The sequence below is a fragment of the Caldibacillus debilis DSM 16016 genome (assembly GCF_000383875.1).
In the GTDB taxonomy this organism is placed as follows: Bacteria; Bacillota; Bacilli; order Bacillales; family Caldibacillaceae; genus Caldibacillus; species Caldibacillus debilis.
Genome location: NZ_KB912885.1, coordinates 1 through 57,671, shown reverse-complemented (window position 1 = coordinate 57,671; position 57,671 = coordinate 1). Strand labels below are relative to the sequence as shown.

The 57,671-nt window shown below is 51.9% G+C and carries 58 protein-coding genes, 6 tRNA genes, 1 rRNA gene and 1 other RNA gene (1 of these 66 running past the window's edge); 64 read left to right on the top strand and 2 right to left on the bottom strand.

What is annotated here, in order from left to right; genetic code table 11:
- Window positions 1-1,093: the 5' portion of a glycoside hydrolase family 18 protein gene (locus A3EQ_RS0107975; RefSeq protein WP_020154653.1), read on the bottom strand. The gene continues 200 nt to the left of window position 1, outside the view; only the first 1,093 of its 1,293 coding nucleotides appear in the window; it begins with the start codon at window positions 1,091-1,093; the stop codon falls past the left edge of the window.
- Window positions 1,094-1,179: 86 nt separating this feature from the next.
- On the opposite strand from A3EQ_RS0107975, the gene tadA reads away from it, so the two are divergent.
- The 16 genes from tadA (at window position 1,180) to rsmI (ending at window position 12,764) form a co-directional block, all read left to right on the top strand.
- Window positions 1,180-1,665, top strand: coding sequence for a tRNA adenosine(34) deaminase TadA (gene tadA, locus A3EQ_RS0107970; RefSeq protein ID WP_026499833.1), 486 nt, complete (start codon window positions 1,180-1,182; stop codon window positions 1,663-1,665).
- Window positions 1,666-1,750: 85 nt separating this feature from the next.
- Window positions 1,751-2,015: signal recognition particle sRNA large type (gene ffs, locus A3EQ_RS22125), an RNA gene on the top strand.
- A gap of 182 nt (window positions 2,016-2,197) precedes the next feature.
- Entirely contained in the window at window positions 2,198-3,901 is a 1,704-nt protein-coding gene (gene dnaX / locus A3EQ_RS0107965) for a DNA polymerase III subunit gamma/tau (RefSeq protein ID WP_020154651.1), read from the top strand.
- Between the two features lie 48 nt (window positions 3,902-3,949).
- Complete coding sequence (locus A3EQ_RS0107960; protein ID WP_040369242.1) at window positions 3,950-4,270, top strand: YbaB/EbfC family nucleoid-associated protein; 321 nt, start codon at window positions 3,950-3,952, stop codon at window positions 4,268-4,270.
- Between the two features lie 62 nt (window positions 4,271-4,332).
- Window positions 4,333-4,929 carry a recombination mediator RecR gene (gene recR, locus A3EQ_RS0107955; RefSeq protein WP_020154649.1) on the top strand — a complete coding sequence of 199 codons (597 nt, stop codon included), beginning with the start codon at window positions 4,333-4,335 and terminating at the stop codon, window positions 4,927-4,929.
- A 69-nt stretch (window positions 4,930-4,998) separates the two neighbouring features.
- Window positions 4,999-5,232 (top strand): YaaL family protein, encoded by a 234-nt coding sequence (locus tag A3EQ_RS0107950; RefSeq protein WP_020154648.1) that lies wholly within the window; start codon window positions 4,999-5,001, stop codon window positions 5,230-5,232.
- Between the two features lie 96 nt (window positions 5,233-5,328).
- The gene (locus A3EQ_RS0107945; RefSeq protein WP_020154647.1) at window positions 5,329-5,595 is read left to right on the top strand and encodes a pro-sigmaK processing inhibitor BofA family protein; all 267 of its coding nucleotides are present in this window, start codon (window positions 5,329-5,331) and stop codon (window positions 5,593-5,595) included.
- 740 nt (window positions 5,596-6,335) lie between these two features.
- Complete coding sequence (locus A3EQ_RS0107935) at window positions 6,336-6,521, top strand: sigma factor G inhibitor Gin (RefSeq protein ID WP_020154645.1); 186 nt, start codon at window positions 6,336-6,338, stop codon at window positions 6,519-6,521.
- A gap of 313 nt (window positions 6,522-6,834) precedes the next feature.
- The gene (gene tmk, locus A3EQ_RS0107925; protein ID WP_020154643.1) at window positions 6,835-7,500 is read left to right on the top strand and encodes a dTMP kinase; all 666 of its coding nucleotides are present in this window, start codon (window positions 6,835-6,837) and stop codon (window positions 7,498-7,500) included.
- 112 nt (window positions 7,501-7,612) lie between these two features.
- Window positions 7,613-7,942 carry a cyclic-di-AMP receptor gene (locus tag A3EQ_RS0107920; RefSeq protein WP_020154642.1) on the top strand — a complete coding sequence of 110 codons (330 nt, stop codon included), beginning with the start codon at window positions 7,613-7,615 and terminating at the stop codon, window positions 7,940-7,942.
- An 83-nt stretch (window positions 7,943-8,025) separates the two neighbouring features.
- Complete coding sequence (locus A3EQ_RS0107915) at window positions 8,026-8,466, top strand: YaaR family protein (protein ID WP_020154641.1); 441 nt, start codon at window positions 8,026-8,028, stop codon at window positions 8,464-8,466.
- Between the two features lie 190 nt (window positions 8,467-8,656).
- Window positions 8,657-9,667 carry a DNA polymerase III subunit delta' gene (holB, locus tag A3EQ_RS0107905; RefSeq protein ID WP_020154639.1) on the top strand — a complete coding sequence of 337 codons (1,011 nt, stop codon included), beginning with the start codon at window positions 8,657-8,659 and terminating at the stop codon, window positions 9,665-9,667.
- A complete protein-coding gene (locus tag A3EQ_RS0107900; protein ID WP_020154638.1) occupies window positions 9,660-10,484 on the top strand; it encodes a PSP1 domain-containing protein in 825 nt (274 codons plus the stop codon). Before holB ends, A3EQ_RS0107900 begins: the two co-directional genes overlap by 8 nt.
- A 12-nt stretch (window positions 10,485-10,496) precedes the next feature.
- Window positions 10,497-10,862, top strand: a complete 366-nt coding sequence (gene yabA / locus A3EQ_RS0107895) for a DNA replication initiation control protein YabA (RefSeq protein ID WP_026499832.1) — start codon at window positions 10,497-10,499, stop codon at window positions 10,860-10,862.
- Between the two features lie 132 nt (window positions 10,863-10,994).
- Window positions 10,995-11,741, top strand: coding sequence for a tRNA1(Val) (adenine(37)-N6)-methyltransferase (locus tag A3EQ_RS0107890; RefSeq protein WP_026499831.1), 747 nt, complete (start codon window positions 10,995-10,997; stop codon window positions 11,739-11,741).
- A 135-nt stretch (window positions 11,742-11,876) separates the two neighbouring features.
- Window positions 11,877-12,764 (top strand): 16S rRNA (cytidine(1402)-2'-O)-methyltransferase, encoded by an 888-nt coding sequence (gene rsmI, locus A3EQ_RS0107885; RefSeq protein WP_026499830.1) that lies wholly within the window; start codon window positions 11,877-11,879, stop codon window positions 12,762-12,764.
- Between the two features lie 89 nt (window positions 12,765-12,853).
- Here the strand turns inward: rsmI and A3EQ_RS0107880 are convergent, their stop codons facing one another.
- Entirely contained in the window at window positions 12,854-13,135 is a 282-nt protein-coding gene (locus tag A3EQ_RS0107880) for an AbrB/MazE/SpoVT family DNA-binding domain-containing protein (RefSeq protein ID WP_020154634.1), read from the bottom strand.
- A 348-nt stretch (window positions 13,136-13,483) separates the two neighbouring features.
- On the opposite strand from A3EQ_RS0107880, the gene metG reads away from it, so the two are divergent.
- The 48 genes from metG to A3EQ_RS0107575 form a co-directional block, all read left to right on the top strand.
- Entirely contained in the window at window positions 13,484-15,442 is a 1,959-nt protein-coding gene (gene metG / locus A3EQ_RS0107875; protein ID WP_020154633.1) for a methionine--tRNA ligase, read from the top strand.
- 128 nt (window positions 15,443-15,570) lie between these two features.
- The gene (locus tag A3EQ_RS0107870) at window positions 15,571-16,350 is read left to right on the top strand and encodes a TatD family hydrolase (RefSeq protein WP_020154632.1); all 780 of its coding nucleotides are present in this window, start codon (window positions 15,571-15,573) and stop codon (window positions 16,348-16,350) included.
- 109 nt (window positions 16,351-16,459) lie between these two features.
- Entirely contained in the window at window positions 16,460-17,647 is a 1,188-nt protein-coding gene (locus A3EQ_RS0107865; protein ID WP_020154631.1) for a G5 and 3D domain-containing protein, read from the top strand.
- A 690-nt stretch (window positions 17,648-18,337) separates the two neighbouring features.
- A complete protein-coding gene (gene rnmV, locus A3EQ_RS0107855) occupies window positions 18,338-18,898 on the top strand; it encodes a ribonuclease M5 (RefSeq protein WP_020154629.1) in 561 nt (186 codons plus the stop codon).
- Window positions 18,891-19,790 (top strand): 16S rRNA (adenine(1518)-N(6)/adenine(1519)-N(6))-dimethyltransferase RsmA, encoded by a 900-nt coding sequence (gene rsmA / locus A3EQ_RS0107850; protein WP_020154628.1) that lies wholly within the window; start codon window positions 18,891-18,893, stop codon window positions 19,788-19,790. Before rnmV ends, rsmA begins: the two co-directional genes overlap by 8 nt.
- Before the next feature lie 270 nt (window positions 19,791-20,060).
- The gene (yabG, locus tag A3EQ_RS0107845; RefSeq protein WP_020154627.1) at window positions 20,061-20,945 is read left to right on the top strand and encodes a sporulation peptidase YabG; all 885 of its coding nucleotides are present in this window, start codon (window positions 20,061-20,063) and stop codon (window positions 20,943-20,945) included.
- A gap of 391 nt (window positions 20,946-21,336) precedes the next feature.
- The gene (gene veg, locus A3EQ_RS0107835) at window positions 21,337-21,591 is read left to right on the top strand and encodes a biofilm formation stimulator Veg (protein ID WP_020154625.1); all 255 of its coding nucleotides are present in this window, start codon (window positions 21,337-21,339) and stop codon (window positions 21,589-21,591) included.
- 131 nt (window positions 21,592-21,722) lie between these two features.
- Window positions 21,723-21,899 (top strand): small, acid-soluble spore protein, alpha/beta type, encoded by a 177-nt coding sequence (locus A3EQ_RS0107830; protein ID WP_081626203.1) that lies wholly within the window; start codon window positions 21,723-21,725, stop codon window positions 21,897-21,899.
- Between the two features lie 247 nt (window positions 21,900-22,146).
- Window positions 22,147-23,013 (top strand): 4-(cytidine 5'-diphospho)-2-C-methyl-D-erythritol kinase, encoded by an 867-nt coding sequence (gene ispE, locus A3EQ_RS0107820; RefSeq protein WP_020154622.1) that lies wholly within the window; start codon window positions 22,147-22,149, stop codon window positions 23,011-23,013.
- Window positions 23,014-23,097: 84 nt separating this feature from the next.
- Window positions 23,098-23,922 carry a pur operon repressor gene (purR, locus tag A3EQ_RS0107815; RefSeq protein ID WP_020154621.1) on the top strand — a complete coding sequence of 275 codons (825 nt, stop codon included), beginning with the start codon at window positions 23,098-23,100 and terminating at the stop codon, window positions 23,920-23,922.
- Window positions 23,923-23,983: 61 nt separating this feature from the next.
- Entirely contained in the window at window positions 23,984-24,373 is a 390-nt protein-coding gene (locus A3EQ_RS0107810) for a RidA family protein (protein ID WP_020154620.1), read from the top strand.
- A gap of 103 nt (window positions 24,374-24,476) precedes the next feature.
- Window positions 24,477-24,764 carry a septation regulator SpoVG gene (gene spoVG, locus A3EQ_RS0107805; RefSeq protein WP_026499829.1) on the top strand — a complete coding sequence of 96 codons (288 nt, stop codon included), beginning with the start codon at window positions 24,477-24,479 and terminating at the stop codon, window positions 24,762-24,764.
- A gap of 194 nt (window positions 24,765-24,958) precedes the next feature.
- Complete coding sequence (gene glmU / locus A3EQ_RS0107800; RefSeq protein ID WP_026499828.1) at window positions 24,959-26,332, top strand: bifunctional UDP-N-acetylglucosamine diphosphorylase/glucosamine-1-phosphate N-acetyltransferase GlmU; 1,374 nt, start codon at window positions 24,959-24,961, stop codon at window positions 26,330-26,332.
- 15 nt (window positions 26,333-26,347) lie between these two features.
- Window positions 26,348-27,298, top strand: coding sequence for a ribose-phosphate diphosphokinase (locus tag A3EQ_RS0107795; protein WP_020154616.1), 951 nt, complete (start codon window positions 26,348-26,350; stop codon window positions 27,296-27,298).
- A gap of 154 nt (window positions 27,299-27,452) precedes the next feature.
- Window positions 27,453-28,085: a 50S ribosomal protein L25/general stress protein Ctc gene (locus A3EQ_RS0107790; RefSeq protein WP_020154615.1), complete on the top strand. Its 633-nt coding sequence runs from the start codon at window positions 27,453-27,455 to the stop codon at window positions 28,083-28,085.
- Window positions 28,086-28,170: 85 nt separating this feature from the next.
- Entirely contained in the window at window positions 28,171-28,740 is a 570-nt protein-coding gene (gene pth / locus A3EQ_RS0107785; protein WP_026499827.1) for an aminoacyl-tRNA hydrolase, read from the top strand.
- A gap of 97 nt (window positions 28,741-28,837) precedes the next feature.
- A complete protein-coding gene (locus A3EQ_RS0107780) occupies window positions 28,838-29,068 on the top strand; it encodes an anti-sigma-F factor Fin family protein (RefSeq protein WP_020154613.1) in 231 nt (76 codons plus the stop codon).
- 119 nt (window positions 29,069-29,187) lie between these two features.
- On the top strand, window positions 29,188-32,721 hold the full coding sequence (gene mfd, locus A3EQ_RS0107775; RefSeq protein ID WP_020154612.1) for a transcription-repair coupling factor: 3,534 nt from the start codon (window positions 29,188-29,190) through the stop codon (window positions 32,719-32,721).
- A gap of 160 nt (window positions 32,722-32,881) precedes the next feature.
- The gene (gene spoVT, locus A3EQ_RS0107770) at window positions 32,882-33,418 is read left to right on the top strand and encodes a stage V sporulation protein T (protein ID WP_026499826.1); all 537 of its coding nucleotides are present in this window, start codon (window positions 32,882-32,884) and stop codon (window positions 33,416-33,418) included.
- Between the two features lie 92 nt (window positions 33,419-33,510).
- Window positions 33,511-35,106 (top strand): putative polysaccharide biosynthesis protein, encoded by a 1,596-nt coding sequence (locus A3EQ_RS0107765; protein ID WP_020154610.1) that lies wholly within the window; start codon window positions 33,511-33,513, stop codon window positions 35,104-35,106.
- Between the two features lie 5 nt (window positions 35,107-35,111).
- Window positions 35,112-36,164 carry a MazG nucleotide pyrophosphohydrolase domain-containing protein gene (locus A3EQ_RS0107760; protein WP_081626204.1) on the top strand — a complete coding sequence of 351 codons (1,053 nt, stop codon included), beginning with the start codon at window positions 35,112-35,114 and terminating at the stop codon, window positions 36,162-36,164.
- A 293-nt stretch (window positions 36,165-36,457) separates the two neighbouring features.
- Window positions 36,458-36,751, top strand: coding sequence for an RNA-binding S4 domain-containing protein (locus tag A3EQ_RS0107745; RefSeq protein WP_020154606.1), 294 nt, complete (start codon window positions 36,458-36,460; stop codon window positions 36,749-36,751).
- Window positions 36,752-36,860: 109 nt separating this feature from the next.
- Window positions 36,861-37,163, top strand: a complete 303-nt coding sequence (gene yabP / locus A3EQ_RS0107740) for a sporulation protein YabP (RefSeq protein WP_020154605.1) — start codon at window positions 36,861-36,863, stop codon at window positions 37,161-37,163.
- Window positions 37,160-37,759, top strand: coding sequence for a spore cortex biosynthesis protein YabQ (yabQ, locus tag A3EQ_RS0107735; RefSeq protein ID WP_020154604.1), 600 nt, complete (start codon window positions 37,160-37,162; stop codon window positions 37,757-37,759). Before yabP ends, yabQ begins: the two co-directional genes overlap by 4 nt.
- Window positions 37,760-37,776: 17 nt before the next feature.
- Complete coding sequence (locus tag A3EQ_RS0107730; protein WP_020154603.1) at window positions 37,777-38,160, top strand: FtsB family cell division protein; 384 nt, start codon at window positions 37,777-37,779, stop codon at window positions 38,158-38,160.
- 160 nt (window positions 38,161-38,320) lie between these two features.
- A complete protein-coding gene (locus A3EQ_RS0107725; RefSeq protein ID WP_020154602.1) occupies window positions 38,321-38,722 on the top strand; it encodes a S1 domain-containing RNA-binding protein in 402 nt (133 codons plus the stop codon).
- 414 nt (window positions 38,723-39,136) lie between these two features.
- Window positions 39,137-41,605 (top strand): stage II sporulation protein E, encoded by a 2,469-nt coding sequence (spoIIE, locus tag A3EQ_RS0107710; protein WP_020154599.1) that lies wholly within the window; start codon window positions 39,137-39,139, stop codon window positions 41,603-41,605.
- A gap of 109 nt (window positions 41,606-41,714) precedes the next feature.
- Window positions 41,715-42,455, top strand: coding sequence for a VWA domain-containing protein (locus A3EQ_RS0107705; protein WP_020154598.1), 741 nt, complete (start codon window positions 41,715-41,717; stop codon window positions 42,453-42,455).
- Window positions 42,424-43,380 carry a protein kinase domain-containing protein gene (locus A3EQ_RS0107700; RefSeq protein WP_020154597.1) on the top strand — a complete coding sequence of 319 codons (957 nt, stop codon included), beginning with the start codon at window positions 42,424-42,426 and terminating at the stop codon, window positions 43,378-43,380. The genes A3EQ_RS0107705 and A3EQ_RS0107700 overlap by 32 nt, the downstream gene beginning before the upstream one ends.
- A gap of 160 nt (window positions 43,381-43,540) precedes the next feature.
- The gene (gene tilS / locus A3EQ_RS0107695) at window positions 43,541-44,971 is read left to right on the top strand and encodes a tRNA lysidine(34) synthetase TilS (RefSeq protein ID WP_020154596.1); all 1,431 of its coding nucleotides are present in this window, start codon (window positions 43,541-43,543) and stop codon (window positions 44,969-44,971) included.
- A complete protein-coding gene (gene hpt, locus A3EQ_RS0107690; protein ID WP_020154595.1) occupies window positions 44,955-45,506 on the top strand; it encodes a hypoxanthine phosphoribosyltransferase in 552 nt (183 codons plus the stop codon). The genes tilS and hpt overlap by 17 nt, the downstream gene beginning before the upstream one ends.
- An 86-nt stretch (window positions 45,507-45,592) precedes the next feature.
- Entirely contained in the window at window positions 45,593-47,554 is a 1,962-nt protein-coding gene (gene ftsH / locus A3EQ_RS0107685) for an ATP-dependent zinc metalloprotease FtsH (RefSeq protein WP_020154594.1), read from the top strand.
- A gap of 565 nt (window positions 47,555-48,119) precedes the next feature.
- The gene (locus A3EQ_RS0107670; protein ID WP_020154591.1) at window positions 48,120-48,905 is read left to right on the top strand and encodes a type III pantothenate kinase; all 786 of its coding nucleotides are present in this window, start codon (window positions 48,120-48,122) and stop codon (window positions 48,903-48,905) included.
- A gap of 25 nt (window positions 48,906-48,930) precedes the next feature.
- Window positions 48,931-49,821: an Hsp33 family molecular chaperone HslO gene (hslO, locus tag A3EQ_RS0107665; RefSeq protein ID WP_020154590.1), complete on the top strand. Its 891-nt coding sequence runs from the start codon at window positions 48,931-48,933 to the stop codon at window positions 49,819-49,821.
- A gap of 81 nt (window positions 49,822-49,902) precedes the next feature.
- Entirely contained in the window at window positions 49,903-50,826 is a 924-nt protein-coding gene (cysK, locus tag A3EQ_RS0107660) for a cysteine synthase A (RefSeq protein ID WP_020154589.1), read from the top strand.
- Window positions 50,827-51,124: 298 nt separating this feature from the next.
- A complete protein-coding gene (folP, locus tag A3EQ_RS0107645; RefSeq protein WP_026499822.1) occupies window positions 51,125-51,940 on the top strand; it encodes a dihydropteroate synthase in 816 nt (271 codons plus the stop codon).
- A gap of 37 nt (window positions 51,941-51,977) precedes the next feature.
- Window positions 51,978-52,373 (top strand): dihydroneopterin aldolase, encoded by a 396-nt coding sequence (gene folB, locus A3EQ_RS0107640; RefSeq protein ID WP_020154585.1) that lies wholly within the window; start codon window positions 51,978-51,980, stop codon window positions 52,371-52,373.
- Window positions 52,374-52,524: 151 nt separating this feature from the next.
- Window positions 52,525-53,067, top strand: a complete 543-nt coding sequence (folK, locus tag A3EQ_RS0107635; RefSeq protein ID WP_026499821.1) for a 2-amino-4-hydroxy-6-hydroxymethyldihydropteridine diphosphokinase — start codon at window positions 52,525-52,527, stop codon at window positions 53,065-53,067.
- Entirely contained in the window at window positions 53,019-53,231 is a 213-nt protein-coding gene (locus A3EQ_RS0107630; protein WP_020154583.1) for a helix-turn-helix domain-containing protein, read from the top strand. The genes folK and A3EQ_RS0107630 overlap by 49 nt, the downstream gene beginning before the upstream one ends.
- Window positions 53,232-53,251: 20 nt before the next feature.
- Window positions 53,252-54,253: a tRNA dihydrouridine synthase DusB gene (dusB, locus tag A3EQ_RS0107625; protein ID WP_026499820.1), complete on the top strand. Its 1,002-nt coding sequence runs from the start codon at window positions 53,252-53,254 to the stop codon at window positions 54,251-54,253.
- Window positions 54,254-54,747: 494 nt separating this feature from the next.
- Window positions 54,748-56,232, top strand: a complete 1,485-nt coding sequence (gene lysS / locus A3EQ_RS0107610) for a lysine--tRNA ligase (protein ID WP_020154579.1) — start codon at window positions 54,748-54,750, stop codon at window positions 56,230-56,232.
- 489 nt (window positions 56,233-56,721) lie between these two features.
- Window positions 56,722-56,794, top strand: a tRNA-Lys gene (locus A3EQ_RS0107605).
- A 9-nt stretch (window positions 56,795-56,803) separates the two neighbouring features.
- Window positions 56,804-56,886 (top strand) — tRNA-Leu (locus tag A3EQ_RS0107600).
- An 8-nt stretch (window positions 56,887-56,894) separates the two neighbouring features.
- Window positions 56,895-56,966 (top strand) — tRNA-Gly (locus A3EQ_RS0107595).
- A gap of 7 nt (window positions 56,967-56,973) precedes the next feature.
- A tRNA-Leu gene (locus A3EQ_RS0107590) sits at window positions 56,974-57,059 on the top strand.
- Window positions 57,060-57,155: 96 nt separating this feature from the next.
- Window positions 57,156-57,229: transfer RNA gene (locus tag A3EQ_RS0107585), tRNA-Pro, on the top strand.
- Between the two features lie 17 nt (window positions 57,230-57,246).
- Window positions 57,247-57,322 (top strand) — tRNA-Ala (locus A3EQ_RS0107580).
- 119 nt (window positions 57,323-57,441) lie between these two features.
- A 16S ribosomal RNA gene (locus A3EQ_RS0107575) occupies window positions 57,442-57,671 on the top strand; the annotation flags it as partial.

Here is a 57,671-nt window from a genome sequence, read left to right as displayed (position 1 = left end):
GGGCTTGGGCGGAAATATCGTATTCGATGGCGGCCCGATGTTCCAAGGCCAATTGGATCGCCTGCTGCGGGCTCAAGGCCCGTGCCGTGGTTCCCGGCTGATAAGGAATCCGCCAGTCGTAGCCGTACAAATTTTGCCCCATCAGAATTTTTTGCGGAGGAATTTCCGTCACCGCATATTCGAGAACTTGCCGGACCGGGCCGATGGGCGATACCGGCATGGGCGGCCCGCCGCTGTATCCCCATTCATAGGTCATGATCACGACAAAGTCGACGATCGCGCCGAGGGCGCGGTAATCATGGGCTTCATACCATTGGCCCGCCTGTTCCGCGCTTGTTTTCGGGGCGAGGGCGATGGAAAGAAGCCATCCCCGTTGGCCGAAGCGCTCTTTGGCCCTTCTGAGAAAGGCGGCATACGCCTCCCGGTCTTGGGGACGGAGGTATTCAAAATCGAAATGGATGTCGCGGAATCCGTATTTTTCCGCCGTATTGATGATATTTTGTAAAAATCTTTCCTGGACTTCCATGTCATTTAACAAGATCCGCCCCAGCTCGTCGTTGAACTGGTCGTTTTCCTTGTTCGTAATCACCATCATCAACACGTTCCGGTTGGCGGCGGCGATTTCCTGAAACCGGTTGAGGGGAGGTTCCTTCAACGTTCCGTCCCTTCTCGCTTCGAAGCTGAATGGCGCCAAATAGGTCAGCAAGGGAGCGGCATCCCTGACGCTGTTTTCCAATTGGGCGGGCACGGGCGATTCCCGGAGTTCCACGTAGGCGTTGAACTCGGCCTCGGTTTTTTCCGCCGGCGGGATGTAAAGCCTTGTGCCCACCAGGAGGATTTGATTGACGGAGATGCCGTTGATCCGCGCCAATTCCTGATAGGGAATCTGAAACCGTTGGCCGATGCTCCATAAACTGTCTCCGGGCTGGACCCAATAAAAACTTCCGACGATGGGAATGACCAGGGCCTGGCCGACGACGAGGCGGTTCGGATCGGGGATTTCGTTCGCCTCCGCAATATCGTTAACCGTTGACCCGTAGAGCCGGGCAATTTGAAACAGCGTCTCGTTTTCCCGGACGACGTGAATTTGCAAGGACGCTCCCTCCCGTAAAATGATGAAAACCTATTAACCATTTTATGTTCCCCTTTAAGTAAAATGACTGTAAGGTGAAGAAGACCATGGACCGGAACGAATATTACATGAGAATGGCGATTGAAGAGGCGAAAAAAGCCGAAGAAAAGCAAGAAGTGCCGATCGGCTGTGTCATCGTTCTCGGCGATACGGTGATCGCCCGGGCCCACAACTTGCGGGAAACCTTGCAAAACCCGCTGGCCCACGCGGAGATTTTGGCCGTCAACGAGGCGGCGAAACGGCTGAAATCATGGCGGCTGGAAGACACGGAAATGTTTGTCACCTTGGAGCCCTGTCCGATGTGCGCGGGGAGCATCGTCCAGTCCCGCATTAAAAGGGTGGTATACGGCGCCAGCGATCCGAAGGCGGGATGCGCGGGCACCCTCATGAACTTGCTGCAGGAGGAAAGATTTAACCATCGGGCGGAGGTCGTCTCCGGCGTCCTGGAGGAAGAATGCGGAAATTTATTGACCGGCTTTTTCAAAAAATTGCGGGACAGGAAAAAGGCCAGGGAAGGTCAAGGAAACAATTAGCATCCCCTTTGCGTTGCATTTCCAAGGAAATGCTAGTATACTTAATTATGCGCAACAAAAGCGCTGAAAAAAGGTATCATCTTTGCCGTGCTAGGCGGGGAGGTAGCGGTGCCCTGTACCCGCAATCCGCTCCAGCGGGGCTGAATCCCTTCCTGAGGCTAACTATCTGTAAGGCCAGTCTCCCATAAGTGGTGTTGACGTTCGGGTCCTGTGCAATGGAAATCCACGAACCATGTCAGGTCCGGAAGGAAGCAGCATTAAGTGGAAGCTTCCATGTGCCGCAGGGGTGCCTGAGCCGAGCTAACTGTGGGATCAACGCTTATGGATGTTGGTCGAAGGAAGGTGCACGGCAGTTTCATCATAACGCAGACAGAGCATGTGGTTCCGCCAGGGAATCACATGCTTTTTTCAAAAGGACCAAAAATGCCGTTTTTGCCGTTGAATCCGTTGCGACTCCTTTTTTTGGCCGGCTCATTGGGTTATAATAAAGTGAAACTTTTACTCCATCCGGTTGGACTGGGAGGGCAGGATTTTGAGCTATCAAGCGTTGTACCGGGTTTGGCGCCCGCAAACCTTCGCGGATATCATCGGCCAGGAACATGTCACAAAAACCTTGCAAAACGCCCTGTTGCAGCAAAAAATATCCCACGCCTATCTATTTTCCGGCCCCCGGGGAACGGGAAAAACGACGGCGGCCAAAGTGCTGGCGAAAACCGTCAACTGTTTGAAGGCGCCGGTTTCGGAACCGTGCAATGAATGCGAGATCTGCAAAGGGATTGCCGACGGCTCCGTCACGGACGTGATTGAAATTGACGCCGCATCCAACAACAGCGTCGAAGAAATCCGGGATATCCGGGAAAAGGTCAAGTATGCCCCGGCCAGAGCCAAATACAAGGTCTATATCATCGACGAAGTCCATATGCTTTCTCAAGGAGCGTTCAACGCCCTGCTCAAAACGTTGGAAGAGCCGCCGAATCATGTTATTTTTATTTTGGCAACGACGGAACCGCACAAAATTCCCTTGACGATCGTTTCAAGATGCCAGCGTTTTGATTTTAAGCGGATTCTTCCGAACATGATCGCCGAACGGCTGCGCCACATCCTCGAAACGGAAGGAATCGGGTATGAAGAGGAGGCGCTTCGTGTCATAGCCCGCAGCGCCGGCGGAGGATTGCGGGACGCACTGAGCCTGCTGGACCAGGCCATCTCCTACAGCGGCGGAAAATTGACCGTCGAAGACGCCTTGACCGTTACCGGTTCCGTTTCCCAACAGGCTTTGTTCGATCTTGCCCGGGCCATCCGGCAAAGGGACGCGGGGCAAGCGCTGGAGGCCGTCCATGTCATGCTTTTCCAAGGGAAGGAACCGGCCCGCATCGTTGAGGAATGCATCCAATTTTACCGGGATTTGCTTTTGTATAAAACGTCTCCCCGGTTGAGCGAATATTTTGAACGGATCACGATGAGCGACGTCCTGGACCGGTTGGCCGGCGAAGCGGAAGAGGAAGAAATTTATCAAATCGTCGAAGAGCTCAGCCGTTTCCAACAGGAAATGAAATGGTCCGGGCAGCCTTCCGTCCTGCTGGAGGTATGTGTCGTCAAACTTTGCCAAATCCCGGAAAAGGCAAATGCCGGCGAGTTTCTGGAAAAAATTTCTTATCTGGAAGATAAAATCGCCCGCCTGGAAGCGGAACTTCAGGAGATCAAGGAAAAGGGAGCCGCCGCTCCTTCCGAAGCGGAAGAGGGGGCGAAAAACGGATCGTCGAAAAAACCGGGCAACGGATTGACCAGAAAACCGAACGGTTCAAAGGTGCCGCTCGGCAAAATCGAGAGCATTTTGGCCAATGCGACGAAACAACAGCTGACCTTCTTCAAAAATCATTGGGAAGCGGTTTTAAAAAAGGTGAAAAACAAATCCTGCGCGGCCCTTTTGAACGACGCGGAACCGGTCGCCGCTTCCAAGGACAAATGCATCATCAAATTTAAATATGATTTGCACTGCGAAATGGTGATGTCCAACGGCGAGTATATAAACGAGATTAATTTTGCCTTGACTTCCGTTTCCGGCAGCCCCGTGGAAATGGTCGGCATCCCGGAGAACCAATGGAAAGCGGTGCGCCGGTCCTACATCGAAAACCATATCTACGGGCATCGGGAAACGCCGAATGAGGAAAAGGATCCGTTGATCGAAGAGGCAAAAAAGCTGGTCGGCGAAGATTTGTTGGAAATCATCGACTAGGACATCCAGCGGATGGGGATTAAAAATTTTTGGAGGGAATGGACGATGATGCGCGGAATGGGAAATATGCAAAACATGATGAAACAAATGCAGAAAATGCAAAAGAAGATGCTCGAGGCCCAGGAAGAACTGAAGAATAAACGGGTGGAAGGGAGCGCCGGGGGCGGAGCGGTTACCGTCGTCGTTTCCGGCCATAAGGAAGTGTTGGAAGTTAAAATCAGCGAGGACGTGGTCAATCCGGAAGATGTGGAAACCTTGCAGGATTTAATCGTCGTCGCCGTGAACGACGCGCTGGGCAAAGTGGACAAATTGACGGAAGAAACGATGGGGCAGTTTGCCAAGGGGCTCAATCTGCCGGGGCTGTTTTAAATGCGCGGCTGCGGCCCGGGGATTCCCCGGCCGGGTTAAGCCTCTTCGTGGGAGGATTTGCCATGTATTATCCTGAACCTGTTACGAAATTGATCGACAGTTTCATGAAATTGCCGGGCATCGGTCCGAAAACCGCTGCCCGATTGGCCTTTTATGTATTGACGATGAAAGAGGACACGGTCCTCGAGTTCGCTAAAGCCTTAGTCAACGTGAAAAGGGAAATTACCTACTGTTCCGTTTGCGGCCATATCACCGAAAAAGATCCGTGTTATATCTGCTCGGATCCCCACCGGGACCGCACCACCATTTGCGTGGTCGAAGAACCGAAGGATGTCATCGCCATGGAAAAAATGAAAGAATACAACGGGCTGTATCACGTCCTTCACGGTTCCATCTCCCCGATGGAAGGGATCGGACCGGAAGATATTAAAATCCCGGAACTTTTGAAAAGGCTGCAGGATGAAAAGGTGAAAGAGCTGATTTTGGCGACGGATCCGAATATTGAAGGGGAAGCGACGGCGATGTATATCTCCCGCTTGGTGAAACCGTCCGGAATCAAGGTGACCCGGATCGCCCACGGACTGCCGGTGGGAGGAGATCTGGAATATGCGGACGAAGTCACGTTGTCGAAGGCGTTGGAGGGAAGACGGGAGCTGTAGGCCGAGGGTTTCCCGCGGATTTTCTCCGGAGATTTTCAATTCTCCTTTCCGATACATGGGGGTACTTGAATGCTGTTTAACAGAAAGAATAAATTAAAAAAGGAATTCGACGGAAAACTGCTTCAACAATTGGAACAGTTTAAAAACCAATGGCATATCGAACAGCAATTATGGGAAAAAAGCTTCTACAAATCGAAGGATTTGGAAATGAAGGTAAAATTGGCCGAATTAAAATATTTTTATTTGTTTAAGGAAGCGAAACACAGGAATATCCGCATATCCCCGAGCCGGCGGAAAAAATGAGGGAAAGCCAGGAAGAGCCCGCGATTGGGTTCTTTTTTTACTTCCCTTACATAGATATAGTAGCAGACAAAAAACGGGCCGGGGGTTGAATGGGAAATGGAATCTTTTGTTGTCATCAGTCTGCTGCTCACCTTGATCATCCTCGTCATGGTATTCGGAATTCCGCTAAAATTTTTCGGTTTCATCGGACAAGGGATCGTAAAACTGACGATCGGCGCCTTGTTGTTGTTTGCCTTGAACTTTATCGGCGGCCATGCCGGCATTCACGTGCCGATCAATCTCATCACCGCCGCGGTATCGGGATTTTTGGGGATTCCGGGGGTGCTCGCACTGGCGGTCATCCAGCATTGGATCCTCCCTTAAACCCGGAAAAAATGTGCGAACGGCGGGTCGGGAGAATGGGATCCGGATAGAAATTCCTTTTTTCTGCGCCATTGTGGACACCCATCGGAAATCTTTATCCCGCAAAATCATCCGGAAAAACTCCCGTTTTTTCGCGCCGTCTTTTGGCGCGCCCGAATGGGAAGCGGCATGCGCCGGCACGGCAAGAAAAGGAAGGGCGGCCCAGCTCAAGGAGGAATTTCCTTTTTGATAAGGACGGAAATATGTTTCGCAAGGACGATGAGAGGCCTGCCATCCCGGAGCGGGGCTCCGACGCCGCGGCGAGCGGGAGCGGAGACGCCGCTTCCTCCGGGAGGCTCCCCACTTCCAACGGATGAACCAGATGCACGGAAGAATGCAACGGAAAGGCCTGCCGGAAAGCTTCTTTTCTCTCCGCCGGCAGGCCTTTCTTTTTCCCCGGGGAATCCGTCTTTGATTTTCCCTTCCTCGCCTCCTCGCTCCTCCCCTTTCCGGCCGCCCGGGGACACCCGTGATTTCTTCCCGGACGCGATAAAAAGGGGACGATCCCACGGAAGACGCCCCCGTCTGCCAAACGGCTCCATGCCGGCTTTCCGGCCGTCGGGCCGTTTTTTCATGAACCATTTTCCGGTCCGGATCATAAGGTAGAATGGGCGTTTGCGGATGGGAGATCCTATTTTTCTTTTTAAAAAGGAATAAGTCTTTAAAATTCCGTGCATAATAGAGGATGGAGGTGGGGAACGGTGAAATCCCGGGGAGAAGTGTGCATGGTCTGCGAAAAGTTCAAAAAAGAAGGGTATTTTTTGTATGATTCGTTCATTTGTATAGATTGTGAGAAAGAAATAATAAAAACGGAGACGAGCGATCCGGTTTACCGTTTTTATTTGCGCCAGTTGAAAAAAATCAATTCCAAAAAAATTTTGTATTAGCGGGTAAGATCATTGCGGCGGTTTGCGAAAATGCCTTTCCGGATGGGGGACGCGGCTCATCGATGGCGGAAAGGATTTTTTTTTGCCGCAAAAAGGCGGCGGCTGAAGGAAATAAGATGAGATGCCGTCGGCAGCGGCCTTTTCAAAGGGCCGCGGTCCAAAGTTTCGCCGTTTTTTTCGGAAAGCCGGGCCATTGTCCGCAAGGAGGACAGCCGGAAAGAAAAAATTTAAAATTTTGTTTTCCATATCAGGTATACTAAGTATACGAGGTTACTCATCATCAGTGCGGGACGATCCTTTGGAGGTTTCTTACATGAAGAATGGAAGATTGATCACTTTTGAAGGACCCGAAGGGGCGGGGAAAACGACGATCTTGAAAATGGTTGCCGGCAAATTGCGGGAAATGGGCTATCCGGTCGTCGAGACCCGCGAGCCGGGGGGCATTCCCATCGCCGAAAAAATCAGGGAAATCATTTTGAACCCCGAACACAAGGAAATGGACGCGAAAACGGAAGCCCTCTTGTATGCGGCGGCAAGGAGGCAGCATCTCGTCGAAAAAATCATGCCGGCGCTGGACGGAGGCGCCGTCGTGTTATGCGACCGGTTTATTGATGCGTCCCTCGTTTATCAAGGATATGCGCGGGGGATCGGAATCGAGGCGGTGCTCATGATCAACCGTTTCGCCGTCGAACAAACGATGCCCGATTTGACCCTGTATTTCGATGTGGAACCGGAAACGGGCCTGGAACGGATCCGGAAAAATTTCCGCGAAGAAGTGAACCGTCTCGACATGGAGAATCTCTCCTTCCACCGGCTGGNCCGGGAGGGGNATTTGCTTTTGGCCGATACCTACCCCGACCGGATAAGAAAGATCGACGCCCACCGGACGGTTGAAGCCGTTTATTCGGATGCCTTAAGAACCGTTTGCGCCTATCTGGAACGGCATTGGAAAAAAACGGGGACATCAGAAATTTTGTAACTGTCAAAAAAATTAGAGCTTTTCCCGTTTTTTCCCCGGAGACAACTTCCGGACGGGAAGCCGTTATTGATATAATATAAGAAAGCAGCTGTCTGGATGCGGGAGGGATGTTATGAAACTCATATTGGCGGTCGTTCAGGATCAGGATAGCAATCGGCTTTTGAATGCGTTGATGGAAAATAATTTCCGGGCAACGAAATTGGCCACCACCGGCGGTTTTTTAAGATCGGGCAACACCACTTTCATCATCGGAACGGAAGACAACCGGGTGGATAAGGCGTTGGAAATCATCCGGGAAAACTGCAAATCGAGGGAACAATTGGTTGCGCCGATTTCGCCGATGGGGGGAAACGCCGATTCCTTTATCCCGTATCCTGTCGAGGTTGAAGTGGGCGGAGCCACCGTGTTCGTTTTGCCGGTTGACCGATTTTTTCATTTTTAGGGACCGGATTTCCCTGCGATTGGCACGGAACCCGGCAGGCATCCGGTTTGCTTCGCGCGATTTTTGCATTTGGAGGTTTAGGCATGAAAGTCAATCGGGATCTGCGGCCTTTTCCTGATCAGCTCTTTCATGAACAGCGGGTGGTTGCGCAAAATCGGCCGCTGTTTCAGGAATTGTTGAAATCCCATGCGAATCAAATCCAATCCAGCCAGCTGCAATATTTGATGTCCGAAATTGAAAAGGCGAGCAAACGCCTGGAAAAATCAAGAAGTCTCCGCGATCTGATGAGATATAAATCTTTGGTGAAAAAATACGTGAAAGAAGCCCTGGATACGGGTTTGCAGCTGAAAAAGACCTATACGTGGGATGAATACGGGCAAAGCCACCCGTTAAAAATCGTTGAGATGATCGACGAAAAGCTGATCGAGCTGATGGACGAGTTTTTGAAGAAGGAAAAAGACCATTTGAAAATATTAAGTTTGCTGGGAGAAATCGAAGGCCTGCTCATCAATTTATACGTCTAGCTGAAAGTCGGAAAGGACGCTCGGGCATCCTTTTTCGGTCATTTCTTGCTCATCAATTTATACGTCTGGCTGGAAGGGCGGGGAGGCACAGAATCTTGAACCTTCCGTTTTTCTTTTTGCGCCTCCGGTTGCGAAGCCCTTTCCGGGGGAAGGAAAAAAGCCGCCAGACTTATTTTCAGGGTGATTGCTTGTGACAAAAACATGGGAGCAGCTTGTAACCGTGCAGCCGGTTGCCATGAACATGATCGCCAACGCCGTCAAAAAGGACAGGGTCGCCCATGCCTATTTGTTTGAAGGAAGAAAGGGAACGGGGAAAAAAGCGGCAGCCCTCTTTTTTGCCAAAATGTTGTTTTGTACGGATTTAAGGGAAGGCTTCCTTCCTTGCGGACGCTGCCTTCAATGCAGGCGAATCGACAGCGGCAACCATCCGGATCTCTTGATCATCGAAGCGGACGGGGCATCGATAAAAACGGAACAGATCGCCCTGCTGCGGGAAGAATTCGCCAAAAAGGCCGTTGAATCCGACCGGAAAATGTACATCATTGAAAACGCGGAAAAGATGACGGCCAGCGCTTCCAACCGGCTGTTGAAATTTTTGGAGGAACCGCCGGCCAAAACGACGGCCATTTTGATTACGGAGAATGTCCACCAAATTTTGCCGACGGTACGCTCCCGTTGCCAACATATCCCTTTTCGTTCCCGGACGAAAAGCGGACTGATTTCCCTTCTGATCGAAAGGGGAATCCCGGAAGAAAAGGCGCCGCTCTTTGCCCAATTGACGAACGATGCGGAAGAGGCCCTGAAGCTGAGCCGGGACGAATGGTTTTTACAAGGGAAAGGAATCGTGATAAAATTATATGAAATACTGAACAGCAAATCTTTGGCTGATGCGTTGTTGTTTGTCGAACAGGAGTGGCTTCCGCATTTTAAAGAAAGGGAGCAGATGGATCTCGGTTTGACCTTGCTGCTGTATATCTATCGGGACGCCTTGTTTATCCGGCTGGGCCGGACCGGCTCGCTCGTTTTTCCCGGCCAGCTGGAAAAATGGAAACATTACGCCGTTAGAAAATCGGAAAAAAGGCTGGCCGCGGAGATACAGGAGATCATCGAAGCGAAAAAAAGGCTGCAGAGCAACGCAAACGGCGCGCTTCTCATGGAATGGCTGATCAGGAAGCTACGGGAGGGATCCGTTATTGTATAAAGTAATCGGAGTCCGCTTTAAAAAGGCAGGAAAGATATACTATTTCGATCCCGGCGACTTGCCTATCGAAAAGGGGAATTTTGTCATCGTCGAAACCATCCGCGGCATCGAGTACGGAAAAGTCGTCATCACCGATAAACTGGTCGACGAAGAGGATATCGTCTTGCCCTTGAAAAAAGTGATCCGGATCGCCAACGAAAAGGACCGGATCCAGGTCGAGGAAAATAAGCGGGCGGCGCGGGAGGCCTTTGACATCTGCCTGGAAAAAATCGCCGAGCACCAGTTGGAAATGAAGTTGATCGACGTGGAATACACCTTTGACCGAAATAAAGTCATCTTTTATTTCACCGCCGACGGCCGCGTCGATTTTCGCGAACTCGTCAAGGATTTGGCGGCGATCTTCAAAACGAGGATCGAGCTGCGGCAGATCGGCGTCCGGGATGAGGCAAAAATGCTGGGCGGAATCGGCCCGTGCGGGCGAATGCTTTGCTGTTCCACCTTCCTGGGCGATTTCGAGCCGGTGTCCATCAAGATGGCCAAGGATCAAAACCTTTCCCTGAATCCGACGAAAATTTCCGGGTTGTGCGGACGGCTGATGTGCTGCCTGAAATACGAAAATGACGAATACGAGGCGGCGAAGGCGCAATTGCCCGATTTGGGCGAAGTGCTTTTGACCTCCCACGGCCCGGGGAAGGTAGTTGGCCTGAATTTGCTGGAAAAGATCGTTCAAGTGGAATTGATCGACCGGGACAAAGTTATCGAATATACCCTCGATGAGATCATTGAAGAAGGCATTATCCCGACCAATGCTACTTGAGGTGTATGGATGATGAATAAAAAGGATTTGTTCGATTCAGTCGGCGGTATGGAACAGCAGATCGGCGAATTTTACAAGCAGCTGGGGGCGTTGAAAAAGGGCTTGGCGGAGCTCTTGGAAGAGAACAATTCGTTGAAGCTGGAAAACGCCCATTTGCGGAAGCTGTTGGCATTGTCCAAAGGCCGGCTGGATGAGGGAGCGGGCGGGAACCAGGCCCTCAAAACGAAGGAGGAAAGGCTGTCGGTGATCGGGGAAGGATACGACAATTTGGCCAGGCTCTATCAAGAAGGTTTCCATATATGCAACCTGCAGTTCGGCAGTCCGCGAAAAGAAGGGGACTGCATGTTTTGCCTGTCCTTTTTGAATAAAAATAAGTAGAAAAGCCTTCGGAATTTCATGGAGGCTTTTTCTTGCGATCCGGGATTTTCCCGGCCCGGCGCCGGAGTTTTCCGGCGAAAGGGAATCGGCGGCGCCAGGGAATGGATGCCATCCGGAGGTTTGGAGGAAGCCATGATTCAGTTGAAGGACGACGAGCGGCTCGACTATCTGCTGGCGGAAAATTTAAGAATCATCCAAAGCCCTTCCGTTTTTTCCTTTTCCTTGGATTCGGTTCTGCTGGCCAATTTTGTATATGTTCCCATTCAGAAAGGGAAGATCATCGATTTATGTTCCGGCAACGGGGTGATCCCGCTGCTGTTGTCGAAGCGGACGAAGGGGGAGATTACCGGCGTCGAAATTCAGGAGCGGTTGTGCGATATGGCGGAAAGAAGCATCCGCTACAACGGGTTGGACGGCCGCCTTTCCATGATTTGCGGGGACATTCGCGAGATGCCGAAGCGGCTCGGAACGGCCCGCTATGATGTCGTCACGTGCAATCCCCCCTATTTTCCCGTTTCCGGGGAGGCGATCATCAACGAGCGGGAGCCGTTGGCCATCGCCCGCCATGAAATCTGCTGCACGCTGGAGGATGCGGTGAGGGTCAGCAGCCAGCTGGCAAAACCGGGCGGAAAGGTGGCCTTTGTCCACCGTCCCGGCAGGCTGCTGGATTTATTGACATTGATGAGAAAATATAAAATCGAACCGAAACGGCTGCGGTTCGTTTATCCGAAAATGAAAAAAGAGGCAAATACGATTTTGCTGGAAGGGACCCGGGACGGCAAGCCGGACTTGAAAATATTGCCTCCTCTTTACGTGTATGAGGAAAATGGGGAATATACCGATGAAATGAAACGGATCTTGTACGGGGAAAATACTTGAATCCTGAGGGCCAAAGGGATAACAAACTGGAAGGCAAAGGGTTGACGATTGGAAAATACTTGAATCTTGAAGGACAAAGGCCGGAAATGCCCGGAAACCGGCGATTTTTTGTTTGCGGAAAGGGAGTCGAAAAGGGTGAAAATCCAGAAAAGTTTCCAAACGGACGGGCCCGGGGGAAAATTGTACCTCGTTCCGACGCCGATCGGAAATTTGGAAGACATCACGCTGCGGGCGCTGCGCGTCTTGAAGGAAGCCGATGTGATCGCCGCGGAAGATACCCGGGTGACGATGAAATTGTTAAACCATTTCCAAATCTCCGGCACCGTCGTCAGCTACCACGAGCACAACAAAAATCAGGCGGGGAAGCAGCTGTTGAAATTTTTGAAGGAAGGAAAAGAGGTGGCCCTCGTCTGTGACGCGGGCACGCCGGGGATCTCGGATCCGGGTTATGAAATGGTGGAGCTGTGCATCGAAGCGGACATTCCGGTCATCGCGTTGCCCGGGGCCAACGCCGCCCTGACAGCTTTAACGGCTTCCGGCATCCAGCCGCAGCCCTTTTATTTTTACGGTTTCCTGCCGCGGAAGCAAAAGGAGAAAAGGGAGGTCCTGGAAGGATTGGCCCGCCTTCCCGCCGCCCTTGTTTTCTATGAAGCGCCCCACCGGTTGAAGGAAACGCTGGCGGCCATCCGGGAATGCTTCGGGGACCGGCGGATGACGGTGGCCCGGGAACTGACGAAAAGATTTGAAGAGTACGTCCGCGGCCGGGTGGCGGAAATCGCGGAATGGGCCGAAAAAAACGAACCGAAAGGGGAATTTTGCCTGGTCGTCGAAGGGCAGGCGGAATCGGACAAGGCGGAAGAAGATGCCTGGTGGGCGGAGCTTACGGTCACGGAGCATGTCAACCGGTACGCCGATGAAGGCCTTCCGCTGATGGAAGCGATAAAAAAGGCGGCGAAGGACCGCAAAAGGCCGAAGCGGGAGATTTACAAGATCTATCACGGGCAAAAGGACGATCTTTCTTAAAACCGCAAAAATTTTCCGCCCGGGGAAGTTCCCGCGGGCGGAAAATCAAAAAAGCCCGGAATCTTTGAATCCCGGGCCCGATTTTTGCCTTAGGAAAGATGGAAAACTTCTTTGATCTCTTTCAGCAGGATTTCTGCGCCTTCCCTGCTCAATACGAGCTTGCCGTTGGCCAGAACCGCGTTATCGTCGGATACATCGCCTGTAATTTGACAGGTCATGTTCGGTTTGTATTTTTTCAGGATGATCTTGTCATCGTCGACGTAAATTTCCAATGCATCCTTTTCGTTAATTCCCAAAGTCCTTCTCAGTTCAATGGGAATTACAACGCGTCCTAGTTCGTCAACCTTCCTTACAATGCCCGTGGATTTCATTCATCATTTCCCCTCTCAAAAAATAGTAATCGTTCGGCTTTTCTCTCTCTCTATATCTACATCGGTGCACAGATCTGTATTGATAATCATAGAATACCAATCTTGCCAAAAACAGTCAATAAAAGAAAATGTTGAAAAAGTAGTAATTTATACCTATTTTTTTCTTAAGTTCCACTTTTTTCAAATTCCGCCGATCCCGGATCCGCGCGCGAAGTTGCACTTTCTTTGGTTTTTCGGTATATTGTTTGCATATAGAAGGTTAAAACGGCACCCAATCGGGTATGATGTTGTTAAGAAAACAGCCATGTTCCAGAATTGATCGTTATTGTTTGTTAGGGGGCAGAACAGATGGAAGGAGAACGGAAAACCTTTTATGTAACCACGCCGATCTATTATCCGAGCGGAAAGCTGCATATCGGGCACTCTTATACAACCGTTGCTGCGGATGCGATTGCCCGCTACAAACGCATGCGCGGATATGATGTCATGTTTTTGACGGGGACGGACGAACATGGGCAAAAAATAGAAAAAAAGGCGAAGGAAGCGGGATTGACCCCGAAGGAATACGTGGATGAAATCGTCAGCGGCATTCAACAATTGTGGAAGCGTTTGGATATTTCCTATGACGATTTTATCCGGACGACGGAAGAACGCCATAAAAAAGTTGTAGAAAAGATTTTTGCCAAACTGTTAGAAAAAGGCGACATCTACCTGGGCGAATATGAAGGGTGGTACTGCACCCCCTGCGAATCCTTTTTCACCGAAAGGCAGCTGGTCAACGGGAATTGTCCCGACTGCGGGCGCCCGGTGGAAAAAGTCAAGGAAGAATCCTACTTTTTCCGGATGAGCAAATATGTGGACCGGCTTCTTCAATATTATGAAGAAAACCCCGGGTTCATCCAGCCGGAATCCAGGAAAAATGAAATGATCAACAATTTCATCAAGCCGGGGCTGGAGGATTTGGCCGTTTCAAGAACGACCTTCGACTGGGGAATCAAGGTTCCGGGAGATCCGAAACACGTCATTTACGTTTGGATCGATGCCTTGACCAACTATATCACCGCCTTGGGATACGGCACGGAAAACGACGAAAAATTCCGCAAATATTGGCCGGCGGATGTGCATCTCGTCGGGAAGGAGATCGTCCGATTCCATACGATCTATTGGCCGATCATGCTGATGGCGCTGGATCTTCCCCTCCCGAAAAAGGTTTTCGGCCACGGCTGGTTTTTGATGAAGGACGGAAAAATGTCCAAGTCGAAGGGGAATGTGGTGGACCCGAACGTTTTAATCGACCGGTACGGGGTGGATCCCGTCAGGTATTATCTGCTTCGGGAAGTGCCCTTCGGCGCCGACGGCGTGTTTACCCCCGAAGGATTTATTGAAAGGCTCAATTATGATTTGGCCAATGACCTGGGCAATCTGTTGAACCGGACGGTCGCCATGGTGTCCCAATATTTCCAAGGGCGCATTCCCGGATACGAAGGATCGGAAAGGGAACCGGAAAAACAGCTGCTGGCCGTCAATCAGCAAAAACAAAAGGAATATGAACAGGCGATGGAAAACATGGAATTTTCCGTCGCTTTAGCCGCCGTATGGCAAATCATCAACCGGGCCAACAAGTTCATCGACGAGACGACCCCGTGGATTTTGGCGAAGGATGAAACGAAACGCGGCGAATTGGCGAGCGTCATGGCCCATTTGGCGGAAACGCTGCGCCGGACGGCGGTATTGCTGCAACCGTTCATGACGGAAACGCCGGAAAAAATCTTCCGTCAATTGGGGATCGACAGCCCGGAATTGAAGACTTGGGACAGCCTGGAAACCTTCGGCGCCATTCCGGAAGGGACGAAGGTGAACAAAGGCGAGCCGATCTTCCCCCGGGTGAAGATGGATGAAGAAATCGAGTTTATCAAGGCATCCATGAAGAACCCGAATGCGGTGAAAGAGAAGGAAAAACAGCCGGAGGATCAGCCGAAAGAAAATTATATTACCATCGAAGACTTCGCCAAGGTGGAACTGCGGGTCGCCGAAGTCCTTGCCTGCGAAAAAATGAAAAACGCGGATAAACTGCTCAAATTGCAGGTCGATCTCGGCGGGGAAACACGCCAGATTATCTCCGGGATCGCCGAATATTACAAACCGGAAGAATTGATCGGAAAGAAAGTCGTTTGCGTCACGAATTTGAAACCGGCGAAACTCCGGGGCGAACTGTCGCAAGGGATGATCCTTTCCGGGGAAAAGGACGGGAAACTTTCGGTCGTTACCGTCGATCCGGCGGTCCCCAACGGCGCGGTTGTAAAATAACGGCAATGTTCCCTTCCGATTGTCGTGAAAATAACATGGAAATGTTACATCGGTTTAACATTTCTATGTTATTCTTTTTTGTAGCCGTCGAAGGGGATGCCGGAATCTTTGGATAACAGGTGGAACCCATGCTGTTTGATATACACACCCATTTAAATGCGGAACAATTCGAAGAAGATTTGGATGAAGTGATCGAACGGGCCCGGGAAGCGGGCGTCTCGTCGATGGTCGTCGTCGGCTTCGACCGGCCGACGATCCGGAAGACGATGGAATTGATCGAACGATATGATCATTTGTACGGCTGCATCGGCTGGCATCCGGTGGATGCCGTCGATATGCGGGAAGAGGATCTGGCATGGATTGAGCAATTGAGCCGGCACCCGAAGATCGTCGCCATCGGGGAAACGGGATTGGATTATCATTGGGATAAATCGCCCAAGGACGTCCAGAAAGCCGTTTTCCGGGAACAGATCCGTCTGGCGAAAAAACTTTCCTTGCCGATTATGATCCATAACCGGGAAGCGACGGAAGATGTCATTCAAATTTTAAAAGAGGAACACGCCGAAGAAACGGGCGGGATCATGCATTGTTTCAGCGGCAGTCCGGAAATTGCCAAAGAATGCATCAAAATGAACTTCTTCATTTCTTTGGGAGGGCCGGTCACGTTTAAAAACGGCAAGCAGGCGAAAGAAGTCGCAAAGGAAGTGCCGCTTGCATATTTGCTTCTCGAAACCGACTGTCCCTATTTGGCACCCCATCCTTTCCGCGGGAAAAGAAACGAACCCGCCTATGTCAGATATGTGGCGGAAGAAATCGCCCGCATCAAAGGGCTTCCTTTGGAGGAAATTGCGGAAATCACGGCGAATAACGCAAGAAAAATATTTAAAATCGCAGACGGAAAAGGGTGATTGAGCCGATTTAGCACGATCGGCCCGCCTTTTCCGATCAAGCGGAAGAAAGGATGGGACGGCCGGCCTCTTCTTCCCGCGCCATCTCCATGCAAAGGAGGCACTTTTTGTGAACATTGAGAACGGGCTGTTGCCCAAGGCCAGAAGCAAAGCGAAGCAGTCCTTCATCTCCGCAGGTGTCATCATTTCTTTTACGATCATCGGCATCCTGTTTCATGAAGGAACGAAAAAGACGGTGGCTGTTTCCATCGACGGAAAAGTCCAAGAGGTCAGCACCGATGCGAAAAATGTCCAGGAACTGCTGGATGATTTGAATGTCGATGTGAAAAAGAACGATTATGTCTATCCGAGCTTGGATACGGAACTGAAGGAGAACATGAAAATCGTTTGGAAGCCCGCCGTGCAGGTCGTGATCAACATCGACGGGGAAAAACAAAAGGCCTGGACGACGGCGGAAACCGTCGGACAGCTCCTGGACCAATATAAGATCGATCTTGGAAAACATGATGTCATCAATTTCACGAAACAGTCGTCCCTGGCCAATAATCTGGAAATCAAAATAAACAGGGCCTTCGAAGTGCAATTGATCGACGGGGGCAAAAGCAGAAAAGTCTGGTCTCCTTCGACTACGGTCGCTGACTTTTTACGGCAACAAGGAATCGCGTTGAATGAAAATGATCGGGTAGAACCGGGGTTGAACGAAAAGCTGACCCGGAATTCCAAAGTTTCAGTCATCCGAGTTGAAAAAGTCACCGATGTAGTCGAAGAACCGATCCATTACGCCGTCATCACGAAAAAGGATAGCCGCATCCCCTACGGCGAGCAAAGAATCATCCAGGGTGGAAAAACGGGGAAAAAGGAGAAAAAATACGAAGTTGTCTATGAAAACGGCAAGATTGTTTCCAAAAAACTGATCAGTGAAAAAATCGTCGAAAAGCCCCAAGATAAGATTGTCGCCGTGGGGGCGAAAAAGATCATCCGGACGGCTTCCCGGGGAAATGCGGATGCTAAGGAATTTTTCGTCACGGCGACGGCTTATACCGCCAATTGCAGCGGCTGTTCGGGAAGAACGGCAACCGGCATCAACCTGATGGCCAATCCGGACATTAAACTGATTGCCGTAGATCCGCGGATCATTCCGCTGGGGACGAAGGTTTACGTGGAAGGTTACGGATACGCCATCGCCGGAGATACGGGGAACAAAATCAAAGGATATAAAATTGATCTGTTCTTCCCGTCGAAACAACAGGCGTGGCGATGGGGAGTAAGAAAGGTGAAAATACGGATCATCAAATAAGGGCAGGGGTTTCCCCCTGCTTTTTTATTTTCGGCTGCGGGAACGGTCCTGGAAAGGGGATTATAACCGAACGGACGAAATGAAGTGCGCGAGGATGCCGGGGCCCTTCCGCGGCCTGGAAGCGGAAGCCGGCTTGACGGAGCGGCAAGCGTATGGATGCGGGAGCTTCGAACCGGTCAAAGGCCCGGATATCGCGATTCGAACCGGGGTCGAATATCACGGTTCGAATCGGTCAAGGGACCGGATATCGCTTTTTAAGCGCCGGGAGGGAGTCAGGGGGCAAGGGAGACAGGCGTTCCATCCCGTCCTCCGTTTGTCCGGTTTTAAACTCCGTCGCCAAAAGACCGCCGCTTCCGGAAAGAACTTCCTGCGGTCCTTTCCTTTTGGCGGCTGCAAGGGTTCCGAAAAAGGCCATATTGACAGTAGGCCCCTAAAATTCGCGGCAATAAGACCCGTACGATTGCCTGAACCGCCGATGGGGACCGCTCCCGGCCCGGTCTGCCGGGGTCCAAAAACCATATGTTTTGATCCTGCTCCGGCCTCCCCGGCAGGGACCGCTCCGATCGCAACCCTTAATGGGGCGCAAACGGCCGGCGCCGGATAAAGAGCGGAAAAATTTTATGCCCCTGTTTTTCCCGGCGCAAAATAACGTTATACTTGAACAAGAATGGTTTAAAACGGAGGTTTTTCATGAAAATAAAGGAAATCATCGTAGTCGAAGGGAAGGACGACACCGCCGCGGTAAAGCGGGCGGTCGATGCCGACACGATCGAAACGAACGGATCCGCGCTCGATGAAGAAACCATAGAAAGGATAAAACGGTTGGCGGACAGCCGGGGAGTCATCATTTTCACCGATCCCGATTATCCCGGTGAAAAGATCCGCAAACAGATCGCGGAGCGGGTGCCCCATTGCAAGCATGCCTTTTTGCCGCAGACGAAGGCGAAATCCAAAACGGGGAGAATCGGCGTGGAATATGCGACCGCCGACGAAATCAGAAAGGCGCTGGAGGATGCGGTAACGATGGGAGAGGCGGCGGAAGAAGTCATCTCCATGGAAGCGTTGATCGAACATCATCTCGTCGGCCACGAAAATGCGAAAAGGCGCCGGAAAAGGCTCGGAGAATTGTTAAAAATCGGATACGCCAACGGAAAGCAGCTGCATAAACGGCTGATGATGTTCCGAATCACGAAGGAGCAGTTTCTCGAAGCCCTGCAACAGATGGACGGGGAGGGTCTCCATGATGAATAAGGCGATCGCCAGCCCGGGACGGACCAGGGAGATCCTGGACAAATACGGCTTCACGTTCAAAAAAAGCCTCGGGCAAAATTTCCTCATTGACGCCAATATTCTCGACAAAATCGTCGCCGCATCCGGCATCGATGAAACTTGCGGGGTGATTGAAATCGGCCCGGGGATCGGCGCCTTGACCGAACGGCTGGCGCAAAAAAGCAAAAAGGTGGCCGCTTTTGAGATCGACGGGCGGCTGATTCCGGTTTTAAAGGATGTTCTTGGCGGATATGGAAATGTCTCCATCATCCACCAGGATTTTTTAAAAGCGGATATCCGGAAGACGATCGCCGAGGAATTCCAAGATGCCGGCGACCTGCTGATCGTCGGCAATCTCCCCTACTACGTCACGACCCGGATGATCATGAAATGTTTGACAGAGGATCTTCCCGTAAGCCGGATGGTTTTCATGGTGCAAAAGGAGGTCGGCGACCGCCTTTCAGCCAAACCCGATTCGAAGGATTACGGATCCCTTTCCATCGCCGTTCAGTATTACACGGTGCCGGAAATTGTCACGAAGGTCCCGAAAACGGCCTTTATGCCCCGGCCGAAAGTGGATTCCATCGTCGTCCGCCTGACGAAAAGGGAGCATCCTCCCGTTGGCGTGGCCGATGAAACATTTTTCTTCACCGTCACCCGCAGCTGTTTTGCCCAACGGCGAAAAACGATCATGAACAACCTCATGCATCAGATGCCCGGGGGCAAAGATAAAAAGGAGGAGATTCTTCACGCTTTGCTTCAGGCGGGAATCGAGCCGGAAAGGAGGGGGGAATCCTTGTCCATCGAAGAATTCGCCCGGCTGGCCAACGGGCTGTACCCCGTTTTCGGAGAACACGGAAAGGACCGGGAATGAACCGGTGACCGATGACGGAAAGACCGGACGATATGAACTTCTGATTTCCATAAAAACCGGGATGAACCGGCAACAGATGGCGGACCCGGGCGCCGCCAGCCGTAGAATGGCAAAATTGGCGGAAAATTCCTCGCCGAAAAGGGCGGACGCAGCAGCAAAGGGAACCGTGCCCGCATCTTGTGCCGCCCGATGTAGCCCATCCAACATTCACCCATCCTCGTTTCGCCGCATAGCTTATAAGACGAACGAGATGCATGGAGTGAATAGCGGATGAACATAAAAATCAACGATATTGTCGGGAGGATTTCCTATTCCCTGGATATCCCCTTCCGGGTGATCCATATTTATGAAGAAAACGGGGAATCTTACGCCCTTCTGCACGGGGATGAGATCCGCCTGATTGCCGATGCCCCGGTAAAGGATCTGCAGAAGCTGGATCCGGAAGCCAGAAACGAGATTTTAAAGCCTTTTCGCACCTTGGTGGAACAGTCGCAGGAACTTTTCAAGCAGGATTATCGTCTGATCAAAGAGCGGCAGATTTATGAATCCAACGATTTGTGCAAAAGGGATTACCAGCTTTTCCAAATGCCGGGAAAAGTTCTCCATGTGGACGGGGACGCTGAATATTTAAAAAAATGTATGGAAGAATATAAAAAAATCGGGATTCCCATCTACGGCACCTACTGCAACGAAAAAGACATGCCCTATATCGTGCCCGATCTCGTTGACCAATACCGGCCCGACATCCTGGTCGTCACCGGCCATGATTCCTATTCCCGCCACCGAGGCAAAAAGAAGGATCTGAACGCCTACCGCCATTCCCGGGACTTTGTCAAAACGGTCCTTGAGGTCCGGAAAAAACATCCCAATCTGGACCAGCTCATCATTTTTGCCGGCGCCTGCCAATCCCATTTCGAATCGCTGATCGGTGCGGGCGCCAATTTTGCCAGCTCGCCGATGCGGGTGAACATCCACGCCCTCGACCCCGTGTACATCGTGGCCAAGATCAGTTTTACCCCTTTTACGGAACGGATTCATGTATGGGATGTGCTGCGGAACACGATCACCGGGGAAAGGGGGATCGGGGGAATAGAGACGAAGGGGGTTTTGCGGACGGGCATGCCCTATCACCCGAAATTGGATGAAGAAAATTAACGGGAAACTTGGAGAGGAGGGGGTTGGCCGGCATTGGCCGGTTCTTCCTTCTTTTTTTACACGGGAGGAAAGGGTCGTGCGGCGGCCAAAGGTTTCGCTTCCAACAAAGGAGGGCTTGGAGCATCCGGAACGAAGGGAGCCCTCTTTTTTCGTTTGCATGCTTCCCCCGTTTTTTCCGCAGGCAAATGGCCGCCGGCCCGATCTTGGATCCATGATTTTTGCCCCCGGCTCTTTTCCGGAATCGGGAAAAACCCGCGGATCGCGGATCCATGAACGGAAAGTCAGAAAAAATCTATTGACAAAGGAAAAATAACATTGATATAATTTTAGTTTTAATTTGACTTTTCACCACCCTTTGTGTTAAACTGTTAAGTAGCGAGGTGTTGAAAAGATGCCTAAAACGTTAGCCGAAATCAAGAAAGATCTGGATTCGAATCTCGGCAAAAGATTGGTTCTCCGGGCGAACGGCGGGCGGAGAAAAACCATTGAGCGCTCGGGCATTTTGGCGGAAACCTATCCGTCCGTTTTTGTCGTGGAATTGGATCAAGACGAGAACGCTTTTGAACGGGTTTCCTACAGTTACGCGGACATCTTGACAAAGACCGTGCAAATCACCTTTTTCGACGACAAAAAAGAATCGGTTTAATTTTGGGCAGTGGACGTCTCGTTTGCTGCTTTTATTTTTTGCTTTTTCGTTTTGGCAAAATTACGCATGTATCCGTCCTTTTGAACCGACGAAAACTAATCCTGTCACAGTTGAAGGAAGGAGCCATGCCGATGGGTCGAAGAAGAGGGATCATGTCTGAAGAAATGAAGGAAGAGCTTGCAAAGGAGCTGGGTTTCTGGGATGTTGTCCAGAAGGAAGGATGGGGCGGAATCCGCGCCCGCGACGCAGGAAACATGGTGAAAAGGGCGATTGAGATAGCGGAACAGCAGCTCAAAAACAAGCGGTAACCGATTCCTCAGCAAAAATCAACTGTGACGGCCGCGGGGAGTTTATCTTCCCGCGGTTTTCCTTTTTCATTTTCCCGGAACCGCAAGGCGCACGGGAAGGCCGCCTCCCTGCGGCCCGCTGTCTGCCGTGATGTGAATCCGCTGGATCGCCGAATTCCCTGCGGCCCGTTTCCTTATGAAGCGGGTGAACCGCGGCGGAATATGATAAAATAGGACCGAGCATACATTGCAAAAGTAGGTGGATTCATTGGAACTTCATGTCAAAGCACCGGCTAAAATCAACTTGACCCTGGATGTGCTGTTTAAACGGGAGGACGATTACCACGAGCTGGAGATGGTGATGACGACCATCGATTTGGCCGACCGGATCCGGCTTAAGATGCTGGATGACGACGTGATCCGCATCAACGCATTAAACCGCTACGTTCCCTCCGACGAACGGAATTTGGCCTATCAGGCCGCTCACCAGTTAAAGACCCTGTTTTCCATAAAAAAAGGCGTGGAAATTACCATCGAAAAAAATATTCCCGTGGCTGCGGGTTTGGCCGGCGGGAGCAGCGATGCCGCCGCCTGTCTCCGGGGATTGAATAAATTGTGGGGGCTGAATTTAAAAACGGAAGAACTCGCGGAAATCGGCGCACGGATCGGTTCGGACGTGCCTTTTTGCGTTTACGGGGGGACGGCGCTGGCCAAGGGCAGGGGGGAAGTGCTGACCAGACTGCCGGCACCGCCCAGTTGCTGGGTCGTTTTGGCCAAGCCCTCCATCGGGGTTTCCACTTCCTTTGTCTATCATCAATTGGATTTGCGGGAAATCCGTCACCCGGATACGAAGACGATGATCGACGCCATTTACCGCCAGGATTTCCGGGGCATATGCGAAAATCTGGGCAATGTCCTGGAATCGGTCACCTTGAAGTACTATCCGGAAGTGAAACAAATCAAAGAAGACATGAAACGGTTCGGGGCGGACGGCGTGCTGATGAGCGGGAGCGGCCCGACGGTCTATGCCCTCGTCCGGCACGAATCCCGGATGCACAGAATCTACAACGGCTTAAAGGGTTTTTGCAAGCAAGTTTACGCCGTTCGCATGCTCGGCCAACCGTTGGAAGAGTAAAGGCGGCCTGAGGAATCTTGTTAAAAAACGGACATTATTATAAAATTTTTAAAGAATATTCGTTTTTATGTTGAAGGTGATCAAATGAGCTGGAAGAGAAGCGAGCGGCTGGTCGACATGACCCATTATCTGTTAAACCATCCCCGCGAGATCATTCCCTTGTCTTTTTTTACGGAAAGATACCAGGCGGCCAAATCGTCGATCAGCGAAGACCTGGCCATCGTGAAAGAAATTTTTTCCAGAAAAGGGATCGGCGACTTGATGACGATTCCGGGAGCGGCCGGCGGCGTCAGGTTTTTTGTATCCGTAAAGGAGGAAGACGTAAAGCTTTTTGTAAAAGAGTTGCTCGCCATGATCGGGCGGCCCGACCGCCTTTTGCCCGGAGGATATTTATATATGGCCGACATCGTCGGCAACCCGAAGATCATGGATAAAGTGGGCCAACTGTTTGCGGCGAAATTCGGCCGCGCCGACATCGACGCCGTGATGACCGTGGCGACGAAGGGCATCCCCCTGGCTTTCGCCACCGCCCGCTACTTGAGCGTCCCCGTCGTCATCGTCAGGCGGGACAGCAAAATTACCGAAGGATCGACCGTCAGCATCAACTATGTGTCCGGTTCGGCGAAAAGAATCCAAACGATGGTCCTTTCCAAAAAAAGTTTAAAAGAAGGGTCCCGGGTTTTGATCGTGGACGATTTCATGAAGGCCGGGGGGACCATAAACGGCATGATCAGCCTGCTGAAGGAGTTTCAAGCGACCTACGCGGGCATCTGCGTGCTGGCGGAAGTGGAAAACGTGAAGGAGCGCTTGGTCGATCAATATTTGTCCGTCATCAAGATCACCAAAATCGATGAAAAAAATAAAAAAATTGAAGTGGAAGAAGGAAATTTCTTTCAATTTGGCGAATAAATGAAAATGCGGCCATTTGCGGGCGGCTTTCCCAGCAATTCAGACAGGACGGTGATGTGCGATGAAGACAGTGGCCACGGATTCGGCTCCCCGGGCGATCGGCCCCTACTCCCAGGCGGTGGTGGTCAACGGCATGGTCTATACGTCCGGGCAAATCCCCCTCACTGCCGACGGCAGGCTCGTCAGCGGGGACATCGGGGAGCAGACGGAGCAGGTGATCCGGAATTTGCGGGCCGTATTGGAGGCTGCCGGTGCCTCGCTGGCGAACGTCGTGAAAACGACAGTATTTTTGAAGGACATGCAGGATTTTGAAAAGATGAACGAAGTATATGAAAAACATTTTTCCGGCCATAAACCGGCAAGATCCTGCGTGGAGGTTTCCCGGCTGCCGAAGGATGTCCGGATCGAGATCGAGGCAGTTGCTTTCACGACCGATGAGAGCGCTTTATAGTTAAAATATTTTTAAAAAAATGGAAAAAATTTTTCTCGAGAAGAAGGATTTTTCTTCTTCCCATCGAATAAATAAAATAAGATTTTTTAAGGTGGTGAGCAAAATGGAAGTAACAGATGTGAGATTGCGCCGTGTCAACACGGATGGGCGGATGAAGGCGATCGCCTCCATTACCCTCGATAACGAATTTGTCGTCCACGACATTCGTGTGATCGACGGCAACAACGGTTTGTTTGTCGCCATGCCGAGCAAGCGCACCCCCGATGGGGAATTCCGCGATATCGCCCATCCGATCAATTCTGCTACCAGAGGCAAAATACAAGAGGCGGTGCTCGCAGAATACCATCGCCAAGGCGAACTGGAGCAGCAATTGGAAGAAGCGGGTGCATAAAAAACCAAATAAACAACAAGGAGCCTACTTCACGAAAGTAAGGCTCTTTTTTTGTTTGCGAAATAAGGTCTCGCTCCCCCGCCCCGCCGGCCCCTCGTCTTGCCTTCGCCGCCATCCGGGTCATCCGTTCCTTGAAATCAAAAGGCTTTTAAGATATTATTCATAATGGAATGAAGTTAATGATGGAGGAGATCATGTCCAATCGTTTTGTGATCATATTGGCCGCAGGGCAAGGGACGAGGATGAAATCGAAGCTGTACAAAGTGCTTCATCCCGTCTGCGGCAAGGCAATGGTCGAACATGTCGTCGATGAGATGCTGCGGATCGAACCTGACCGGATTTACACAGTGGTCGGTCACGGTGCGGAACAGGTGAAAGAAAGACTGGACGGAAAATGCGAGTTTGTTTTTCAAGAGGAGCAACTCGGTACGGGACATGCGGTACTGCAAGCAAAACCCCATCTCGAGGATAAAACCGGCATGACCCTCGTTGTTTGCGGCGATACGCCGCTCTTGAGAGCGGAAACGGTCAAAGCCTTGATGGATCATCATGAAGAATCGGGGGCGAAAGCCACCGTTTTGACGGCGAAGCTCGAGGATCCGAAGGGGTACGGGCGGATCGTAAGAAACGCTCAAGGCATGGTCGAAAAGATCGTGGAAGAGAAGGACGCCACCGAAGAGGAAAAACAAATCCAGGAGATCAGTTCGGGCATTTTTTGTTTCGACAATTCCCTCCTGTTTCAGGCCCTGGAAAAGGTGACCAACGACAATGCCCAGCGTGAATATTATTTGCCCGACGTCCTTTCGATCTTAAGGAAGGAAGGGCATCCCGTATCCGCCTTCCTGATCGGAGATCCGGCGGAAATTCTCGGCGTAAACGACCGGGTTGCGCTGGCTGAGGCGCAAAAAATCATGCGGAGACGCATTCATGAAAAGCATATGAAAAACGGCGTCACCATCATCGATCCGGAGAATACGTACATCGATTGCGATGTGGAAATCGGCCGCGACACCGTGATCTATCCGGGAACGGTGATCAGGGGAAAGACGAAAATTGGCGAAGATTGTGAAATTGGTCCCAATACGGAAATCGTCAATTGCGAAGTCGGCGATGCCACCGTGATCAAGCATTCCTTGGTCACCGACAGCCAAGTCGGTTCCTCCGTCCAAATCGGTCCCTTCGCCCACATTCGTCCGGAAACGAAAGTAGATGATGCGGTCCGCATCGGAAATTTTGTGGAAGTGAAAAAATCCTTCATCGGCAAACACAGCAAAGTTTCCCATCTGTCCTACATCGGGGATGCCGAAGTCGGCAAAGACGTCAATATCGGATGCGGCACGATCACGGTCAACTACAACGGGGTGAAAAAATTTAAAACGATCATTGAAGACGAAGCTTTTATCGGCTGCAATTCCAATCTGGTCGCTCCCGTGACGATCGGCAAAGGCGCCTATGTCGCCGCCGGATCGACGATCACGAAGGACGTGCCCGGAAATGCCCTTGCGATCGCAAGATCCCGCCAGGAAAACAAGGAAAACTATGTGGAAAAATTGAAATTAAAGAATTGACACGGAGGTTTTTCAATGTCAGGCTCATATCCGGATCACCGATTAAAATTGTTCACGCTGAATTCCAATCCCGGCTTGGCTGAAGAAATCGCCCGTTTCATCGGAGTCGACCTCGGCAAATGTTCCGTCAGCCGTTTCAGCGACGGCGAGGTCCAGATCAATATCGAGGAAAGCATCCGGGGCTGCGACGTTTTCGTCATTCAATCGACGAGTTCCCCCGTCAATGAAAATTACATGGAACTGCTGATCATGATCGATGCCCTAAAAAGGGCCTCGGCCCGGACGATCAATATCGTCATGCCCTACTACGGATACGCCCGCCAGGATAGAAAGGCGCGCGCCCGGGAGCCGATCACGGCGAAGCTGATCGCCAATTTGCTGGAGACGGCGGGCGCCACGAGGATGATCACCCTCGATCTGCACGCGCCGCAAATTCAAGGCTTTTTCGATATTCCGATCGACCATCTGATGGGTGTGCCCATCCTGGCCGATTATTTTGAGAGAAAAAAATTGGAAGACATCGTCGTCGTTTCCCCGGATCACGGCGGCGTAACCCGCACCCGGAAGATGGCGGAGCAGCTGAAGGCGCCCATCGCCATTATCGATAAGCGGCGGCCGAAACCGAATGTGGCGGAAGTGATGAACATCATCGGCAACGTGGAAGGACGGACCGCCATCATCATCGATGATATCATCGATACCGCAGGAACGGTGGCGATGGCGGCTGACGCCCTGATCGAAAACGGGGCGAAGGAGGTTTACGCCTGCTGCACCCACCCCGTTTTGTCGGGTCCCGCCATTGAAAGGATTGAAAAATCCCATATTAAAGAGTTGGTCGTCACCAACTCCATCGCCTTGCCGGCGGAGAAAAAAACCGACAAGATCCGCCAGCTTTCCGTCGCTCCGCTGCTGGCCGAAGCCATCGTCCGCGTGTTCGAGCACAAATCGGTCAGCGCCCTCTTTTGAATCAAGGATTTTGAATAAAAGACGGAATTCCGATCCCGGATTTTCGCCGACTGTTCGGGAAAAGCTATAAATGCAGTTTCGTTTCTGAAATTTAGGGTATTCTTTGAACATCCTTTGAAACTGAAAAAGTTGGAAAAGGAGAGGTGCCCTGAATATGGAAACCGTATTAACTGCAAAGCGAAGAACAGATTTGCGAAAATCTGCGACGAACCGTTTAAGAAGAGAAGGATACATCCCCGGCGTCCTTTACGGGAAAGAAGCGGGGAATATACCGATCTACGTTTCGAAAGGCGAATTTCTTAAAACGGTGAGCAAAGAGGGAAGGAACCGTCTGTTGAATTTGGAAGTCGACGGGAAAAAATGGAATGTCCTGATTCAGGAAACCCAGGAGCATCCGCTGAAAAAGGAATTGATCCACGTCGATTTCTTTGCGGTGGATCTGAGCGCGGAAATCCGCACGGAAGTCCCCGTCGTTTTGACGGGCGAACCCGTCGGGACGAAACAAGGCGGCATTTTGCAGCAAGTCCTGTTCGAAATGGAAATTACGACGAAGGCGAATGAAATCCCGAATGCGATCGAAGTGGACGTATCCCATTTGGACATTGACGATACCGTTGTTGTCGGAGACGTCCTCGATCGGTACAAAAAATATAAAATCCACCATGAACCAGATGAAGTCATCGCCACCTTGCTGCCGCCTGAAGACACCGGCGCGGAAGAAACGGAAGCCGAAGCGGCCGATGCCGGTGCGGCGGAAGGCGAAGAACAACCATCCGATGAATCATGACCGAAAGAGAAAAGAGGTAACCATCGTCCATCGGTTACCTCCTTTTTATTCGATCGAACCGGCTTGGCCAAAGGGGGTGCTGGATATGAAACTGATCGCCGGTTTGGGGAATCCGGGGGAAGGATATAAGGAGACGAGGCATAATATCGGTTTTGCCGTCATCGATTTGCTCTCCCGGAAATTCCAAATCCCGCTGGACCAAAGCAAATTCCGCGGTTTGTTCGGAAAAGGCAAGGTCAACGGCGAGGATGTCATTTTGTTAAAGCCGATGACCTATATGAACGCATCGGGGGAATCGGTCAAACCTTTGCTCGACTATTACCGAATCCCGCCGGAAAATTTGCTCGTGATCTATGATGAATTGGATCTGCCCGTCGGGAAAATCCGCCTGCGCTTCAAAGGAAGCGACGGCGGGCATCGGGGGATGAAGTCGATCATTACCCGGTTGGGGACGGAAGAATTCAACCGGATCCGGATCGGGATCGGCCGCCCGGAACGGGGATACCCGATCGTCGACTACGTGCTCGGCAGGTTTTCCCCCGAAGAGAAGCCCGTGATCGACGAAATGGTCCAAAAAGCGGCGGACGCCTGTGAAATGTGGCTGGAAAAGCCCTTTTTGGAAGTGATGAACGTCTATAACAAATCGGTTGAATGAAGGGCCTTTCCTTCTGATATAATAGTTTCAAATGAATAACCGCTCCCTGGCCGGTCAATAATACTCCTATAACGAACTTACAGGGAGCGTGGCCCTCGTGGCGATTCATTATTATTGCAGGCATTGCAAAACGAAAATCGGCACCCTGGATGCGGACAAAGCCGATGCGAAACGGCTCGGTTTCCATCTGTTGACCGAGGAAGAACGGATGGAAATGATCCGGTACGATCCGTCCGGGGACGTCATTGTCCGCTGCATTTGCGAAGACTGCCAAGAATCCCTGCAAAGAAACCCGAATTTTTATGCCAACGACTATATCATCCATTAAGCGGCTTTGGTTGATCCCAAGGCATTTTTCTGTTTCTTTTCAACGGGGAATGCCCGGGCCCGGACGGTTTCCGGGCTTTTCCCGGTTGAAAATAGGCGCGGGAAATAAGGAGAGTCATTATGAAGGGCTTGTTGGATTTTTTTGCAAATAAAAATGAAATTAAAACGGTCGCCGCCGGCATTGCGGAAGGGCTGAAGGAACAGCTCGTCACCGGATTGTCCGGTTCCAGCCGGGCGGCTTACATCGCCAGCCTGCATAAAAGCACCGGCAAAAGCATCCTGTTTTTGACCTACAATTTGTTGCAGGCGCAGAAGATGTTCGAGGATTTTACCCAGCTTCTTTCGGAAGAAGAGGTGTTTTTATACCCGGCCAATGAGCTGATCATCGAAGATTTGAGCTTCGCCAGCCCGGAATTGAAATCCCAGCGTCTTGAAACCTTGAATAACCTCGTTCAAGGAAAAAAGGGGATCCTCGTCATTCCCGTCTCCGGGATGCGAAAGCTTTTGCCGCCGAAGGAATTGTGGCAAAAGCATTTGTTCCGCTGGCGTCCGGGGGACGAAGTGGACTATGAGTCTGTCATCAAGGATTTCGTCGACATGGGATATACCCGCACCGAGATGGTCACCACGCCCGGGGAATTTTGTGTCAAGGGCGGAATCATCGACATTTATCCTTTAACCGAAAGCGAACCGGTCCGCATCGAGCTGTTCGACAACGTCATCGATTCGATCCGCACCTTTTCCGTGGAAACGCAGAAATCTTCCGGGGAACTGGAGGAGGCGGTGATCGGCCCGGCTTCCGAATATATTTTGGAAAAACAGCATCTGGAATCGGTCATTCGCCAATTGGAAGAAAAATTGCACAAAAGCTTAAAGATTATCAAAGACGAGCAAACGAAAGCGGCGATGGCGGAAAACATCCGGCATGATATCGAACGGATGCAAAACGGGCAGCTGCCGGACGACATGTACAAATATCTTTCCATGGCCTACGACCGGCCTGCGAGTTTACTAGATTACGCGGGGCGGAATGCGATCATCTGCGTCGATGAGATATCGAGGATGAACGAAATGCTGGAATCCCTCGATAAAGAAGAGGCCGAATGGATCACCAGTTTGATCGGCGAGGGGAAAATCGTCCACGATTTGACCGTCGCCCATGACGTCATGGACCTGATCAAAAATTCCGGCTCGCCGATCGTTTACTTCTCGCTGTTTTTGCGGCATATCCCGAACGTGAATCCGCAAAACATCCTCAATCTCCCCGCGAGGCCGATGCAGACGTTCCACGGTCAGATGAACATTTTGAAAACGGAGATGGAACGCTGGAAAAAGCAAAATTACACGGTGATCTTTCTCTGCGGGGATGAAGAACGGGCGGAGAAGACCGCCGGCGTCTTTTACGATTACGGTTTGGAGGCCGTGGACAACCGGAGCGGGGAAAGGATCCTCGAAGGGAAGCCCCAGATCGTCATCGGCCATCTGCAGACCGGGTTTGAAATCGCCGTGCATAAAGTGGCGGTCATCGACGAACAGGAACTTTTCAAAAAAAGGAAGAGGAAAAAGGCGGGAAAACAGAAATTATCCAACGCCGAGAGAATACAGACCTACACCGAATTGAAGCCGGGCGATTACGTGGTCCACGTCAACCACGGCATCGGCAAGTACCTGGGAATCGAAACGCTGATCATCGACGGCGTGCACAGGGACTATTTAAAGATCAAATATAAGGGCAACGACAAACTGTATGTGCCGATCGACCAGATTCATCTGGTGCAAAAATATGTCGGAACGGAAGGCAAGGAACCGAAGATTTACAAATTGGGCGGCAGCGAATGGAAGCGGGTCAAGAAAAAGGTCGAGTCTTCCGTCCAGGACATCGCCGAGGATTTGATCAAACTGTACGCCGAGCGGGAGGCGACCCCGGGGTTCGCCTTTTCCCCCGATACCGAGCTGCAAAAGGAATTCGAGGCCGCATTTCCCTATAAGGAGACGGAGGATCAGCTCCGCTCGATCATGGAAGTCAAGAAGGATATGGAGCGCCCCAAACCGATGGACCGGCTCCTCTGCGGCGACGTGGGATACGGAAAAACGGAAGTCGCCTTGCGGGCCGCATTTAAGGCGGTCATGGACAACAAACAGGTGGCCTTCCTCGTCCCGACGACGATTTTGGCCCAGCAGCATTACGAAACGATGCGGGAGCGATTCCACGATTTCCCAGTGAAGATCGGAATGCTGAGCCGGTTCCGCACGCGAAAGGAACAACAGGAAACGATCAAGCAGCTGAAAAACGGGACGATCGACATCGTCGTCGGCACCCACCGCCTCCTGTCCAAGGATGTCCAGTTCCATGATCTGGGCCTGCTCATTATCGACGAAGAACAACGCTTCGGCGTTACCCATAAAGAAAAGATCAAACAGTTGAAAACGAACATCGACGTGCTGACTTTGACGGCGACGCCCATTCCGCGGACGCTGCACATGTCGCTCCTCGGGGTGCGCGATTTGTCGATCATCGAAACGCCTCCGGAAAACCGCTTCCCCGTTCAAACCTACGTCATGGAGTACAGCACCCACGTCGTGAAGGAAGCGATCGAAAGGGAGCTGGCCCGGGAAGGGCAGATTTATTACCTGTATAACAATATTGAGGATATTGACAGAAAAGCAGAAGAAATCTCCCTGCTCGTGCCGGATGCGCGGGTGATTTACGCCCACGGGCGGATGTCCGAGGCGGAGTTGGAAAATGTGATGCTCTCCTTCATCGAAGGGGAATACGATGTCCTGGTCAGCACGACGATCATCGAAACCGGCGTCGACATCCCGAACGTCAATACCCTCATCGTGGAAAACGCCGACCGGCTGGGACTTTCCCAGCTGTATCAGCTGCGGGGCCGGGTCGGACGCTCCAACCGGGTGGCTTATGCCTACTTTACCTATCGGAAAGATAAGGTTTTGACCGAAGTGGCGGAAAAACGGCTGCAGGCGATCAAGGAATATACCGAGCTCGGCTCCGGCTTCAAGATCGCCATGCGGGATTTGGCCATCCGGGGGACGGGGAACATTTTGGGCCCGCAGCAGCACGGATTTATTGAATCGGTCGGTTTTGACCTCTATTCCCAAATGCTTAAGGAAGCGATCGAAAAAAGGAAAGGGATTCAGCCCAAGGAAGAGAAGGAGGTCGAAATCGATCTGGACATCGATGCCTATATCCCGGATGCCTATATTTCCGACGGCAATCAAAAGATCGAGATGTACAAACGTTTCCGCGGGCTGAAAACACCGGAGGACATCCGGGAGCTGCGGGAGGAGATGCAAGACCGTTTCGGCAGCTATCCGCGAGAAGTGGAAAATTTGTTCATGATTTCGGAAATCAAAATTTCCGCAAAGGCGGCAGGCTGCGAGTCGATAAAAAAAGACAAGGATCAGGTCGTCTTCCTTTTCACGGAGGAGGCCACGGAAACCATGGACAAGGAAAGGCTGTTCCAGATCACCAAACCCTACGGCCGGATGGTCGGATTCGGGATGGACGGAAAGAAAATAAAGGTGGTTTTCTACCGGAATTCCTTTTCCGGAGACGGCTGGTTCGAAGCCGTCCACGAGTTCGCCGAAAAATTGCCCCTTACGCAGCGATCCCGGGAAAAATCCGTTTCCTGATCCGGCGTCCGGGCCGGAAGCAGTTTTTTCCCGGCCGTCCAAAAAAAGACTTTCCCATGCATAGTTCTTTCCGGATGAAAGATACTATTTGTTAAATAAAGGATGAAATTTCCCCAGAAAAACTTTGCTCAAAAACACCAAAAGAAAGCGAGGCAGCCAGATGAAAGCAACTGGTATCGTAAGGCGCATTGACGATTTGGGACGCGTAGTCATTCCGAAGGAGATCCGAAGGACGTTGAGAATCCGCGAAGGTGATCCTTTGGAAATCTTCGTCGATCGCGAAGGGGAAGTCATTTTAAAAAAATATTCTCCCATCAATGAACTGGGTGATTTTGCCAAGGAATACGCGGAGGCTTTGTTCGACAGTTTGGGGAGCACTGTGCTGATCACCGACCGGGATACGGTCATCGCCGTTGCGGGAGGTTCCAAAAAGGAATACTTAAATAAAAACATCAGCGAACAAATGGAAAGGATCATGGAAGAACGTTCCTCCATTCTGGAAACCCGCGGGGGAACCTTTTCCATTGTCGAAGGGAATGAAGAAGAATTTTCCTCCTATACGGTCAGTCCGATTATCGCCAACGGCGATCCGATCGGCTCGGTCGTCATCTGTTCGAAAGAACGTGCACTGGGAGAAGTGGAGAAGAAAGCGGCGGAAACCGCCGCGGGGTTTTTGGCGAAACAAATGGAACAGTAGATGCTTAACGTCCGAAGAAGGCAGTGGTCCTGTCTTCTTTTTTCTTTTATACTAATACCATGGAATGAGGATGTGGCGAAGGGAGAAACGGAATGGAAAACAATTCGCCGGTTTCCGGGGAGAGGCTGATGGTAAAAGGGGCGGTCATTTTGTCCGCAGGGGCGGCCGCAACGAAGATTTTAAGCGCCGTCTACCGCATCCCTTTTCAAAATATCGTCGGCGATATCGGTTTTTACATTTATCAGCAGGTTTATCCCTTTTACGGAATTGCCGTGGCCATGGCAAGCGCCGGCTTCCCCGTCATCGTTTCGAAATTATATGCCGAGCGGCCGTCGGAAAACGTGCTGTTCCGTGCCTTTTTGGCCCTTTTCCCCCTCTGTTTTTCCCTGTTTCTTTTCCTTTTTTTCGGCGCGGACTGGATCGCAAAAAAAATGGGCGACGGGAATTTGGCCCCGTTGATCGCCGCCGTCGCCTTTCCCTTCTTGTTCGTGCCCTTCATCTCCCTTTTCCGCGGCTATTTTCAGGGCATGGGGAATATGGTCCCGACGGCGGTTTCCCAAGTGGCGGAACAAACGGTGCGCGTCGGGGGGATATTGGCCGCCGCGGCGCTTTTCGCAAACGGGAAAAATTTGTACGCCGTCGGCGCAGGGGCGGCCGTTGCCTCGGCGGCGGGAAGCCTTGTTTGTTTCCTATTTTTGCTTTTCTGTTTTTTCCGGAGAAAGGGACGGAAAAACCGGCCTGAGCCGGCCGCTCCCGGCGATGGGGTGAGGCTGGGAACCGTTTTGCTCCATGGTTTGGCGGCGACGGTTTGCGGAATGGTTCCGGTGATTTTCCAGCTGATCGACAATTTTCAAATTTTGCCGTCCCTGCTGGCGAAAGGGACGGATTTTGATGCGGCCAGAGCGATGAAAGGGGTGTTCGACCGGGGGCAGCCTTTGGTCCAGATCGGCATCATCCTGTCCGTTTCCGTCTCCTCCGCCCTTGTTCCGATCATGGCGAAGATGAGGAGCCGGGGGAGGGAGGAGGAGGCCGACAAGCTGGCCCGGCTCGCCGTGCAATTCAGCATTGCCGCCGGAGCCGCCGCTTCCGTCGGGCTCATCATGATCATGGAGCCGTTGAATATCATGCTCTTTACAAATTCGGCGGGCACGCTGCCGCTTAGGATCCTCGCCCTAACCGTCGTATTTTTGGCGGCGAATATGGCCGTTACCGCCGTTTTTCAAGGCATGGGCAATCCCCTTCTTCCCTTTTATGGGGTTTTGGCTGGGATCGTCGCGAAGATTGTGTTCAATGCGGCGTTCATCCGGGCGTTCGGCATCCCGGGGGCGGCCCTTGCCAGCAATCTCGCCTTGGCGGCCATGTCAGCCTTCTGTTTTGCCGCTTTGAAAAAACGTATCAAGGAAGACCTTTTTCCCAAGGACTTTGTCTTTGTGCTGTTCCGCAGCCTGGCGGCCATGGCGGCGCTGGTGGGCGCCCTCAATGCCTTGTGCGGCTGGCTGCTGCCGGATTCGCCGGTCCGGCTGTTTTCGGCCTTCCAATCCCTTTTTGCCTCCTTTTTTGGGGCATTCGTGTTTTGTTTTGTCCTCGCCCGGGGGAAAATTTTTACGAAGTCGGAATGGCTGCTCGTTCCTTTCGGGGAAAAATTGCTCCGCTTTTTACCGAAAACCGATAGGGGGGATTCCTGTTGAAAAAAATGATCGTAACCGGTTTGGGCGCCGGGGATATCAACCAGATGCCCCTGGGGGTTTACCGCCTGTTGAAGGGCCCGCTCCCCGTTTTTTTGCGGACGAGGGAACATCCGGCGGTCCGGGATCTGGAACGGGAAGGGCTGCGCTTCTCCTCCTTTGACGGCATATATGAAAAACATCCGAATTTTGACGATGTATACCATGAGATCGCGGCAACTCTATTCGAACATGCGGAAAAACACGGGGAAATCGTCTATGCCGTCCCCGGCCATCCCTTCGTCGGGGAAAAAACGGTGCAGCTGTTGCTGGAGAAAAGCGGCGAAAGGGGCGTCGAACTGGTTTTTTACGGCGGGGGCAGCTTCCTCGATTCCCTTTTTCAAACGCTGCGGATCGATCCGCTGGAAGGCTTTCAGCTGTTGGATGCGACGAATTTGAAAAGGGAGGACATCCAAGTCACCCAGCACGTGGTCATCGCCCAGGTCTATGATTTTTACATCGCCTCCGAAGTGAAGTTAACCTTGATGGAAATCCTTCCGGACGACTACGACGTCTATTTGGTTTCCGAGGCGGGTGGCAGCGGGGAAAGGCTGCAGAAATTGAAACTTTACGAACTGGACCGCAACTTTCAGACGGGAAATCTGACGAGCGTCTACGTCCCGCCCGTGAAAGATGAAAAAATCTTGTACAAACAATTCGATTATTTGCGCCGCGTCGTGAGAACGTTGAGGGGGCCCGGCGGCTGTCCGTGGGACCGCAAGCAGACCCATGAATCGCTGATCCCCCATTTGCGGGAGGAAACGGAGGAATTGATCGAGGCCATCCGGGAAAAGGACGAGGGCCATATGGTGGAGGAACTGGGGGATGTGCTGCTCCAGGTGATGCACCATTCCCAAATCGGGGAGGAGCAAGGTTACTTCACCGTCGACGACGTGATCGAACAATTGGTGAAAAAATTGATTTTCAGGCATCCCCATGTGTTTTCCGGCAGGGAGGCCAAGTCGGTGGAGGATGTAAAAAAGATTTGGAAGGAAATGAAGGAAAAGGAAAAGGATCTGTGATTTTCCCCTTTTCAAGGGGGACTTTCCTTCCGGGGCCGGGAAGGCGGCTGATAAGGATGGGCAGCCGGGGGCATTTTCCGCCGGGCCCGGCGTTTTGTGCCCTTGTGCCCGACGGCCGGCCTTTTCCGTCCAACGGGGCGGAAAGGACCGCACCATAGGTCGGGTTTCACGCAGAAGGGCTCGTGGCAAAGGATGCCGCCGGAGGACGGATCCCCGCCCACGGGGATGCCTTTCGGGGTGCGGCCGCGGACACTCCGCGGAAAACTTTCGGGAAAAGGGAGGGGTGAAAGGATTTGCGTTTGGATAAATTTTTGAAGCTTTCCCGCTTGATCAAGCGGCGGACGCTGGCAAAGGAAGTGGCGGATCAAGGAAGGATCTGGCTGAACGGAAAAAAAGCGAAGGCGAGCTCCGAAGTGAAAGCGGGCGATGAGCTGACGATCCGTTTCGGCGAAAGGATCCTGACCGTCCGGATCGACAAATTGGAGGAAAATCCGAAGAAGCAGGAAGCGTCCCAAATGTATACGGTATTAAAGGAAGAGCGGGCGGAAGGGGAAGAAGCCCCTTTTCCGGACGGAACTTCCCCTTGATGTCTTCCGGCCTTCCCCCCGGCTCCCCAAGTTTTTAGTCTACTTTCTCCGGGACATGCATATGAATGGTGATAAAAACAATGAACTTGGTGGAATCGGGGGATGAATGATGAACCAGTACTATAATCAATCGGAAAACCAGCGGCAGACGGCGGAACATGACGTGATTTTGCGGGGGCGCAAAAGTTTGGACATAACGGGCGTCAAACAGGTGGAAAGCTTCGACAACGAGGAGTTTTTGCTGGAAACGGTCATGGGGTTTTTGGCCATCCGCGGCCAAAATCTGCAAATGAAAAATTTGGACGTGGACAAAGGCGTCGTGTCGATAAAGGGAAAGATTTTTGACCTCGCCTATTTGGAGGAGCATCAGGGGGACAAGGCTAAAGGATTCTTTAGCAAGTTGTTCAAATGAGCCTTTCCGAACAATTGCAGACGATGGCCGCCATGGTCGCCCTCGGAAACTGGCTCGGCGCCTCCTTTGATACGTACAGCCGGATCATGGGGCAAAAAAAGCGGATGGCCTTCCTCGTTTTTGTCAATGATATTCTCTTTTGGCTCATCCAAGCCTTCCTCGCCTTTTCCATCCTTTATGCCATCAATGAAGGGGAAGTCCGTTTTTATGTTTTCCTGGCCATCCTGCTGGGGTTTTCCATGTACCAGAGCCTGTTCAAAAGCCTGTATCTTTTTTTGCTCAATCGAATCATCGCCTTGGGAAAGCGGATGTTCCGATTTTTCGGACGGGTTTTCCGCCTTCTCGTCGCCGCTCCGGTGCGATGGATTTTCCGGCTTGCGGCCGCCGTCCTTTTCTTCCTGTACGCTCTGGTCCGCCGCCTGCTGATCCTGGTCGGCAAACTGCTTTTTGCGGTTGCGAAGGTCCTTTTCTTTCCCTTTCAAAAGCTTTTCCGAAAATTATGGCTTTCTGTTCCCGGTTCGATTAAAATAAGAACTGAAAAAACCCTTCATTATACGGCAGGATTTTTTAAAAAGATATGGAATTTATTCCATTGAAAAAAGGAGGGCTGGGAATGGCGATCAAAAACGAAAGGGCGAGGCAGAAAATCAGGCAATCCTACCTGAACCACGAGCAGGTCAAGAAAAAGATCTACGAGCGGAGAAGGAAATTGTTGATCCGGCGGTTAACGGCATTTTTCGCCGTCGCATTCGTCGTGCTGTACTTTTATTCTTCGGCGCTCATTTCCCAGTCCGAACTGCTGGACAGCAAGAGGAAGGAATTGGAGGCTGCGGAAAAACAATATGAACAGCTGAAGGATCGCCAGGCGGTTTTGAAGGATGAGATCAAAAAATTGCAGGATGAGGAATATATCGGGAAATTCGCCCGGAAGGAATACTTTTTGTCCGGGGAGAACGAGATCATCTTCGCTCCGCCAGATGAAGAAAAGGACGAATAGCCCCGCCGGATGGGGAGCGGCTGAGGCGGGCAGGGGAAGGCCCGAGGCGGCTGGAACGCGCTTTTTATTAGCCCCTTCCCGAATTGACATTCTTTGCTTTAAATCGATATAATATACAATAACTGTATTTTTTTAATTTTTAAGGAGGAAGTTCTTTTTTATGTCAATTGAAGTAGGCAGCAAGTTGCAAGGAAAGGTTACGGGTATTACCAAATTCGGAGCGTTTATCGAGCTGCCGGAGGGAGTAACGGGTCTTGTCCACATCAGCGAAGTGGCCGACACGTATGTGAAGGATATCCACGACTATTTGAAGATCGGCGATCAAGTGGAAGTGAAGGTCCTGCATGTGGAAAAGAACGGAAAAATCGCCTTGTCGATCCGGAAGGCGAAGGAAAAGGCATCCGGTTCCGGAAATCATCACAAAAGGATGATGGATCGGGCAGCGAAAGAAAGTTTCGAACAAAAGATCGCCCGCTTCTTAAAGGAAAGCGAAGACCGGCTGGCTTCGCTGAAACGCCACAACGAATCGAGAAGAGGGGGAAGGGGCGGACGGAGAGGGTAACTTGCTGCCGAAGAAGATTTGCGGTGCACCGGATGAGAAAAAGGAACGGACAAGTGGCATTCACTTTTTCCATATACGGAAGCTGCCCCAAAATGGCCTTTTGGGGCAGCTTTCATTTTCGGACAAAAAAACGGGGCATGATCTGTTTTTGTTTTACAGATCATGCCCTTTTGTTTTGCAAGGGTGTCGAACGGGAAGGCTAAAAATATTTGTCGAACCGGCCGCCGCCCTGGGGTTTAAGGGAAAGGCCTCCATTTTTCATTTCAAAAATCTTCGAAAAAATGTTTGCTTTTTTCCTATTTGCGTAGAGACCCGTCGAACTTTTTTTGGATTCCGATTTTCAAATTTGACAAAGTTTTGCCGCTTGTCCCTTTATAATGGGTTTTAAAATCCGTTCGAAAGGGTGGAATAAATATGGAAAATACAGGAAAACAATGGATCGCGCCGGTTCCGGATGGGAAGTTTTTTGATCTGCGGCAGTCTTTGCGGCTTTCGGAAGCCTATTTGGTGAACAAGATCAAGGAGATCTTTTTAAAGAGGGGGATATTGCTGTTCATCCTGGGTTTCCTGCTGGGAAGGGCGTTTATCTTATCCGAGCTCGCCCCGTTCAGTCTGCCTTTTTTGGCGGCGATCTCCGTTTTCCAGGCCGCCCGCTTGCCCCTCGTTTTCATCGGCGTCGAAAGCGGGGCGCTGTCCGTATCCGTGATCCATGCCATCACCCTGTTGGGAAGCATTTTTTTCTTTTTCATCCTGAAAAAAATGACCCGTCCGTTGACGAAGGAAAACATCCTTTGGACGCCCGGCCTCGTATTCGTTTCCCTCTTTGCCGGCAAGCTGATCGTCGATGCGGTGAAAAACGGCGGGGTGCTGCCCTTTTATTTCCTGATGGCCGCGGTGGAGGCCGGGCTCGGTTTCGTGCTAACCTATATCTTTCTCCAGGCGATCCCCCTGTTTGCAGCCGGGCGGCGGCGGCAGCCTTACAAAACGGAGGAGATCGTGTGCATGATCATCCTGTTCGCCTCCATGCTGACGGGGATGATCGACTGGAAAATGGATGGGCTGTCCGTCGCCAATATCTTTGCCCGTTATCTCATTTTAATTTTTTCCTTTACTGCCGGAGCCGCCATCGGCTCGACGGTCGGGGTCGTCACCGGCCTGATATTCGGCTTGGCCGATATCGGCATGTTTTCGGAAATGAGCCTTTTGGCCTTCGCCGGGCTGTTGGGCGGGCTGCTGAAGGATGGAAAACGGTTCGGGGTTGCCGCCGGACTGTTCATCGCCACGATGCTGATCGGGGTTTACCGTTTGGACGATCACGGCCTTTCCGTTACATTATACGAATCTGCCGCGGCGATTATGCTCTTTTTCATGACGCCGAAAAGTTTCACCGCTTTTCTGGCCAAAAATATTCCCGGGACCCCCGAGCACGCCTTGGAACAACAGCAATATTTGCGGAACATGCGGGATGTGACCGCAAAACGGGTGGAACAGTATTCGTCCATCTTCCTGGCGCTGGCCAAAAGCTTCGGAAAACAGGAACGGAACGAGGAAAGGGACGAGGAAGTCGATTATTTCTTGAGCAACGTGACGGAGAACTCCTGCCAGACCTGTTTTAAAAAGGAACAATGCTGGGTGAAGGATTTTCATAAAACCTATGGTTTAATGAAAACGATGATGAATGAACTGAATGAGGAGAAGGCGGTCCGGAAAAAGATCCGCCGGGAATGGGACAGGCATTGCATCAAGAGCGGCAAAGTGCTGGACCTGATGCAAAAGGAACTTCATTTCTATCAGGCGAATCAAAAATTGAAAAAGCAGGTCTGGGAAACGAGAAAGCTGGTGGCGGACCAGTTATACGGGGTGTCCAAAGTGATGGGGAATTTCGCCCTGGAAATCCAGAAGGAAAGGGAGAATCTCGACAAGCAGGAAGAACAGATCTTCGATTGCCTGAAAAATTTCGGGATTGACGTCGGCGATGTGGAGATATACAGCCTCGAGGAGGGGAATGTGGATATCGACATTACCATCCCCTATTGCGACGGGATGGGGCAAAACGAAAAACTTATCGCCCCCCTCCTTTCCGACATCTTGGGGGAAACGATCATCGTCTATTCGGAAAATTGCCCCCATGTCCGCCACGAATATTGCAAGGCCACCTTTCGTTCGGCAAAGGCCTATGTGGTGGAAACGGGGGTCGCCCATGCGGCGTATGACGGGGGGTTCTTATCGGGAGACAGCTTTTCGATGATCGAATTGGGCAGGGGAAAACTGGCCTTGGCCATCTCGGACGGCATGGGAAACGGGGAGAAGGCTCACCGGGAAAGCCAGGAGACGCTGGATTTATTGAAGAAAATCTTGCAGTCCGGAATCGACGAGGAGGTCGCCATAAAGTCCATCAATTCCGTTCTCAGCTTGAGGACGACGGATGAAATTTTCGCCACGCTGGATCTGGCGATGATCGATTTGCAGGATGCGCGGGCGAAATTTATCAAAATCGGTTCATCCCCCAGCTTCATAAAGCGGGGGGACCGGGTGATCAAGGTCCAGGCCAGCAATTTGCCGATCGGCATCGTCCAGGATTTTGAAGTGGATGTGGTCAGCGAACAATTGAAAGCGGAAGATTTGTTGATCATGCTGACCGACGGGGTATTGGACGATCCGCAGGCGGCCGAAAACGGGGAGGCCTGGTTGAAAAGGAGGCTTGCCGAAATGGAAACCGACGATCCCCAGGCGGTGGCCGATTTGCTGCTGGAGGATGTCATCCGGCAACGAAGCGGCAAGATTTTGGACGATATGACGATCGTGGTGGCGAAAATCAAGCATAACAATCCGAAGTGGAAGTCGATTCCTTTCCATTCCTATAAAACCGAAAAAGGGGCGTGAAAAACGGCGCGCGAAAATTCGCATTTTCCCCGGGGAAAAACGCGGCGCCATGTATAAAACCTTCCATTCTCGGCTAGGATGTTAGCAAGACTAGGATGGAGGGATTGCGTTGAGACCGGGAACGATCAAACAAATCCTTTTGATTACGGACGGCTGTTCGAACCAGGGCGAAGACCCGGTCGCCATGGCCGCGTTGGCCCGCGAACACGGGATTACGGTCAATGTGATCGGGGTGATGGAAAACGATGTGATCGACGATCAGGGAATGCGGGAAATTGAAGGCATCGCGGCAAACGGCGGCGGGATCAGCCAGATCGTTTACGCGAAACAGCTGGCCCAGACGGTGCAGATGGTGACGAGGAAGGCGATGACGCAAACGATCCAGGGGATCGTCAACAGCGAAATCCAGCAGATTTTGGGACGGGATGTGACGATGGAAGATCTTCCCCCCGAAAAGCGGAGCGAGATCATGGAAGTCGTGGATGAATTGAATGAAACGGCCAATCTGGAAGTGCTCATCTTGGTCGATACGAGCGCCAGCATGAAATACAAACTGCCGACCGTCAAGGAAGCCTTGCTCGATCTCTCGTTGAGCCTGAATTCACGGGCAGGAAATAATCTCTTTTCCCTCTTTATATTTCCCGGGAAAAAGAACGGAATCGAAAAACTGCTGGATTGGACGCCGAAAATGGAATCGATCAACATGCTGCTGCCGAAGCTGGCATCGAAGGGCATGACGCCGACGGGGCCGGCGATCCGGGAGGCGATCGGGCAATTTAACCGAAAACGCTCATTGATAAGGGGTTTGTTGACGCGAAATGATGAAGGAACCTTTGAAGAATCCGTTTAGCTTGGCCGGCGAAACGATTGCGGGGAAATGGCATAAAAACCGTTACGTATTGAAAAAACCGTTGGGGCGGGGAGCCAACGGGGTCGTGTTTTTGGCGGCGGCATTGGGGAGCGGCCGGGAAGTGGCCGTAAAAATGAGCGGGGACAACGGCACGATCATTTCCGAAGTCAATGTTTTGAAAAGTCTTGCCAAGGCCCGGGGTTCGATCCTCGGGCCTTCGTTATTGGACGTGGACGATTGGGTGCGGGATGGGGAAACGGTCCCCTTTTATGTGATGGAATACATCCGCGGCACCCATTTTTTAACCTTTTTAAAACAGCGGGGTTATGCCTGGCTTCCCGTCCTGATGATCCAGCTGTTGACCCATTTGGAAGGGTTGCATCAGAACGGCTGGGTATTCGGCGATTTAAAGCCGGACAATTTGATCGTCACCGATTCCCCGGTAAAGCTGCGATGCATCGATGTCGGCGGGACCACGATGCAAGGAAGGGCGATCAAGGAATTCACCGAGTTTTTTGACCGAGGCTATTGGGGCTTGGGAAACCGGAAGGCGGAACCCGCCTACGACCTCTTTTCCGTTGCCATGATCATCATCAATGCCTATTACCCGGAACGTTTTCCGAAACGGGAAGGGGGACTCGGGCAATTGAAAAAGGCCATCCGGGATAAGGAAGGATTGCGGCGATATGAATCGCCGCTGATCCGCGCCCTGACCGGACAGTATGCGGCGGCGGGGGAAATGAAAAGGGACTTGTATGCCCTTTACGGCCAAGAACGGCGACCGGGGGAAAGGCGAAGAAGCCAAGGGGCGAATCCGGCAAAAACGGGGGACGGGAAAAAGGGCCGGATGTGGGAGACGGTCATCGTCGTCCTGCTCATCCTCGGCGTCTATGCCCTGTATATTTTTCAGCAGATCCAGCCGTGAACGAAGGTTTTTGATAGGCAAACATTTGTTTTTTTGCTATAATTTTTTGTAACTTCCGAGTATGGTGTTTTGATTCTTTTAACCGAGGCAAGGAGACGGAAGCGGCCGCAGAACCGGGAAGGTCCTGCGGCGCAAAGCCGGAATAAAAGAGGAGCCGTCCATGAGCAGTTTGGAAAAAAAGGTCATCGATTTCATCCGTCGCCATGATTTGATAAAAAGGGGCAGCCGCCTGCTGATCGGCGTTTCCGGCGGCCCCGATTCCCTGGCCTTGTTATATTTTTTTGTCCGGCGGCGAAACGATTGGCGGTTGACCCTTTCCGCCGCCCATGTCGACCACATGTTCCGCAAGGAATCGTTGGAAGAAATGAAATATGTGGAAGAAATTTGCCGCCAATGGGAGGTTCCCTTTTTCGGAAAGCGGATCGACGTGCCTGCGGAGGTCGAAAAGAGAAAAGGGAATCCCCAGGATTTGGCCAGGCAGATGCGCTACGCTTTTTTCCGGGAAGTCATGGAAAAAAACGGGATTGAAACCCTTGCCCTGGCCCACCACGGGGATGACCAGATGGAAACGATGCTGATGAGGATGACCAGGGGGAGCGGCGTGGATGCCGCGGCGGGCATGCGGGTGCAACGGGATTTCGCCGGCGGCCGGATCATCCGTCCTTTTTTATGCGTCACGAAGGAAGAAATCGAAGCGTATTGCCGGAAAAACGGCCTACAGCCGGTCTATGACCCGAGCAATGAAAAGGAAATCTACACGAGGAACCGCTTCCGGAAGCACGTTCTCCCTTTCCTGAAAGCGGAGGACCGCCACGTCCACGACCATTTTCAACGGCTGAGCGAGTTTCTCCATGAGGATTTTGATTATTTGGAAACATTGGCGAAAAAGGAAATGAAAAAAATCATAACGAATAATAATAAGGAGAGAATCGGGATCAAAATCCCCGACCTGCTCAGATTGCCCAGACCTTTGCAAAGAAGGGGCATTTCCATCGTGCTCGGCCATTTCCGGAAAGACGGTCAACCGTCCCCCTTTTCCATTCGCCATATCGAGGCGATTTTGGATCTGATCGGCGGCCCGCGGCCGTCGGGCGAGCTGAACTTGCCCGGCGGGCTGACGGTGACCCGCGTCTATGACCGGTGTATCTTTCACTACGGATTTCCCCAGGAAACTTATTGCTTCGAATGGAATCCCACGGAAAAACTCGCTTTGCCGAACGGCGGCGAACTTTATTCCGGACGGCCGGTAAAATCCGCCGCCCTTTCGGAAAAGGAATATTTTTTTCTTGATTGGAACAATACGGCCCTGCCGTTATACGTGAGGACGAGAAGGGAAGGAGACCGCATCCGGCAAAAGGGGAGCGGGGGAACAAAAAAGGTAAAGGAAATTTTCATCGAGGCGAAAATTCCGATTCACGAACGGAACGTTTGGCCGATTGTCACGGACGCCGCCGGAGAGATCCTCTGGATCCCCGGATTGAAAAAATCGTCCCGTGAGGCTTCCGGAGAGGATGGAGAAAATGCCACGGTTCTGATCTATAGAAGGAATACGACCACCAGGGAGGAAAAAATGGATGAATCAAGACATTGAAAAAATTTTGATCACGGAAGAAGAAATTCAATCAAAAATCAAGGAATTGGCCAAAATATTGACGGAGGAATACAGGGGAAAATTTCCCCTTGCCGTCGGCGTATTAAAGGGAGCCATGCCCTTTATGGCCGATCTGTTGAAGCGGGTGGATACCTATTTGGAAATGGACTTTATGGACGTTTCCAGCTACGGGGGAAAAACGGTTTCTTCCGGCGAAGTGAAAATTTTGAAGGATTTGGATACTTCCGTGGAAGGAAGGGACATCCTAATTATCGAGGACATTATCGACAGCGGTTTAACCTTAAGTTATTTGGTCGATTTATTTAAATACCGGAAGGCGAAATCGATCAAAATCGTGACTTTGCTGGATAAACCGTCGGGGAGAAAGACGAACATCGAAGCGGATTATGTCGGTTTTGTCATCCCCAACGAATTCGTCGTCGGCTACGGACTGGACTATCAGGAAAAATACCGGAACCTGCCCTATGTCGGGGTATTAAAGCCGGAGGTTTATCAGGAAGACGATTCGAAGTGACGCGCCCGCCGGTTAATTTCTTGTAATGCCCCAATTTTCTATGATACTATTTAATATAGTTTGTTCCCCCTAGGAGGAGGTCAGGGATGAATCGCATTTTCCGAAACACGATCTTTTATTTATTGGTTTTTTTAGTGATCATCGGAATCTTCAGCATGTTCACGAGGGGTCAGGATACCGCGAAACAGCTGACCTTTAATGAATTCATGACCCATCTGGAAAAGGGAGAGGTGAAGGAATTCACCGCCCAGCCGGAGAGGCAGGTTTACACGATCAAGGGGAAATTGGAAACCTACGGTGAAGTCCAAAATTTCACCACCAATGTTTGGAACAGTTCCGCCACTTTGGAACGGATCGAACAAGTGGCGATTGAAACGGATACAAAATTCGATATCCTGATGGCCAAAGAAACGAGCGGATTGCTGCAAATTTTAACGACGATCATCCCCTTCGTCATCCTTTTCTTTTTCATCATATTCCTGTTGAACCAGGCCCAAGGGGGCGGCAGCCGGGTAATGAACTTCGGGAAGAGCAAAGCCCGGCTTTACAGCGAAGACAAAAATAAAGTCCGTTTCCGGGATGTGGCGGGAGCGGATGAAGAGAAGCAGGAATTGGAAGAAATCGTTGAATTTTTAAAGGACCCGAAGCGGTTCAGCGCATTGGGGGCGCGCATACCGAAAGGCGTTTTATTGGTCGGACCTCCTGGAACGGGAAAAACCCTCCTTGCCCGGGCGGTAGCCGGTGAAGCGGGCGTTCCCTTTTTCTCGATCAGCGGTTCGGACTTTGTCGAGATGTTCGTCGGTGTCGGCGCATCCCGCGTCCGCGACTTGTTTGAAACGGCGAAGAAAAACTCCCCGTGCATCATCTTTATCGATGAGATCGATGCGGTCGGGCGCCAGCGCGGCGCCGGGCTCGGCGGCGGCCACGATGAACGGGAACAAACGTTGAACCAGCTGCTCGTCGAAATGGACGGGTTCAGCTCCAACGAAGGGATCATTATCATCGCGGCCACCAACCGCCCGGATATCCTCGATCCGGCGCTGCTCCGTCCGGGACGTTTTGACCGGCAGATCACCGTGGACCGGCCCGATGTCAAGGGAAGGGAAGCGGTTCTGCGCGTTCACGCCCGGAACAAGCCTTTGGATAAATCGGTCGACCTGCAAACCATCGCCATGAGAACTCCGGGATTTTCCGGCGCCGACTTGGAAAACCTGCTGAATGAAGCGGCCCTGGTTGCGGCCCGGCAAAACAAGAAAAAGATCGATATGTCGGACATCGATGAAGCAACGGACCGGGTCATTGCCGGGCCGGCGAAGAAGAGCCGCGTCATTTCCGAGAAGGAAAAACGGATCGTGGCCTACCACGAGGGCGGCCATACGGTGATCGGCCTCGTGCTGGAAGATGCCGATATGGTCCACAAAGTGACGATCGTCCCCCGGGGCCAGGCCGGCGGGTATGCGGTCATGCTTCCGAAGGAAGACCGGTATTTCATGACGAAGCGGGAATTGCTGGATAAAATCACCGGATTGCTCGGCGGCCGGGTGGCGGAGGAAATCGTCTTCGGCGAAGTCAGCACCGGCGCACATAACGATTTTGAAAGGGCCACCTCCATCGCCAGGCGGATGGTTACCCAGTTCGGCATGAGCGAAAAACTGGGCCCGCTGCAATTCGGCCAATCCCAGGGCCAGGTGTTTCTCGGCCGCGATTTGCACAGCGAACAAAATTATTCCGATAAGATCGCCTATGAGATCGACCTGGAAATCCAGCGGATCATCAAAGAGTGCTATGAAAGGGCGAAAAAGATCCTGCTGGAACATCGGGACAAACTGGAAGTTATCGCCCAGGCCCTCCTGAAGGTGGAGACTTTGAACGCCCAGCAGATCCGCCATTTGTTTGATCACGGCACCCTTCCCGAAGAGGACGGCGAGGAAGGGGACCAGGCGGAAGAGAAACAGGCGAAAGTGGATTCCGCCGAAGAGAAAGATAAGGTGAAGGTCAATATTTCCGTGAAGCAGGACGATGATACGAAAGAGGATAATCCGTTGTAAACGTCGGCCGGCCTGAAGAGGGCCGGCTTTTTGGCATGCTTTGGGGACCTTGCGGCGGGAAGCGGGCGGCGGGTCCGCCGGCCGGCTGGGACAAGGGCGTCGCCGCTCTTTGTTATACGCCCCAGGATTGGCGGTCCCGGCGGTTTGCAGCGTTCCCCTTCCGCGGTGATGGGGCAAAGGGGAGCGAAAGCGGGCCCTTGCCATCGGAACCCGTCATCCTTTTTTTATGGAAATCCGCACGTCCTCGCCGCTCCACCTCGGCATGTGACGGCCGCCGGGAAAAAGCCCCGGAAGGGACGGCGGATGTTGCCCGTTGACGCGGGGCTTCCCCGGTCCTGCGGGAAAATTTTCTTCGCTAGGCGGACTAAGCGTCGGCATAACGAGGGGCCCTTTGAAAAGGGGAAGCCTCTGGAAAAGGTCCGATGGTTCGCCCCGGAGGATGAGAACGGAGCGGGGAAACCCCAATCCCGGGGGCCGCGGGCCTTTTCAGGCGTCTTCGCTGTCATCGGAACCATTTTTGTGGTAAGATGTTGGCAGCATTCAAAAATGAAGAGATGGTGAGATTATGCTGCTTGTATTGGATGTGGGGAATTCCAATATCGTGTTGGGCGTTTATAAACAGGATTCCTTGGTGCACCATTGGCGGATTGAGACGGACCGCAACAAGACGGAAGACGAATACGGCATGTTGATCAAATCCCTGTTTGCCCACGGCGGCCTTTCCTTTTCCGACATCGACGGCATCATCATATCGTCGGTGGTGCCGCCGATCATGTTCGCCCTGGAGCGGATGTGCACGAAATACTTCCATCTGGAACCGCTGATCGTCGGCCCGGGAATCAAAACCGGCCTGAACATCAAATATGAAAATCCCCGGGAAATCGGCGCCGACCGGATCGTCAACGCGGTGGCGGGGATTGAAGAGTACGGCACTCCCCTGATCATTGTCGATTTCGGGACGGCGACGACCTTTTGCTTTATCAATGAGGAAAAGCAGTATTTCGGCGGGGCGATCGCCCCGGGCATCCAAATCGCGGCGGAGGCCCTGTACAATAAGGCCTCCAAGCTGCCGAGGATCGAAATTGCCGCCCCCGGCAGCGTCATCGGCCGAAATACGGTGGAAGCCATGCAAGCGGGGATCGTCTACGGCTATGTCGGCCTGGTGGAAGGGATCGTCACCCGGATGAAAAGCCTGTGCAAGGAAAAACCGTTGGTCGTTGCGACGGGTGGCTTGGCGCCGCTGATCGCGAATGAATCGAAGATGATCGATATGATCGATCCGTTTTTGACATTGAAAGGTTTGCACATCATTTACCACCGGAACGTGGAACGCGGCAAGAAGAAAAAATAACGGTTTTTGCGGAAGGGGTTTGGCTATGGAAGATTATTTGGTGAGAGCCTTGGCCTACGGCGGAAAAATCAGGGCCATCGCGGCCCGGACGACGGAAACGGTCGGGGAAGCGCAACGGAGGCACGACACGCTGGCCACCGCCACGGCGGCCCTCGGCCGGGCCATGACCGCAGGGGTGATGATGGGTTCCATGATGAAGGGAGACAGCCGGCTGACCATCAAGATCGAGGGCGGCGGTCCCATCGGGGCCATCATCGTGGATGCCAATACGAACGGGGAAGTGCGCGGCTATGTCTCCAACCCCCATGTGCATTTCGGCCCGAACGAGCAGGGTAAATTGGACGTGGCAAGGGCGGTGGGAAAATCGGGGACATTGACGGTCGTCAAGGACCTCGGCCTGAAAGAAAAATTTTCCGGACAAGTTCCTTTGGTCTCCGGGGAACTGGGTGAGGATTTTACCTATTATTTTGCCGCGTCGGAACAAGTGCCTTCGGCGGTGGGCTTGGGGGTGCTGGTCAATCCGGATCATTCCGTGCGGGCCGCGGGCGGCTTTATTTTGCAGGTGATGCCCGAAACCCCCGAATCGGTCGTCGCCGATTTGGAAAACCGGATCAAGGGGCTGCCCCCCGTCTCCACAATGATCGAAAAAGGGGTTTCGCCGGAAGATTTGCTGAAGGAAATCGCCGGAGAAGGGGAATTGAAATTTCTTGAACGGTTTCCCGTGCGGTTTGCCTGCAGCTGCAGCAAAGAAAAATTTAAAGATGCGATGATCAGCCTCGGCGGCGAGGAATTGCAATCGATCATCGACGAAGACGGTTTCGCGGAAACCCAATGCCGCTTTTGCAACGAGAAATATTTCTTTAACAGGGAAGAATTGGAGGAAATGAAGGCCGCCGCCCAAAGGAAAAAGCAGTAAACTGACGTTTGACAATGGGCGCCCTGCAGTCGTAAAATTGAATTAATCCAATAAATTTACTAGGAATTGGGAGTGGAAGAAATGTTGAAAGCGGTGAATTCCATTACGGAAGTGATCGGACGCACCCCGATCGTCAAATTGAACCGGATCGTCGATGAAGATTCTGCCGAGGTCTATGTCAAATTGGAGTTTATGAATCCCGGAAGCAGCGTAAAAGACCGGATCGCTCTGTCGATGATCGAAGACGCGGAAAAAAAGGGATTGCTGAAGCCCGGCGCGACGATCATCGAACCGACTTCCGGCAATACCGGCATCGGCCTGGCGATGGTGGCCGCGGCCAAGGGCTATAAGGCGGTCCTTGTCATGCCCGACACCATGAGCCTGGAACGGAGGAACCTGCTGCGGGCCTATGGGGCCGAACTCGTTTTGACCCCCGGCGCAGAGGGCATGAGAGGCGCCGTAAAAAAAGCGGAGGAACTGGCGAAAGAACACGGTTACTTTATGCCGCAGCAATTCAACAACCCGGCCAATCCGGAAATTCACCGCCTGACCACCGGTCCGGAAATCGTCGAACAAATGGGTGACCAACTGGATGCCTTCGTCGCCGGCGTCGGCACGGGAGGCACCATTACCGGAGCGGGGCAAGTTTTGCGCGAAAAATATCCGAATATCAAGATCTATGCCGTTGAACCGAAGGACTCCCCGGTTCTTTCCGGCGGCAAACCCGGCCCCCACAAAATCCAAGGAATCGGCCCGGGATTTGTTCCGGAAGTGTTGGACACGAAAATTTACGATGAAGTCATCCAGGTGACGACGGAACAGGCCTTCGAATATGCGAGAAAGGCCGCCAGAAATGAAGGGATTTTGGGCGGAATTTCATCCGGCGCCGCCATGTATGCCGCGATTACCGTAGCGAAGAAACTGGGCAAAGGCAAGAAGGTTTTGGCCATCCTGCCCAGCAACGGCGAACGCTATTTGAGCACCCCCCTGTATCAGTTTGAATAACCCCCTTTTCCATTCCGGTTCGGAATCCGGCAAAATTTCATCGCAAGATGGATTTTGCCGGATTTTTTGTTGGCGGGGATTGTTTGCCCGATGAACCGTCGTACGAGGCGTTCCAAGACTTTTTTGCATGAAAGGCGAAGAAACGGGGCTTTCGATTTTCGGAAGGTATTCCGGAAAATCTCCGTTTTTTCCTGCCTTCCTGCCGGTTATTTCCGGCTGTTTTCCTTTGGAGAAGATGGCACTTTTTATGTTAAAATAGGGTTTACAAAAGACTGGAGGTTCAAACATGAAGGGGAAGATGGAATGGGATTCCTTTGCCCTTGACTTCGGGAAAAAAACCTATGTCATGGGGATCCTGAACGTGACCCCCGATTCTTTTTCCGACGGCGGCCTTTACAATGAACTTGATAAGGGATTGGCACATGCCGCGGAAATGGTGAACGACGGGGCGGACATCATCGATATCGGCGGAGAATCCACGAGGCCCGGACACACCCCCGTACCGGCGGAGGAAGAGATCCGTCGGATCCTCCCTTTTATCGAAGAGATGTCCAAAAGGATTTCCGTGCCGATTTCCGTGGACACCTACAAGGCGGAAACCGCCGAAAGGGCGTTGAAGGCCGGCGCCCATATCATCAATGACATTTGGGGAGCGAAAAAGGATCCGGAAATCGCCGATGTCGCCGCCCAATATGAGGTCCCGATCATCCTGATGCACAACCGGGACAACATGGATTACGAATCGCTCATGCGCGACGTGCTGTACGATCTTTACGAAAGCATCAACATCGCCAAAAAGCGGGGGGTCCGGGACAGCCAAATCATCCTCGATCCCGGAATCGGTTTCGCCAAAACCTACGAACAAAACATCGAAGTCATGAAAAATTTGGACAAGATCAGCGCCTTGGGCTATCCCGTCCTTCTCGGGACATCGCGGAAGTCGATGATCGGGCACGCTTTGAATCTCCCCGTTTCGGAACGGCTGGAGGGGACGGGGGCGACAGTTTGTTACGGCATCATGAAAGGCTGCGACATCGTGCGCGTCCATGACGTAAAGGAAATTTCCCGAATGGTCAAAATGATGGATATATTGACGGGAAAAGCTTCCGCATGATCCCGCCGAACAATCCAGCGATGCGAGGTATGCCGAAGTGGACAAAATCTATTTGCATAAAATGGAATTTTACGGTTATCACGGGGTTTTTCCCGAAGAGAACCGGCTCGGCCAGCGTTTTATAGTGGATCTGGCCGTTGAAACGGATCTGCGCCGGGCGGGCGGCACCGACCGTCTGGCCGATTCGGTCAATTACGAAGAGCTGTACCGGCTTTGCCGGACGGTGGTGGAAGAAAACACCTTCCGATTGATCGAAGCCGTGGCGGAAACGATTGCCCGGCATCTGCTGGAAAAATTTCCGGCGGTGAAAAGCTGCACGGTAACCGTAACGAAACCGAATCCGCCCATTGCGGGCCACGTCGGCTCCGTTGCCGTTGAAATTACCCGGACGCGGGATGACCTTCCGGGCGGGAGCGGGAAAGAAGCGCCCTGAGCCCGAAGGGAAAAATGCGTGCGATTTTCTAAAAACGCGGGCGTTTGGGGCGGACCGGCCGGAACCGGAAAACCGGCATGGGGCCGCCCTTGCCCGGAGGTTGCCGCCGGCCGTCGGATTCCGCCGGATGAAAAAAGGGGGAGGGCGTAAAATGAACGGCAGAACCCTCAGGAAAAATACCGCCTATCTTTCCCTCGGCTCCAACATGGATGACCGTCTTGATTATTTGCGGCGGGCTTTGGCAAAACTGCGGGATGCCGGGAAGATCCGGCTGACGAAAATTTCGTCCGTCTACGAGACGGATCCGGTAGGGTATACGGAACAGGGAAAATTTTTAAACTTGGCGGTAAAATTGGAAACCGAATGGTCCCCCTTCGATCTTTTGGACATATGCCAGAGGATCGAACAACAATTGGGAAGAAAAAGGATCATCAGATGGGGACCCAGGACGGTCGACTTGGACATTTTGCTTTATAACCGCGAACAGATCGACAGCGAAAGGCTGACCATTCCCCATCCGCGCATGCTCGAGCGCGCTTTTGTTCTCGTGCCGCTGGCGGAAATCGATCCGGATCTGGTCATACCGGGAACGGGAAAAACGGTGAAAACCCATTTGCAATCAATATCTGATGAAGGGGTCATATTATGGAAGAAGAATATTGGGGAAGAAGGATCCGGGCCTTTCGGAAATTGAAGGGATACACGCAAAGGGAACTGGCCGAAAAAATCCATGTTTCCGTTTCCGTATTGGGGGAAATCGAAAGGGGCAACCGGCTTCCCACGCGGAAAATATTGATGGATATTGCCCGGGTATTGGATATTGAGCTGGAGGAAATCGTAACCTATAAAAAAAATTGATCGGAAAAGGAGGCGGAGAAATGTTTCAAATCGGCAATGTGAAGATCAAAAACCGGGTCGTGCTGGCGCCCATGGCCGGCGTCTGCAATTCGGCCTTCCGTTTGACGGTGAAGGAATTCGGAGCGGGCTTGGTTTGCGCGGAAATGATCAGCGATAAAGGGATCATTTACCGGAATGAAAAAACGATGAAAATGCTCTACATCGACGAACGGGAAAAACCGATCAGCCTGCAGATCTTCGGCGGCGACAAGGATTCTTTGGTAGAGGCCGCCAAGTTCGTCGACAAAAACACGAATGCGGACATTATCGATATCAACATGGGCTGCCCGGTCAACAAAGTGATTAAATGCGAAGCCGGGGCAAAATGGCTGCTGGACCCGAATAAGATATACGAAATGGTATCCGCCGTCGTTGACGCCGTCGAAAAACCCGTCACGGTGAAGATGCGGATCGGCTGGGATGACCAACATATTTACGCGGTGGAAAACGCCCAGGCCGTGGAACGGGCGGGGGGCGCCGCCGTTGCGGTTCACGGCCGCACCAGGGTGCAAATGTATGAAGGAAAAGCCAATTGGGACATCATCCGCCAAGTCAAGGAGGCCGTTTCCATCCCCGTCATCGGGAACGGCGACGTGAAGACCCCGCAGGATGCGAAACGGATGCTGGATGAAACCGGCGTCGACGGCGTCATGATCGGACGGGCCGCGCTGGGCAACCCGTGGATGATTTATCGCACCGTAAAATATTTGGAAACCGGGGAATTGATCGGAGAACCTTCCGTCCGGGAAAAAATCGACGTCTGCATCTTGCATTTGGACCGGCTGATCGCTTTGAAAGGGGAAGAAATCGCCTTAAAGGAAATGCGGAAGCACGCGGCCTGGTATTTAAAAGGAATCCGCGGAAACGGCAAATACCGGAACGCCATCAACAATTGCACGACGCGGGACGAACTGGTGAAATTGCTTTACGCCCTGGTGGAAGAATCGGAAGGGGAAGAAGAATTGCAGAAAAAGGCCGTTTGACGGGTCCCCCCGTGCCGAAGATAAGACGGCTTCCGGCCGTCCGGGGACTTTTAACCGCCGGCTTTTTCCTTCCCTTGAAGGAGTCCGAAAAAACGGCTGATTTTTCACGGCGTGTATTGTCCTTGGTGGCTGTGAGGAATCAGCGCGGTTGCCGGGCAATTTTACAGGAGCAAGCTGTTTGCGGGTAAAAGCAGGGGAGGAACCGGACCTCCGGACGGCAACGGAAACGGGCCCTGCTTTGCACCGGAACCGAATTTTTCAGTTTTTCGATTTCTGTCGCATTCAAAACGGCACGGGCATCGAGCGGATGCCCATCAAGAAGAACTGCCCGGAATCAAAGGCTTTCCGTTATCGGATGTTTGACAACCGGTTTTCGCATCCCCTATAATAGGGGTGTATCTTTTGCTGCCAGTAGGCCACTGGCAGTTTTCCTGTTTTAGTGCCGATTTTTGACCATTAATCTCGTTTAAATAAAATGGTGGAGATGATTTTCGATGAGCCATGAAGAGACACATGACCAGTTGAAAGTGCGGCGTGAAAAATTGGAGGAGCTGCGTGCCAGAGGAATCGATCCTTTTGGCAAACGTTTCGATAGAACCCACAGTGCCGAGGAACTTTTCCGTTTGTATGGGGACATGCCCAATGAGGAATTGGAGCCGAAAAATATTTACGTGCAATTTGCCGGCCGGATCATGACCAAACGGGGAAAAGGGAAGGTCGGTTTTGCCCACCTTCAAGATCTGACGGGGCAAATTCAAATCTATGTCCGTAAAGATACCGTCGGAGAAGAACAATATGAAATCTTCGACATGGCCGATTTGGGAGACATTGTCGCGGTAAAGGGCCAAGTCTTTAAAACGAAGGTCGGGGAATTGACGATTAAGGCAAACGATTTCCAAATACTGACGAAATCGCTGCGCCCCTTGCCGGATAAATATCACGGTTTGAAGGACATCGAACAGCGCTATCGTCAGCGGTATCTCGACCTCATCGTCAATCCCGAGAGCAAACAAACCTTTATTACCCGGAGCCGCATCATCCAATCCATCCGCCGTTATTTGGATGAAAAGGGCTTTTTGGAAGTCGAAACGCCGATGATGCATACGATCGCCGGCGGTGCGGCCGCACGGCCCTTCATCACCCATCATAACGCCTTGGACATGGATTTATATATGCGGATCGCCATCGAATTGCATTTGAAACGGCTGATCGTCGGGGGACTGGAGAAGGTGTACGAAATCGGCCGCGTCTTCCGCAACGAAGGGATTTCCACCCGGCACAATCCGGAATTTACCATGCTTGAACTCTATGAAGCCTATGCCGATTTCCATGATATCATGGACTTGACGGAGGATCTGATCGCCCATACGGCCAAGGAAGTTTTGGGAACGACCGTCATTAAATACGGCGAACATGAAGTGGATTTGACCCCCAAATGGAAAAGGGCCCATATCGTTGATTTGATCAAAGAATATACCGGTGTTGATTTTTGGGAAAAGATGTCTTTGGAAGATGCCCGCAAACTGGCAAAGGAACATGGGGTCGAAATCAATGACAATATGCAGGTCGGGCACATCATCAATGAATTTTTTGAACAAAAGGTCGAACATCATTTGATCCAGCCCACCTTTGTTTACGGGCATCCCGTGGAAATATCGCCGTTGGCCAAGAAAAACGAAAAGGATCCCCGTTTTACCGACCGTTTTGAGCTGATCATCGTCGGCCGGGAACATGCCAACGCCTTCTCCGAATTGAACGATCCGATCGATCAAAGGGAAAGATTTGAAGAACAGCTGAAGGAACGGGCGCAAGGGAATGAAGAAGCCCACATGATGGACGAAGACTTCATTGAAGCCCTGGAATACGGCATGCCGCCTACGGGAGGTTTGGGCATCGGCATCGACCGACTCGTTATGCTTTTGACCGATTCGCCTTCCATCCGGGACGTTCTTCTTTTCCCGCTGATGCGCAACCGCTGACCGGGCTGATGAAATGGGTCTGTCCCAAGGCTGTTTTGCCGGCTTTTGGGACAGTTCTCCCCTCCTTTTTTGCAAAAAGGTTTTCCTTTTATGCTTGCTTTCTGCGGGTGTACGCTTTTTAAGCCTTGAAGCAGATTTTCCCGGAGATTTGCCGTGGGCGGACAAACGCCGTTTTTGCTTGGCTTCCGGATACGATAAAAATTTTTCACATCAATCGCAAAGTGGATGTTGACATGATTAAAAAAAATGGTTATTATATATGAGTCGTGAAGATTTCTCACTCAAAACAGTTGGACATCTGACTCAATCTTGTAAATGTAAAAAGATGCGATTAATACGACAAGCCATTGGCCAGGCGGGCAGAGCAACGAGCGGCTCATCGCTGAATAGCCTGCGGGTTGTCCCGACGCATCCGGCATCGCCGGATTGGCGGGAGAGGAAAGCGCATCTGGCCCGACCTTGAGAAGTTCAAAGATCGATTATTACAACGAGCCATTAGCTCAGCAGGTAGAGCATCTGACTTTTAATCAGAGGGTCGGAGGTTCGAATCCTCCATGGCTCACTATATCATGCGGGTGTGGCGGAACTGGCAGACGCACCAGATTCAGGGTCTGGCGCCGTTGAGGCGTGGGGGTTCGAATCCCTTCACCCGCATTCTCAGTGCGGAAGTAGTTCAGTGGTAGAACATCACCTTGCCAAGGTGAGGGTCGCGGGTTCGAGTCCCGTCTTCCGCTTTATTCAGCCGGGGTGGCGGAATTGGCAGACGCACAGGACTTAAAATCCTGGGGTGGGTTACTACCGTGCCGGTTCGAGTCCGGCCCTCGGCATGATGCGGCTGGCGGCCGATTGAATCGATCAACCGGTTCAGAAGTGTATAGGTTCAACTTCTGCCGGGCGTGAAAAGAGCATCCCTTTTTCAATAACGGGAAGTAGCTCAGCTTGGCAGAGCACATGGTTTGGGACCATGGGGTCGCAGGTTCAAATCCTGTCTTCCCGATATCCGATCATTCATATGGGGCCTTAGCTCAGTTGGGAGAGCGCCTGCTTCGCATGCAGGAGGTCGGCGGTTCGAGCCCGCTAGGCTCCACCATAAAATACCATTGCCTTTTTATCAGCTTTATATTATACTAGAACATGTCGCTTGAAACTTGAACCTTGAAAACTGAACAAGACAAAGCGCCTTTGAGTTTCGGATGAGCATAAATTTTTTTGATGGAGAGTTTGATCCTGGCTCAGGACGAACGCTGGCGGCGTGCCTAATACATGCAAGTCGGGCGGAGCCCGAGGGGAGCTTGCTCCTTTTCGGGCTCAGCGGCGGACGGGTGAGTAACACGTGGGTAACCTGCCCGTAAGACCGGGATAACTCCGGGAAACCGGGGCTAATACCGGATAACACCGGGGGCCGCATGGCTTCCGGTTGAAAGGCGGCCTTTGGCTGC

Coding starts and splice junctions, on each gene's coding strand:
- tadA (WP_026499833.1), top strand. CDS start 1,180: ATGGACCGGAACGAATATTACATGAGAATGGCGATTGAAGAGGCGAAA.
- A3EQ_RS0107960 (WP_040369242.1), top strand. CDS start 3,950: ATGCGCGGAATGGGAAATATGCAAAACATGATGAAACAAATGCAGAAA.
- recR (WP_020154649.1), top strand. CDS start 4,333: ATGTATTATCCTGAACCTGTTACGAAATTGATCGACAGTTTCATGAAA.
- A3EQ_RS0107950 (WP_020154648.1), top strand. CDS start 4,999: ATGCTGTTTAACAGAAAGAATAAATTAAAAAAGGAATTCGACGGAAAA.
- A3EQ_RS0107945 (WP_020154647.1), top strand. CDS start 5,329: ATGGAATCTTTTGTTGTCATCAGTCTGCTGCTCACCTTGATCATCCTC.
- A3EQ_RS0107920 (WP_020154642.1), top strand. CDS start 7,613: ATGAAACTCATATTGGCGGTCGTTCAGGATCAGGATAGCAATCGGCTT.
- A3EQ_RS0107915 (WP_020154641.1), top strand. CDS start 8,026: ATGAAAGTCAATCGGGATCTGCGGCCTTTTCCTGATCAGCTCTTTCAT.
- yabA (WP_026499832.1), top strand. CDS start 10,497: ATGAATAAAAAGGATTTGTTCGATTCAGTCGGCGGTATGGAACAGCAG.
- A3EQ_RS0107890 (WP_026499831.1), top strand. CDS start 10,995: ATGATTCAGTTGAAGGACGACGAGCGGCTCGACTATCTGCTGGCGGAA.
- A3EQ_RS0107880 (WP_020154634.1), bottom strand. CDS start 13,135: ATGAAATCCACGGGCATTGTAAGGAAGGTTGACGAACTAGGACGCGTT.
- metG (WP_020154633.1), top strand. CDS start 13,484: ATGGAAGGAGAACGGAAAACCTTTTATGTAACCACGCCGATCTATTAT.
- A3EQ_RS0107870 (WP_020154632.1), top strand. CDS start 15,571: ATGCTGTTTGATATACACACCCATTTAAATGCGGAACAATTCGAAGAA.
- rnmV (WP_020154629.1), top strand. CDS start 18,338: ATGAAAATAAAGGAAATCATCGTAGTCGAAGGGAAGGACGACACCGCC.
- rsmA (WP_020154628.1), top strand. CDS start 18,891: ATGAATAAGGCGATCGCCAGCCCGGGACGGACCAGGGAGATCCTGGAC.
- yabG (WP_020154627.1), top strand. CDS start 20,061: ATGAACATAAAAATCAACGATATTGTCGGGAGGATTTCCTATTCCCTG.
- veg (WP_020154625.1), top strand. CDS start 21,337: ATGCCTAAAACGTTAGCCGAAATCAAGAAAGATCTGGATTCGAATCTC.
- A3EQ_RS0107830 (WP_081626203.1), top strand. CDS start 21,723: ATGGGTCGAAGAAGAGGGATCATGTCTGAAGAAATGAAGGAAGAGCTT.
- purR (WP_020154621.1), top strand. CDS start 23,098: ATGAGCTGGAAGAGAAGCGAGCGGCTGGTCGACATGACCCATTATCTG.
- A3EQ_RS0107810 (WP_020154620.1), top strand. CDS start 23,984: ATGAAGACAGTGGCCACGGATTCGGCTCCCCGGGCGATCGGCCCCTAC.
- spoVG (WP_026499829.1), top strand. CDS start 24,477: ATGGAAGTAACAGATGTGAGATTGCGCCGTGTCAACACGGATGGGCGG.
- glmU (WP_026499828.1), top strand. CDS start 24,959: ATGTCCAATCGTTTTGTGATCATATTGGCCGCAGGGCAAGGGACGAGG.
- A3EQ_RS0107795 (WP_020154616.1), top strand. CDS start 26,348: ATGTCAGGCTCATATCCGGATCACCGATTAAAATTGTTCACGCTGAAT.
- A3EQ_RS0107790 (WP_020154615.1), top strand. CDS start 27,453: ATGGAAACCGTATTAACTGCAAAGCGAAGAACAGATTTGCGAAAATCT.
- pth (WP_026499827.1), top strand. CDS start 28,171: ATGAAACTGATCGCCGGTTTGGGGAATCCGGGGGAAGGATATAAGGAG.
- mfd (WP_020154612.1), top strand. CDS start 29,188: ATGAAGGGCTTGTTGGATTTTTTTGCAAATAAAAATGAAATTAAAACG.
- spoVT (WP_026499826.1), top strand. CDS start 32,882: ATGAAAGCAACTGGTATCGTAAGGCGCATTGACGATTTGGGACGCGTA.
- A3EQ_RS0107765 (WP_020154610.1), top strand. CDS start 33,511: ATGGAAAACAATTCGCCGGTTTCCGGGGAGAGGCTGATGGTAAAAGGG.
- A3EQ_RS0107760 (WP_081626204.1), top strand. CDS start 35,112: ATGATCGTAACCGGTTTGGGCGCCGGGGATATCAACCAGATGCCCCTG.
- yabP (WP_020154605.1), top strand. CDS start 36,861: ATGAACCAGTACTATAATCAATCGGAAAACCAGCGGCAGACGGCGGAA.
- yabQ (WP_020154604.1), top strand. CDS start 37,160: ATGAGCCTTTCCGAACAATTGCAGACGATGGCCGCCATGGTCGCCCTC.
- A3EQ_RS0107730 (WP_020154603.1), top strand. CDS start 37,777: ATGGCGATCAAAAACGAAAGGGCGAGGCAGAAAATCAGGCAATCCTAC.
- A3EQ_RS0107725 (WP_020154602.1), top strand. CDS start 38,321: ATGTCAATTGAAGTAGGCAGCAAGTTGCAAGGAAAGGTTACGGGTATT.
- spoIIE (WP_020154599.1), top strand. CDS start 39,137: ATGGAAAATACAGGAAAACAATGGATCGCGCCGGTTCCGGATGGGAAG.
- A3EQ_RS0107700 (WP_020154597.1), top strand. CDS start 42,424: ATGATGAAGGAACCTTTGAAGAATCCGTTTAGCTTGGCCGGCGAAACG.
- tilS (WP_020154596.1), top strand. CDS start 43,541: ATGAGCAGTTTGGAAAAAAAGGTCATCGATTTCATCCGTCGCCATGAT.
- hpt (WP_020154595.1), top strand. CDS start 44,955: ATGAATCAAGACATTGAAAAAATTTTGATCACGGAAGAAGAAATTCAA.
- ftsH (WP_020154594.1), top strand. CDS start 45,593: ATGAATCGCATTTTCCGAAACACGATCTTTTATTTATTGGTTTTTTTA.
- A3EQ_RS0107670 (WP_020154591.1), top strand. CDS start 48,120: ATGCTGCTTGTATTGGATGTGGGGAATTCCAATATCGTGTTGGGCGTT.
- hslO (WP_020154590.1), top strand. CDS start 48,931: ATGGAAGATTATTTGGTGAGAGCCTTGGCCTACGGCGGAAAAATCAGG.
- cysK (WP_020154589.1), top strand. CDS start 49,903: ATGTTGAAAGCGGTGAATTCCATTACGGAAGTGATCGGACGCACCCCG.
- folP (WP_026499822.1), top strand. CDS start 51,125: ATGGAATGGGATTCCTTTGCCCTTGACTTCGGGAAAAAAACCTATGTC.
- folK (WP_026499821.1), top strand. CDS start 52,525: ATGAACGGCAGAACCCTCAGGAAAAATACCGCCTATCTTTCCCTCGGC.
- A3EQ_RS0107630 (WP_020154583.1), top strand. CDS start 53,019: ATGGAAGAAGAATATTGGGGAAGAAGGATCCGGGCCTTTCGGAAATTG.
- dusB (WP_026499820.1), top strand. CDS start 53,252: ATGTTTCAAATCGGCAATGTGAAGATCAAAAACCGGGTCGTGCTGGCG.
- lysS (WP_020154579.1), top strand. CDS start 54,748: ATGAGCCATGAAGAGACACATGACCAGTTGAAAGTGCGGCGTGAAAAA.